This window comes from Chloroflexota bacterium (genome assembly GCA_016219275.1).
In the GTDB taxonomy this organism is placed as follows: domain Bacteria; phylum Chloroflexota; class Anaerolineae; order UBA4142; family UBA4142; genus JACRBM01.
This window is the reverse complement of the sequence record JACRBM010000088.1, coordinates 115,344-166,430: the sequence shown is the minus strand read 5'-3', so window position 1 is coordinate 166,430 and position 51,087 is coordinate 115,344. Positions and strand designations below refer to the sequence as shown.

At 57.5% G+C, this 51,087-nt stretch carries 45 protein-coding genes and 1 pseudogene (1 of these 46 cut by a window edge); 9 read left to right on the top strand and 37 right to left on the bottom strand.

What is annotated here, in order from left to right; translation table 11 throughout:
* Positions 1 to 319 precede the first annotated feature (319 nt).
* The 3 genes from pyrF (at position 320) to HY868_24140 (ending at position 3,443) form a co-directional block, all read left to right on the top strand.
* Positions 320 to 1,708: an orotidine-5'-phosphate decarboxylase gene (gene pyrF, locus HY868_24150; protein MBI5305245.1), complete on the top strand. Its 1,389-nt coding sequence runs from the start codon at positions 320 to 322 to the stop codon at positions 1,706 to 1,708.
* Between the two features lie 97 nt (positions 1,709 to 1,805).
* Positions 1,806 to 2,810, top strand: coding sequence for a quinone-dependent dihydroorotate dehydrogenase (locus HY868_24145; GenBank protein MBI5305244.1), 1,005 nt, complete (start codon positions 1,806 to 1,808; stop codon positions 2,808 to 2,810).
* Positions 2,811 to 2,888: 78 nt separating this feature from the next.
* The gene (locus tag HY868_24140) at positions 2,889 to 3,443 is read left to right on the top strand and encodes a hypothetical protein (protein ID MBI5305243.1); all 555 of its coding nucleotides are present in this window, start codon (positions 2,889 to 2,891) and stop codon (positions 3,441 to 3,443) included.
* 43 nt (positions 3,444 to 3,486) lie between these two features.
* Here HY868_24140 and HY868_24135 read toward each other — a convergent pair whose 3' ends face one another.
* The 36 genes and pseudogenes from HY868_24135 to HY868_23960 form a co-directional block, all read right to left on the bottom strand.
* Complete coding sequence (locus tag HY868_24135; GenBank protein ID MBI5305242.1) at positions 3,487 to 5,151, bottom strand: hypothetical protein; 1,665 nt, start codon at positions 5,149 to 5,151, stop codon at positions 3,487 to 3,489.
* A gap of 9 nt (positions 5,152 to 5,160) precedes the next feature.
* Positions 5,161 to 6,156, bottom strand: a complete 996-nt coding sequence (locus HY868_24130; protein ID MBI5305241.1) for a metallophosphoesterase — start codon at positions 6,154 to 6,156, stop codon at positions 5,161 to 5,163.
* 162 nt (positions 6,157 to 6,318) lie between these two features.
* On the bottom strand, positions 6,319 to 7,617 hold the full coding sequence (locus tag HY868_24125; GenBank protein MBI5305240.1) for a 2-oxo acid dehydrogenase subunit E2: 1,299 nt from the start codon (positions 7,615 to 7,617) through the stop codon (positions 6,319 to 6,321).
* Between the two features lie 85 nt (positions 7,618 to 7,702).
* Positions 7,703 to 8,686, bottom strand: a complete 984-nt coding sequence (locus HY868_24120) for an alpha-ketoacid dehydrogenase subunit beta (GenBank protein MBI5305239.1) — start codon at positions 8,684 to 8,686, stop codon at positions 7,703 to 7,705.
* A 48-nt stretch (positions 8,687 to 8,734) separates the two neighbouring features.
* Complete coding sequence (locus HY868_24115) at positions 8,735 to 9,769, bottom strand: thiamine pyrophosphate-dependent dehydrogenase E1 component subunit alpha (protein ID MBI5305238.1); 1,035 nt, start codon at positions 9,767 to 9,769, stop codon at positions 8,735 to 8,737.
* Between the two features lie 110 nt (positions 9,770 to 9,879).
* On the bottom strand, positions 9,880 to 10,485 hold the full coding sequence (locus HY868_24110) for a superoxide dismutase (GenBank protein MBI5305237.1): 606 nt from the start codon (positions 10,483 to 10,485) through the stop codon (positions 9,880 to 9,882).
* A gap of 216 nt (positions 10,486 to 10,701) precedes the next feature.
* Entirely contained in the window at positions 10,702 to 11,742 is a 1,041-nt protein-coding gene (locus tag HY868_24105) for an SIS domain-containing protein (protein MBI5305236.1), read from the bottom strand.
* A 72-nt stretch (positions 11,743 to 11,814) separates the two neighbouring features.
* On the bottom strand, positions 11,815 to 12,783 hold the full coding sequence (locus tag HY868_24100; GenBank protein ID MBI5305235.1) for a hypothetical protein: 969 nt from the start codon (positions 12,781 to 12,783) through the stop codon (positions 11,815 to 11,817).
* Complete coding sequence (locus tag HY868_24095) at positions 12,783 to 13,613, bottom strand: class I SAM-dependent methyltransferase (protein ID MBI5305234.1); 831 nt, start codon at positions 13,611 to 13,613, stop codon at positions 12,783 to 12,785. The genes HY868_24100 and HY868_24095 overlap by 1 nt, the downstream gene beginning before the upstream one ends.
* A gap of 92 nt (positions 13,614 to 13,705) precedes the next feature.
* Positions 13,706 to 14,110 (bottom strand): NUDIX domain-containing protein, encoded by a 405-nt coding sequence (locus HY868_24090; GenBank protein MBI5305233.1) that lies wholly within the window; start codon positions 14,108 to 14,110, stop codon positions 13,706 to 13,708.
* A gap of 81 nt (positions 14,111 to 14,191) precedes the next feature.
* Entirely contained in the window at positions 14,192 to 16,273 is a 2,082-nt protein-coding gene (locus HY868_24085; GenBank protein MBI5305232.1) for an alpha-L-arabinofuranosidase, read from the bottom strand.
* Positions 16,274 to 16,491: 218 nt separating this feature from the next.
* Positions 16,492 to 17,604 carry a serine hydrolase gene (locus HY868_24080; GenBank protein MBI5305231.1) on the bottom strand — a complete coding sequence of 371 codons (1,113 nt, stop codon included), beginning with the start codon at positions 17,602 to 17,604 and terminating at the stop codon, positions 16,492 to 16,494.
* Positions 17,605 to 17,682: 78 nt separating this feature from the next.
* Positions 17,683 to 18,042 carry a hypothetical protein gene (locus HY868_24075; GenBank protein MBI5305230.1) on the bottom strand — a complete coding sequence of 120 codons (360 nt, stop codon included), beginning with the start codon at positions 18,040 to 18,042 and terminating at the stop codon, positions 17,683 to 17,685.
* 7 nt (positions 18,043 to 18,049) lie between these two features.
* Entirely contained in the window at positions 18,050 to 19,009 is a 960-nt protein-coding gene (locus HY868_24070; GenBank protein ID MBI5305229.1) for a GNAT family N-acetyltransferase, read from the bottom strand.
* A complete protein-coding gene (locus HY868_24065; protein MBI5305228.1) occupies positions 19,006 to 19,569 on the bottom strand; it encodes a 2'-5' RNA ligase family protein in 564 nt (187 codons plus the stop codon). The genes HY868_24070 and HY868_24065 overlap by 4 nt, the downstream gene beginning before the upstream one ends.
* 107 nt (positions 19,570 to 19,676) lie before the next feature.
* Complete coding sequence (gene nagZ / locus HY868_24060) at positions 19,677 to 21,350, bottom strand: beta-N-acetylhexosaminidase (protein ID MBI5305227.1); 1,674 nt, start codon at positions 21,348 to 21,350, stop codon at positions 19,677 to 19,679.
* Positions 21,351 to 21,467: 117 nt separating this feature from the next.
* A complete protein-coding gene (locus HY868_24055) occupies positions 21,468 to 23,429 on the bottom strand; it encodes a hypothetical protein (GenBank protein ID MBI5305226.1) in 1,962 nt (653 codons plus the stop codon).
* 87 nt (positions 23,430 to 23,516) lie between these two features.
* Complete coding sequence (locus HY868_24050) at positions 23,517 to 23,699, bottom strand: hypothetical protein (protein ID MBI5305225.1); 183 nt, start codon at positions 23,697 to 23,699, stop codon at positions 23,517 to 23,519.
* A gap of 60 nt (positions 23,700 to 23,759) precedes the next feature.
* Complete coding sequence (locus tag HY868_24045; protein MBI5305224.1) at positions 23,760 to 24,737, bottom strand: ABC transporter ATP-binding protein; 978 nt, start codon at positions 24,735 to 24,737, stop codon at positions 23,760 to 23,762.
* 4 nt (positions 24,738 to 24,741) lie between these two features.
* Positions 24,742 to 25,818: an ABC transporter ATP-binding protein gene (locus HY868_24040; GenBank protein ID MBI5305223.1), complete on the bottom strand. Its 1,077-nt coding sequence runs from the start codon at positions 25,816 to 25,818 to the stop codon at positions 24,742 to 24,744.
* Positions 25,819 to 25,822: 4 nt separating this feature from the next.
* Positions 25,823 to 26,710, bottom strand: coding sequence for an ABC transporter permease (locus HY868_24035; GenBank protein MBI5305222.1), 888 nt, complete (start codon positions 26,708 to 26,710; stop codon positions 25,823 to 25,825).
* A complete protein-coding gene (locus tag HY868_24030) occupies positions 26,711 to 27,736 on the bottom strand; it encodes an ABC transporter permease (protein ID MBI5305221.1) in 1,026 nt (341 codons plus the stop codon). It abuts the gene before it with no gap.
* Positions 27,737 to 27,800: 64 nt separating this feature from the next.
* Positions 27,801 to 28,550: an SGNH/GDSL hydrolase family protein gene (locus HY868_24025; GenBank protein ID MBI5305220.1), complete on the bottom strand. Its 750-nt coding sequence runs from the start codon at positions 28,548 to 28,550 to the stop codon at positions 27,801 to 27,803.
* A gap of 130 nt (positions 28,551 to 28,680) precedes the next feature.
* The gene (locus HY868_24020; GenBank protein MBI5305219.1) at positions 28,681 to 29,145 is read right to left on the bottom strand and encodes a GNAT family N-acetyltransferase; all 465 of its coding nucleotides are present in this window, start codon (positions 29,143 to 29,145) and stop codon (positions 28,681 to 28,683) included.
* A 173-nt stretch (positions 29,146 to 29,318) separates the two neighbouring features.
* Complete coding sequence (locus HY868_24015; GenBank protein MBI5305218.1) at positions 29,319 to 30,158, bottom strand: ABC transporter permease; 840 nt, start codon at positions 30,156 to 30,158, stop codon at positions 29,319 to 29,321.
* A gap of 63 nt (positions 30,159 to 30,221) precedes the next feature.
* Positions 30,222 to 31,175 (bottom strand): ABC transporter permease, encoded by a 954-nt coding sequence (locus HY868_24010; GenBank protein MBI5305217.1) that lies wholly within the window; start codon positions 31,173 to 31,175, stop codon positions 30,222 to 30,224.
* A gap of 83 nt (positions 31,176 to 31,258) precedes the next feature.
* Positions 31,259 to 32,926 carry an ABC transporter substrate-binding protein gene (locus tag HY868_24005; GenBank protein ID MBI5305216.1) on the bottom strand — a complete coding sequence of 556 codons (1,668 nt, stop codon included), beginning with the start codon at positions 32,924 to 32,926 and terminating at the stop codon, positions 31,259 to 31,261.
* A gap of 173 nt (positions 32,927 to 33,099) precedes the next feature.
* Positions 33,100 to 34,359 (bottom strand): hypothetical protein, encoded by a 1,260-nt coding sequence (locus HY868_24000; GenBank protein ID MBI5305215.1) that lies wholly within the window; start codon positions 34,357 to 34,359, stop codon positions 33,100 to 33,102.
* A gap of 60 nt (positions 34,360 to 34,419) precedes the next feature.
* A complete protein-coding gene (locus tag HY868_23995; GenBank protein ID MBI5305214.1) occupies positions 34,420 to 35,454 on the bottom strand; it encodes a Gfo/Idh/MocA family oxidoreductase in 1,035 nt (344 codons plus the stop codon).
* Positions 35,455 to 35,514: 60 nt separating this feature from the next.
* Positions 35,515 to 36,342 carry a carbohydrate ABC transporter permease gene (locus HY868_23990; protein ID MBI5305213.1) on the bottom strand — a complete coding sequence of 276 codons (828 nt, stop codon included), beginning with the start codon at positions 36,340 to 36,342 and terminating at the stop codon, positions 35,515 to 35,517.
* Positions 36,343 to 36,449: 107 nt separating this feature from the next.
* Complete coding sequence (locus tag HY868_23985) at positions 36,450 to 37,346, bottom strand: sugar ABC transporter permease (GenBank protein ID MBI5305212.1); 897 nt, start codon at positions 37,344 to 37,346, stop codon at positions 36,450 to 36,452.
* Between the two features lie 91 nt (positions 37,347 to 37,437).
* A complete protein-coding gene (locus tag HY868_23980) occupies positions 37,438 to 38,946 on the bottom strand; it encodes an extracellular solute-binding protein (protein MBI5305211.1) in 1,509 nt (502 codons plus the stop codon).
* A gap of 96 nt (positions 38,947 to 39,042) precedes the next feature.
* Positions 39,043 to 40,758, bottom strand: a complete 1,716-nt coding sequence (locus tag HY868_23975) for a DUF262 domain-containing protein (protein MBI5305210.1) — start codon at positions 40,756 to 40,758, stop codon at positions 39,043 to 39,045.
* 61 nt (positions 40,759 to 40,819) lie between these two features.
* Complete coding sequence (locus HY868_23970; protein ID MBI5305209.1) at positions 40,820 to 41,974, bottom strand: DUF1343 domain-containing protein; 1,155 nt, start codon at positions 41,972 to 41,974, stop codon at positions 40,820 to 40,822.
* A gap of 922 nt (positions 41,975 to 42,896) precedes the next feature.
* Positions 42,897 to 44,036, bottom strand: a pseudogene (locus HY868_23965) (anhydro-N-acetylmuramic acid kinase).
* Between the two features lie 107 nt (positions 44,037 to 44,143).
* Positions 44,144 to 44,890 (bottom strand): GntR family transcriptional regulator, encoded by a 747-nt coding sequence (locus tag HY868_23960; protein MBI5305208.1) that lies wholly within the window; start codon positions 44,888 to 44,890, stop codon positions 44,144 to 44,146.
* Between the two features lie 133 nt (positions 44,891 to 45,023).
* On the opposite strand from HY868_23960, the gene HY868_23955 reads away from it, so the two are divergent.
* The 6 genes from HY868_23955 (at position 45,024) to HY868_23930 (ending at position 50,467) form a co-directional block, all read left to right on the top strand.
* A complete protein-coding gene (locus HY868_23955; GenBank protein MBI5305207.1) occupies positions 45,024 to 45,875 on the top strand; it encodes a UbiA family prenyltransferase in 852 nt (283 codons plus the stop codon).
* A 73-nt stretch (positions 45,876 to 45,948) separates the two neighbouring features.
* A complete protein-coding gene (locus HY868_23950; GenBank protein MBI5305206.1) occupies positions 45,949 to 46,974 on the top strand; it encodes an ABC transporter substrate-binding protein in 1,026 nt (341 codons plus the stop codon).
* Positions 46,975 to 47,043: 69 nt separating this feature from the next.
* Complete coding sequence (locus tag HY868_23945) at positions 47,044 to 47,853, top strand: ATP-binding cassette domain-containing protein (protein ID MBI5305205.1); 810 nt, start codon at positions 47,044 to 47,046, stop codon at positions 47,851 to 47,853.
* A gap of 77 nt (positions 47,854 to 47,930) precedes the next feature.
* Positions 47,931 to 48,671 carry an ABC transporter permease subunit gene (locus HY868_23940; GenBank protein ID MBI5305204.1) on the top strand — a complete coding sequence of 247 codons (741 nt, stop codon included), beginning with the start codon at positions 47,931 to 47,933 and terminating at the stop codon, positions 48,669 to 48,671.
* A 21-nt stretch (positions 48,672 to 48,692) separates the two neighbouring features.
* Positions 48,693 to 49,412, top strand: a complete 720-nt coding sequence (locus tag HY868_23935) for a ubiquinone/menaquinone biosynthesis methyltransferase (protein MBI5305203.1) — start codon at positions 48,693 to 48,695, stop codon at positions 49,410 to 49,412.
* Positions 49,409 to 50,467, top strand: coding sequence for a UbiX family flavin prenyltransferase (locus tag HY868_23930; GenBank protein MBI5305202.1), 1,059 nt, complete (start codon positions 49,409 to 49,411; stop codon positions 50,465 to 50,467). Before HY868_23935 ends, HY868_23930 begins: the two co-directional genes overlap by 4 nt.
* A gap of 166 nt (positions 50,468 to 50,633) precedes the next feature.
* On the opposite strand, the gene HY868_23925 is transcribed toward HY868_23930, so the two are convergent.
* Positions 50,634 to 51,087, bottom strand: partial view of a PBP1A family penicillin-binding protein gene (locus HY868_23925; GenBank protein MBI5305201.1) — the 3' portion only. Its footprint extends 2,477 nt past the window's final position; only the last 454 of its 2,931 coding nucleotides appear in the window; its start codon lies beyond the right edge, outside the window; it ends in the stop codon at positions 50,634 to 50,636.

Genomic DNA, 51,087 nt, shown 5'->3' with positions numbered 1-51,087 from the left:
CGTATCACGGCGCGGATGGCTTTGAGCGCTGGGTCGGCTGGGGCATCTTGGTCGCTAACTTGGTCGTCATTGCCCGAACACTGCACAAGCGGCGGCACCGCAAACGTCATGCTCAAAACTGAATTTTCCAACAAGAACTAACTCGGACAAGCCGAAATCAATCAAGGAATATGGATGGGACGCGGACGAGCGCAGACAAGCGCAGAAAAAATTTATCTGCGTTCATCTGCGTCCATCTGCGTCCAATAATCTTTGCTTTTTGTGCAAACATTTCACTCGTAAAGTACTATTGCGTATTGCGTAATTGAGTAGGTGGCGCATGAACTTTATCGATTTTCTCACCGCGCGCGTTGTCGCCGCGAACTCGCTCCTCTGCGTCGGTCTCGATCCGCGCGCGCGCGATGTCACGGCATTGCGCGATGAATGTTTTCGCTTGATTGACGCGACGGCGGAATTTACCGCGGCGTTCAAGCCGAACAGCGCGTTCTTTGAAGTATGGGGCGCGGAGGGCATCGCCGCGTTGCGCGACGTGATCGCGCGCGTGCCAGCCGGCATCCCGGTGATTCTCGACGCGAAACGCGGCGACATTGCGGACACGGCGGACGCGTACGCGCGCGCGACGTTCGACACGCTCGGCGCGCACGCGCTCACGGTTAGTCCGTACCTCGGCGGCGATGCGCTCGCGCCATTCCTCGCGCGACCGGAACGCGGCGCATTCGTGCTGTGCAAAACGTCGAACCCCGGCGCGGACGAGTTTCAATCGCTCGACGTAGATGGGCGCGCGCTCTACGAAATCGTCGCCGAACGCGCGCAAACGTGGAACGCGCCGGGCAACATGGGCTTGGTCGTCGGCGCAACCGACCCGGCGAGTCTCGCGCGTGTGCGCGCCATCGCGCCCGACCTGTGGTTTCTCGTCCCAGGCATCGGCGCGCAGGGCGGCGATTTGCAACGCACGCTCCAAGCCGGTCTGCGCGCGGATGGACTGGGGTTGCTCATCAACGTCTCGCGCGCCATCGCGAACGCGCCCGACCCGCGCGCCGCCGCGCAAAAACTCCGCGATGAAATCAATGCTCAACGTTCTCCCTCCCCTGCGGAGCGGCGCGCAAGCGGGGTAGGGGTGGGAGTGCTTGCGCGCGATCTCATCACATCCGAGTGTGTGCGGTTCGGCGCATTCACACTCAAGTCTGGGATGGTCTCGCCGATCTATCTCGATTTGCGACGACTCATCACCCATCCGGAAATTTTGCAACGCGTCGCGCGCGCGTACGCGGAAAAATTACGCGCGTTGCAATTTGATCGCCTTGCCGGCATTCCGTACGCCGGCTTGCCGATTGCAACGGCGGTCTCGCTCGCGATGAAGCGTCCGCTCATCTACGCGCGGCGCGAAGCGAAAGAGTACGGCACGCGCGCGACCATCGAGGGCGAATATCGCGCAGGCGAAACCATCGCGGTGATTGACGATCTCGCGACGACCGGCGACACGAAAATCGAGGCGATTGAAAAACTGACGAGCGCAGGTTTGCGCGTGCGCGACATTATCGTGTTGATTGATCGCGAGCAAGGCGCGCGCGAAATGCTCGGCGCGCGCGGTTATCAACTCCACGCCGTCACGACGATTTCCGAATTGCTCGAAGAATGGCGCAACACGAACGCGATTACCGCCGAACAGTACGAGCAAGTGAAAGCATTTGTTGCAAAAAGGAAATGAAGGAGATGAGGGAAATAAGGGAACAGAGGGAACTCAAGGAATCGGTGTTTCCCTTATTTCCCTCGTTTCCATCTTCAAACGGAACTCGAGCTCTACGATGAACTACTCACTCTTCCGTTCGCTCCTTTTTCGACTTGACCCCGAACAAGCGCATCACCTCACGCTGGGATTGTTGCGCTGTGGTGGCGATTTTGCGCCGACGCGCGCGTTGCTCCGCGCGATGTTCGAGGTCAACGATCCGCGTCTGCTTGTCGAAGCGTTCGGCGTCCAGTTCAAAAATCCGGTCGGACTCGCGGCGGGGTACGACAAGAACGGCATCGCGGTGCGGGGATTGAACGCGCTCGGCTTTGGTCACATCGAAGTCGGCACCGTGACCCTGCGACCACAACCTGGGAATCCGCGCCCGCGCATTTTTCGCATTCCTGAATCGAACGCGTTGATCAATCGCATGGGTTTTCCGAGCGACGGGGTGGACGCGCTGAAACTCGCGCGCACGGATGCGCGAATCGGCGTGAACATCGGCAAGAACAAGGAAACGCCGCTCGAACGCGCGGCGGACGAATACTGTGAATTGTTGCGCCACATGCATTCGCAAGCCGATTACGTCGCGATCAACGTGAGCAGTCCGAACACGCCGGGTTTGCGCCAGTTGCAATCACGCGAGGCGATTCGCGATTTGCTTCGCGCGGTCGTCGCGACGCGCAATCAATTGTCGCCGCGCGTGCCACTCCTCGTCAAGATCGCGCCGGACTTGAACGATGCCGAGATTGACGATGTGCTGTCCGCGATTCGCGATGCCGGCGTGGACGGCGTCATCGCGACGAACACGACCTTGAGCCGCGACGGTGTTTCGAATCGCGTGAATGAAACCGGCGGACTGAGCGGCGCGCCGTTACGCGTGCGCGCAACGCAAGTGATTCGGTACATCGCGGAACGCACTGACGGCAAGTTGCCGATCATCGGCGTGGGCGGCATCGCGCGCGCGCGCGATGCGATTGAGAAATTAAACGCCGGCGCACACTTGATTCAAGTGTACACCGGCTTGGTCTATCGCGGTCCTGGCTTGGCGCGCGAAATCAACCGCGCCCTGTTGTCACGTTGATTTCGTTTGACGCGCCGATGATTTTCCTTATAATGTGCGCCATCGTACGCTCAACATCATTCTAACTACTGGAGCACTATGCCTATCTTGATCGGTCCTCATCGTCTTTCTCCCGAATTCATCGAGAAACGCAAATTGCGGAGACACTGCACAGACAACACCTGCAGCGCCGACTGTTGCGCGGAAGGTGTCTTTCTGACGCTCTACGACGCGCAACGCATCGTCCAGCTCGGCGACGCACTTCAACCGTACTTGGTCGAGCCGTTCGATTTTGCCAAGTGGGATTTGTCGCGTCCGTCCTATCTCTCGACTCCCGTGTATCAGCCCGATACGCCGCATGAACATTGTTGGTTTCGGATGCGGAACAAATTGTGCGCGATCCACTCGTACGCGCTGGAACACGGCATCAAGATCGAAGAACTCAAGCCGTACTTTTGCCGGATGTTCCCGTTGACCTTGATTGACATTGCCATCAATGTCACCGAGATCGGAGTTGACATCAAGGCATACGACACATGCCTCGTCGAGTCCGATCAAGAACACTGGCTGTTCGAGCAATTCGAAACCGAGTTGCGCCGCGTGATCGGCGATGACGGGTACGTGCAGTTGCGCGCGTTGGCGCAACAAGCATAATCGCGCATATTGATGTAGAGAACGCTCGCCGGCGCGTTCCCCATCAATGCGGTATCTCGTTCTTGAGAATCGGAATCAAATAGTAGATGTGTGGACAACCGGGCAACATGAATGAGCCGATGCGCGTTTGCCAAAGATTGCTCGTCGTTTCATAGTATTGATTCGTGTACCAGAACGTGCAATCGTCTACCGGGTCAACGGTCATCGCCGAGTAATCGCCCCAGCGATTGAAACCGTTGATCTGCGCGCCCGTTCCATCGATCAGCGAAATCTCACCCTGGGTCAACGTGTTGAGCGGATCGCTCGCGAGTCGCCCCGTGTAACGAATCGCCGGATACATGCTCGCGGACGAAACACTGTAACCCAGCGCCATGTTGCCGAATTGATCCACCGCCAGCCCCCCCATCCAACGATAATTGGAATCGGGTTGAAACGTGCTTTGCTGATACACACTCGCCGCGCCGTTGGGATCGCGAATCTCGTACCAGCGAATGCCGGTCGGTGTGCCGACGTTCGCGTCGGCGGCAACGGTGTGATTCGCCCACAATGATTCTGTGCCCGCGATGTTGCGGTACTGCAACTGCATCATCAAGCGATCCCCCAGTCCGTCCAACCCCTCGCCGTTGAGTTGCGGCACACACGCATAGATCGTCGCCGCACCGCACGGCATCACAAAATCCGCGACCGTCCGCGTGATGGGACCGGTGAATGTCGAATTGAGCGGCGTATTCCAGTCGGCGGCAAATTTCCAAAACACGAACGCGTTGGATTCGCGGATCGTCGCGAAAAATTCCGGCGTACCGCCGGGCGGCATCGCGCCGCGCACATTTGCCGGCAAAAGCGTGTTGTACCCGGGCGCAAGATCGAAATAAACCGCGTTGAGGGTTGACCCGTTGATCAACTCGTTGCGATTGAGCGCCCACACGCGAATCCCTTCGTCAATGCCAAATGCGCCGCCGCCGAAAATATCGAACAGATTCGCCGACATGTAGATGCCATCGCGCCACACACCCAGTTTGGGATAATCGTTCAAGAAACTGGAATGCGCGAGCAAGGCGTACTGCCACCATCCACCCGACACGGGATCGCCGGTCTTGGAGACCGCGATGCACTCATAGTACGGTCCATTGTCAATGTTGGTCCACGCGAAATCGCTGACGATCCACCGATCCACCGATGCGTCGTACAGCACGATCACGTCGCCGCGATTACTCGTGTTGCACGGCGCAGGCGCGTTGCTGAAAAATGTGTTGAGTCGAAACGCCGCGAGTTGCGTTCCATCTTTCGCGTAAATGCCGACCGACGTGTTGACCATTTGGATGTAATGATTCGGTCCGACATCGCCGTTCGGATCGGAGGGCCAACCGGCACCCCAGTTCACGCGGTCGAGTCCCTTGAAACTGCGGAGCGGCGACGTTGCCGCGCGCGGAGCGTTCGATGTACGTTGGCGTACAGGATCGGTCAGCGCGCGCAGAGTTGGCAGCGTCGTCGTCGCGCGACGCGGGCGCGGCATTTCGATCGCGGCTTCCGGCGCGCGCGGACGCGGCAACGCGCGCACATCGCCGTCGAACGAGACCGGCTTGACCGGCGCGGCGAGTTGCGCGCCGCGCGGTCGTTGCGCCGCGACCTGGGTTATGTTCGGCAAACCGAACAAGATCAATCCAAGTACAAGTAAAACAATCGTCGCGCTCAACCCAGTTTTCTTCATCGTGATGTCCTATCGTGCAATGAGTGGAAAATAGTACACCTTGTTCAACGAGTACGTATCAATGACCGCGCCAGCGCGATTGATGAATTCAAACGTGATGTTCGCATCGCTGGCGGACACGCGCAGCGCGCCAAAATCCGCGTTGTACCGAACCGCGCTCCCCGTTTCGGGCGTCGCCTTGAAACCATAGATACCTGGGTATCCACCCAAACCATTCACAAAGTACGGCAATCCATTTTTCAAGATGCGTTCGTACGTGTGATCGTGTCCGGCAATCACCGCGCTTGCGCCCCAGCCGGCATAGTTCCACTGCAGCGTTGGATTCGAGCCATGCGCGCTGGACGATGAATACGGCGCGTGATGCAACAGCACTAACTTCCAGCGCGCGGTCGAAGCGCCAAGCCGGGATTGCAACCAGGTTGCCTGTGTTGAAACGCTCGTGATACCGTCCGGTTCGTTCGCGTCGCTGTCGAGCATGAACAAGTGAACGTTGCCCCAGACGAAATCGTAATAGCGTTCATTGCCGGGAAGCGTGAAATAATCGAGGTACGGTTGCGCGTTCGCGGTGTACCAATCGTGATTGCCCGGTGTGGGATAGAAACGATTCGTCGCCGCGCCCGCACCATAACTGCCGGTGTACGGCGCGATGAAATCGTGATAGTACTGTCCGATGTTCGCGTCAATCGTCGCCGCCGCGCCGAGCGGATAATTGTTGTCGCCCACTGTCGCGATGAATTCCGGATTCCAACTCGTGACGAGATTCGCGACGTCGTTCTCCGCCGCGCCCGCCAAGCCGAAATCGCCGATGATCGCAAACCGCGTGGAGACGATGGGCGATGCGCCGTACGTTGCGCGCGGCGCGAACATCACGAGCGCGAGCAGGCACGTGAGGATTCCAATCGCGCAACGCGCTTTCATACCCAGCAACACGATTCCTTGTAGCCGCACACGCGACAGCGATAAAAACCATTGACGAGCGCCATCGCGTTGCCACACATTGGGCAAACGTCTTCGCGGGCGCGCCAGATTAATTCCTCTTGCGTCGGAGGATCGCGCGGTGACTCGCTGGATTCATCTTGTTTTACGTTGTCCACACCGCAAGTATAAACGCAAAATAATCCGCGCGCAACAAGAAACCCGTCTGACGAATCAGGCGGGTTTCGATATTCACACTTCAGGATGTTCTTCCAAAAATTTTTTCACTCGGTTCATAAACTGGTCGCCAACCGCGCCGTCGAGCAAACGATGATCGAACGTGAGCGCGAGATAGATCATCGAGCGAATCGCAATCGCGTCGTTGACCACGATGGCGCGTTTCTGAATCGCGCCGACGCCCATGATCGCGGATTGCGGCTGGTTGATGACCGGCGTGCCGAACAGCGAACCGAACACACCATAGTTCGTGAGCGTGAACGTGCCACCCTGCACCTCGTCCGGTTGCAGGCGTTTTTCACGCGCGCGCGTCGCGAGGTCGTTCACCGCGCGCGCGATGCCGAGCAAACTTTTTTCGTCCGCGCGTTTGACGACCGGCACGATCAAGCCCTCGTCCAGCGCGACCGCGATGCCGATGTTCACATCGCGTTTCAGTACGATGCCCTGCGCGGTGTACGACGCGTTGACAATCGGAAATGCTTTGAGCGCGGCGATGGCGGCTTGGACAAAGAACGCGGTGTACGTCAGTTTCACACCTTGCTTGGCGAACTCGGCTTCGTGCGCTTTGTGGTACGCCATGACGCGCGACATGTCCGCTTCGTGTACCGTCGTCACGTGCGGCGCGATTTGTTTCGAGCGCACCATGTGTTCCGCAATCGCGCGGCGAATCGGCGAGAGGGGGACAACCTCGCTTTCCTCCCCTGTCCTTGATGGGGGTGGGGCAGGGGGTGGAGGTTTGCCAAACACCTCTTCAGTCGGTCGAAACAACTCACCCGTCCCAGGTTGTTCCCAGGGTGGCAGTTCATTTCCATTCCCAGGTTTTGACGGAGGAAGCATTGGCGATGCAGAAGATCGGCGCGCCACAAATGCCTCGACATCTTTTTTCGAAATGCGCCCGCCTTCGCCCGTGCCGGGGATCGTCGCGAGTTCCACATCGGTGATTTTGTTTTCCGCGATCATGCGCGCAACAACAGGAGTGAGGCGCGAGGTGGTGGCGCGCGTTGCCGCAGGCATCGTGGCAAGCGCAGAGGTCGCAGGTACGGAGAGAACTGAGGGTACTGAGGGAACTCGTTCGTCTGCCGCGCCAATCACGGCGAGAATCGTCCCCGCGTTGACTGTCGCACCTTCGGGCACGCGAATTTCCAACAGCGTGCCGGACGCAGGCGAGGGAATTTCCGTCGTCACTTTATCGGTGATGACTTCCATGATGGATTCGTACTGTTCGATCGAATCGCCGACTTGTTTGTACCATTTGCCAATCGTGCCTTCGATGACGCTTTCGCCGAGTTGGGGCATTACGACGTTGGTTGCCATTGTCTCTCCAGTAGACAGTCAACAGTCGCCAGGCAACAGTCAACAGTAAAATCAGACTGTCTACTGTTGACTGGCGACTGACGACTCAATACGCCGCTAACTTGCGGATCGCCGCTTCGATCTTGTCCGCGTTCGGCATGAAGAAATCTTGCATCGGTTGGCTGAACGGCACTGCCGGAATATCCGGCGCGGCGACGCGCATCACCGGCGCGTCGAGCCACTCGAACGCGTCGCTCGCGATGATCGCCGCGATTTCCGCGCCGACGCCGAGTGTGAGATTGTCTTCGTACACGATCAACGCCTTGCTCGTTTTCTTCACCGACGCGAGAATCGTTTCTTTATCGAGCGGATTGAGCGTGCGCGGATCAATCACTTCGACGCTGATGCCATCGCGCGCAACGCGCTCCGCCGCGTCGAGCGCATAGTGCATCATCAAGCCGTATGCGATCACGGTCAAGTCCGTGCCCGCGCGTTTCACGTCGGCTTTGCCAAACGGAATCGTGTAGTACTCGTCGGGCACGTCGCCCTTGATGAGACGGTACGCTTTTTTGTGTTCGAGAAACAAAACTGGGTCGTCCACGCGCAACGCGTAACGAAGCATACCCACCGTATCGCGCGGCGTGCTCGGCGCGACGACATAGAGACCTGGGATGTGCGCGTAGGTCGCCTCGATGGATTGCGAATGATATAACCCGCCGCTGACGCCGCCGCCGTACGGCGTCCGCATCACGAGCGGACACGTCCACGCGCCGTTCGAGCGATAACGAATGCGCGCGGCTTCGTTGACGATCTGGTTGAACGCCGGCGCGATAAAATCGGCAAATTGAATTTCGGACACGGGACGCAAACCGTACAACGCCGCGCCGATGCCGACCGCGACAATCGAAAGTTCCGCGAGCGGCGAGTCCACGACGCGCGCGTCGCCAAATTCTTCGATCAATCCTTTCGTCGCGCGAAACACGCCGCCGCGCACGCCGACATCTTCGCCGGTGATGAAAATATTTGGATCGCGCCGCATCTCTTCTTGCAACGTGCGCGTCACGGCTTCGATGTTAGTCAAGACTGGCATACGTTTACTCGCAGGAGTAAATGGTAATTGGTAATTACCATTTACCAATTACGCCTTTGACAACTCACCCCAGACGTTTTCCAGCGCAAATTCCGGTCGCGGCAGCGGCGCATTGCGCGCGAATTGTTCCGCGTCGTCCACCACCTGCTTGGCGCGTGCGTCGTACTCTTGCGCCTTCGCTTCGTTCAACAATTTGACGCTTTCAAGGTACTGCCGCATTCGCAAGATTGGGTCTTTGCGTTTCCACTCTTCCACTTCTTCACGCGAACGGTACGTGCGATCATCGTCGTCGGACGAGTGCGGCACCGGGCGGTACGTTTTCGCTTCGACGAGCGTCGCGCCTTCACCACGCCGCGCGCGTTCGACCGCGTCGCGCACCACGCGATACGTGTCAAGCACATCGTTGCCATCCGCGATGATGCCGGGAATACCATACGCCAACGCTCGATCCGCGACGTTCGGCACTGCCATCTGTTTCGTCGTCGGCACCGAAATCGCGTACTGATTGTTCTCGCAGAGAAAAACGACCGGCAATTTATGAATGCTCGCCCAGTTCAGCCCTTCGTGAAAATCGCCTTCGGCGGTCGAACCTTCGCCAAAGCACGTGAGCACGACTTGGTCGGTGCGTTTGTATTTGATCGCGAACGCAATGCCGGCGGCTTGCGGAATCTGGGTCGCGACCGGACTCGATCCGGTCACGATGTTGAGCGCACGATGACTGAAATGCGCCGGCATCTGGCGCGCGCCGGAAGAAATTTCGCCTTGCTTGCCAAACAACGCGAGCATCAACTCGCGCGGCGTCACGCCGAGCGTGAGGACGAGCGCCATATCGCGATAGTACGGATGCGCCCAGTCGTGTCCTTTTTTCAGTGCGAACGCCGCACCCACCTGCGCGGCTTCGTGCCCAATTCCGGAAATATGAAACGCGACCTGGTGCTGGCGATGCAAAATCCACATCCGCTCGTCGAGCCGACGCGCGAGCAGCATGTTCCAGTACATCTCCAACGCGTGCTCGTCGCTCAGACCGAGCGCGCGGTGTTGCATTTGCGTTTGGGTCGCGCTATCGGCAAAGGTGGTCGTCATCGTCCCTCCCAACTCGAAAAAAGGTAATGAGGAATTAGACCTGCCCAATTCCTCATTCCTGGTCGTGCCTTTTCTATTTCATTTCCTCGCCCATGCGAACCTGGGTCAGCTTACTTTGCCGCGAAACGTCGCGCGACCTCGTTCCAGTTCACCACGTTCCACCACGCCGCGATGTAATCGGCGCGGCGATTCTGATATTTGAGATAGTACGCGTGTTCCCACACGTCCACACCCAGGATCGCAATCTTGCCGTCCATAATCGGCTGGTCTTGATTGGCAGTGCTTTCAATCGAGAGCGCGCCGCCCTTGTTGATGAGCCACGCCCAACCACTGCCGAAACGTCCCATCCCTGCTTTCGCCAGTTGTTCTTTGAACGCGGCGAAACTGCCGAACGATTTATTGATCGCGTCCGCGAGCGCGCCCGTCGGTTCGCCGCCGGCTTTCGGTCCCATGATTTCCCAGAACATGGTGTGATTCATGTGACCGCCGCCATTGTTGCGGACTGCCGTGCGAATGTCTTCGGGCACGCTGTTGATTTCTTTCAACAACGCTTCAATACTTTTGCCTTGGAGGTTGGGATATTTTTCGAGCGCCGCGTTGAGGTTGGTCACGTACGCGGCGTGATGCTTGCCGTGATGAATTTCCATCGTGCGCGCATCAATGTGCGGTTCCAGTGCGTCAAACGAATACGGTAGCGCGGGTAATTGGTGTGCCATTTCAAAGTCTCCCTTTCATGAGAAGTTACGTTTCGCGATCGTCACGAAACATGTGCGCGATGATATTAGCACCGCGCTAGGCGACTGTCAAGGGACTCTGGGTCAAACACGCTCAAGGTCTAACAAAACCTTAACGCCGGCGTTTTCGCCACGGCGAACACCGAGTTCACCAAGAAAGAAAATTTGAAACACAGCGCTTTCTGTGATGAAAATTTCTCACATCGTGCGCGTCACTTTTTTCAAACCGCGCGGATGATCGGGGTCAATCCCTTTCGCCACTGTGAGATGCAACGCGAGCAACTGACCTGGGATGACCGCGTACAACGGCGAGAGCCATTCGGGAAGCGCACCGGGCAACGCGAGCGACGCATCGCCGAGCGCGCGCGCTTCGGGCGCATCCGAAATCATCACGACATCCGCGCCCTTGGCTTGCAATTGGCGCGCGGTCGCGATCAAATCGTCGCACACCTTGCCGCGCGGCGCGATCACGACGACTGGGAATTGGTCTTGCACGACCGCGATCGGTCCGTGCATGAAATCGGCGGACGAGAATGGCTCGGCGAGCACGTACGCAAGTTCTTTCATCTTGAGCGCGATCTCGAACGCGGTCGCATAATTGTAACCGCGTCCAATCACGAGCGCGGCGTTCGCCTCGCGCCACCGCGCGGCAATCGGTTCGGCAAGCGCATCCACCGACAACGCGTGTCTCACAGCATCGGGTACCTTGTCCAACTCGCGGCGACGCGTCGCATCGTTCGCGAGCGACACGGAGAGCAACGCGAGCGCGCACAACTGGGTCGTGTACGTTTTGGTCGCGCCGACCGTTTTCTCGACGCCGGCGTGTTGCAAAATCACATCGTCGGCGGTACGCGCGAACGGCGAATCCACCGAGTTCGTGATCGCGAGCGTCGGCGCACCTTGGCGTTTCGCTTCTTCGAGCACCGCGAGAATGTCCGGCGATTCGCCCGATTGCGAAATGCCGATGACGAGCGTGTGGGCGAGGCGCGGCGGCGTACGATACACTGTGTAGAGCGACGGTGTCGCGAGCGCGACCGGCAAACGATTGAACGACGCGAACACGTACTTGCCGTACGTCGCCGCGTTGTCCGAGGTGCCGCGCGCGGCAATCGTGATGGACTCGATGTTGCTCTGCCGAATTTTTTCCGCGATGCGCGCGACGTTCGCCGATTCCGCGTCGAGGAATCGCGCGAGCGCATCGCCCTGTTCGTAAATTTCCGCCCTTAAAATACTGGTCATGGTTTCTCCCAGGATTCGACGCGGACGAGCGCGGATGAACGCAGATAAAATAAAATCCGCGTCCATCCGCGTTTATCCGCGTCCCAATAATTCCAGCGCGAGGCGAACCGCGCCGAGAACTGGGTCGTGAACGAGTGTGACCGGCGCAAAGTTGAATCCACGTTCGCGCGCGGAGGCGAACAAGCGTTCGCGTACGCCGGGCGCATCGAGCAACAAGCCGCCGGTGAGCGCGAGCGGAATCGCGACGCGTTCGATTTGCAAAGAACGCGCGACCGCGCCAATCGCGATGGCGAGCGATGCGCCCGCGTCGTCAATCAACTTGTGCGCGACCGCATCGCCTTCGTCTGCGACGCGCACGACGACGCTCGCAAGCGCGGCAATGTCCGCGTTCTTCAAACCCGACCGATACACGCGCGCGATGAGGTCTTGCGGCTCGCGCAAATTCCAAAACGCGAGAATCGCATCGCCCAAGCGCGTCGGCTCGCCACGTCCGTCCGCGGCTTGGGATGCCGCGCGCAAGGCGTGCCGCGCCATTTCGAATCCGCTGCCTTCGTCGCCGATAAGCCAGCCCCAGCCACCCGCGCGCGCGCGTCGTCCGTCACGCGCTTTGCCCCACGCGGACGAGCCGGTGCCGGCAATCAGCGCAACACCCCAATTTTCCGGCGTGCCCGCCGCGATGACGATTTCGCCGTCGTTGCACATCGCGATGCGCGGCGCGATAAATTCGCGCGCCCAGGTTGTCCAATCCGCGCGTTCGTCCGGGCGCGCAACCCCGGCGATGCCGAGACACGCGGCGGCAATTGTTTGCTTTTCGATACGCGCGTCATCGCACGCGCGTTGAATCGCGGTTAGGATTTCGCGGCGCGCCGCATCCGTGCCGCCGACGTGCGGATTACCCGGTCCCGCTTCGCCCTTGCCAAGAATGTCGCCGCGTTCGTTCGCCAGCCATGCGCGCGAGTGCGTGCCGCCGGCGTCAATGCCGACAACCGCTACGCGCGACTGCTGACCGCCGACCGCTGATGATTGCAAATTTTCGTCCATCAATTTCCCTCGGCAGTCTGCGGTCTGTCCTCAGCCGTCGCCCGCAACGCGAACATCAACGGCAACGCCGGAAATCGCGCGGGCAAGCGCCACCAACCTTCCGCGTCCTGTTCCATGAACGGATACATTTGCCACGTGTTGTATGGAAACTCGTCGAGCGATTCGATACGCAAGCCCGCGCGCGTCAATGCGTTGATCACATCGCCGATACTGAACGCCCACCAGTACTCGACGCAATGTACATCCGCGTCGCGGTCGGCGTACGAGCCGTGAACCTGGGACGTGCCTGGCGCATCGGTGTGAAAGTACGGATAACGCACGCGCAAATCATTCGGGTTATCGTCGTCGAAGATGTACGCGGCCGGATGTCCTTCAGCGATGAAGAACGTGCCGCCCGGTTTCAAGAAATGCGCGATGACGCGCCCCCACGCGTTCAAATCGGGCAACCACGAAAGCACGCCATGCGAGGTGAACACGATGTCAAACTTGTCGTCGAGCGCGTTCGGCAAATCGTAAATGTTCGCACACACAAAATTCGCGTCGAGTCCAACCTCACGCGCCAATGCGCGCGCGGTCGTGATCGCTTCTTCCGAAAAATCCGCGCCGGTCACGCGCGCGCCGAGCCGCGCCCAGTTCAATGTGTCGAGTCCAAAATGGCATTGCAAATGCAACAACGATTTGCCGCGCACGTCGCCGAGTCCGGCGCGCACAACCGCGTCGAGCCGATTGTCGCCGCGCTTGAATCCCTCGACATCGTACATTTTTGATTTGACGTGGACGCGCGTCCAGGTGTTCCACAATTCGCGATTCGATTTCAGATACTCATTCATGATAAAACCCCAATACAAATTTTCCCCACAAAGGACACAAGTCCACGAAGGAAAATTATTCGTGTCCTTCGTGCTCTTCGTGGGTAATGCAGTTATTTCGGATAGCATTTGCCAGCAAGCAGATTTTGCAATGGCAGGAAAAGCGGTTGCGGCAGAGCGTCCCACGCGAACCAACCCAGGTCGGCGATTTCCGCCGGCGCGTTGATTCTTGGTTCGTCGGAGAACTGGCGGCACTCCATCCAAAGTGTGATGTAATGCTTGCCGGTCGTTTCAAAAACATCGTTCGTCATCGCGCGAAATTTCACGTCGCGCGCGGTAACGCCGACTTCTTCAAACGCTTCGCGCGCGGCGCATTCCTCCGGCGATTCGCCGAATTCTAAATGTCCGCCCGGCGTTGACCACGTGCCTTCGCCGTGCACGCCCTTGCGCTGAACGAGCAGCACCCGCTTGTCTTGTACGAGGATGAGCGCGACGCCGACGCGCGGTTCGTTGGACATATTACGCCTCAAAATGTAGGGCAAGATTCTATCTTGCCTCGCCAGACAGATGCGGCAAGTTGGAAACTTGCCCTACGGATTTCACCGCATCACGAACGGCAGAAACAATCGCGACCAGGTTGGCGCGAGTTGCATTCGCAACAACGTGATCGAGTACGGCGCGAACGTGTACGTCAACGGATTGCCCAGACTGGTCAACGATGCCGGCGGCGCGGACGACAAATCGTTCGAAGGATTGCTCACGCCGTTGAATGTCACAGCTTGATCGCTCAACGCGTTCGCGCGTACGACATCGGCGGTGCCGCTGATAACCGAGGGCGCGCCGGCAAGTTGAATCGTCGCAGTGATCGGCGATCCGGTTTTGTTGATCGCGATGAGCGACAGGGTTTGCGCGTTGATGCGCCCGGCGTACACGCTGAGCGTCGTCGTCGCCGGCAAGGTCGTCGTGACCGGCAACATCTGCGCGCCGAAACGCGACCAGAGTGGAAACACATAATACTGCGGCGTACGCGCGTACGTATCCGCGTTCATCAAACCGAAATCGGTCCCGTTCGCCGCCGCGCCGTTCATCAAGTCCCACTGATTCGCCGTCGCGAAATTATTTTGCGCGATTTGTCCAAGCGTGTCCGCGATGAACAACGCGTTGACCGCGCGCGTCATCAGTTGCGAATTGTCCACGTCTTGCACCGCGAACAAATTGTATTCGTCCACAAAGATCGGCGCTTGACGACCGCCGGCGTTCGCGTTGAACGCGTTTTGCAAATTCGTTTTGATCGCGTTCCATCTGCCGTGCGGCTCGGTGAGCACCACGTTGTAATCCGTCACCGTGTTCGAGAACGCGTACTCGTGGACGATGTAGAAATCGAGCGCGTTGCCCGCCGCCGCGATGACCTTGTTGCCCCAGTCCGACCAACTGCTCGCGTCCGGCACGCCGACCGCGCCGACGAGAATCGTCGCGTCTACCGCGCGCATCGCGTTGCGAAATTCGAGATAGCCCTCGTGCCGCGTCGCGCCCGTGCCTACGCCATTGACGTACTCGGTACCATCGCACGTCCAACCATTTTCCCAGCCGTACGACGCGCACAGCGCGCCGCCGGTCGTCGGCGTGCTCCCGTAAATCTCGTTGCCGAAATCCCAGTATCGAATTTTGAACGGCGCGACATTGCCGTGACTCGCGCGCAATTGCGCCCAATGCCCGGCGGTGTACCAATCGGTGCCGCGAATGTCCACGCCGATGGGCGTCGTGTCGGTGATGTACGAATTGAAGAACGCGACTGCCGCCGCGGCTTTTTTCGACGTGTCGTTCACATTGACGATGAACAACGCGTCGTTGCCGGTCGCGCGCAAGCTGTTGATAAAATCGGTTGGGCGCGACGCCCACGAACAATTGCCGCCGCCATTCTCGCAATCGAGCCAGTCGTACGAATCGCTCCAACTGCCGCCAGGAATCCGCATCAACGTAACACCCGATGCCATCGTGCGCGCGCGAACGGTCGCGTCGTTAAAGCGCGTGGGACCGAGCCACGCGGGCAAGTTCGAACCCAGGACGCGCGAATCGAAATTTTGCGGCGACGCGTTCGCGTCCACGCGAATCGTCGCAGTGAATCCTGGCGGCGTCAGCGCGGCGACGAGGCGAATATCGTCGAGATAAAAAGTTGGTTGCGCGGCATTGACCTTGCTTTGAAACGCGATATTCGCGAACAACGCGTTTTGCAAGCCGAGCGCCGAAAGTGGAATCGTGACGACGCGCCATTGATTCGCGACCGCGCCGCCGGGCAAGTACGCGTTCAAGTCCACTGCATTAGTTGGGTACGCTGTGCCCGCGCCGGCTTTGATCTCCATCGTTTGTCCGCCGGCGCTCCCGCCGTGAATCGCAAATTGAATCGCGGTGTACGCCGACGTGTCCACGTTCGCGCCTGGGTTGACGAACCACACGCCATCCCAGTTTCCCGCGAACGACACGCTGATCGAACGCACGCCGATCGAAATCGGCGATGTGTTGGTGAGCGAGTGCGGCGCCCAACTCCAATCCTGAAATCCGTTTTGCAGCGCATCGTCGTACACGATCAAGTCGCTCGCCGCGCGCGTGGGTACAAGGGCGAAATTCATCGCCACAAAATCGGCGACAACCGCAAGAGTGAAAATAAAGAGCAGACGTTTCATTCGATCTTGGAAGGATGTACACATCAAGAAAAAACGACACTGTAGCATTGCAACCGTAAATCGGATTTACCGCAGAGACGCGGAGAGCGCTGAGGGCGCAGAGAGAAATTTTTTCTAAAGACTCGGCGTTCTCCGCGTTCTCTGCGCCTCTGCGGTAAAAAATTCTGTCTGTAATCGGTCACGCTGCTACACTGTCGAAAAATCCGCGCTTGTCCGCGTTAATCCGCGTCCAATTCCTTTATCACTGCTCGATGCAACGCGACCCGAAACGCGCCAATCGCATCCGCGTTCGCGCGTCCATAGTACACGCGATTTGTGAGACACGTAATCACGAGATCGCGCGTCGGATCCATCCAGAGCGACGTGCCGGTGAAACCGAGATGCCCGAACGCGCGCTCGCTCAACGGATTGCTCGCCGCGCCGGGATCGGGCGACCAGAGCGCAAAGCCGATGCCGCGTCGCACCGCGCCATCCTGGGATTGCAAACGCGTCATCTCGTCGAGCGTTTCGCGTTTGAGCAAGCGATGCGTCCGCAATGCCTCGCCGAACGCGGCAAGGTCGCGCGCGTTGCCGAATACACCGGCGTGCCCCGCCACGCCGCCGAGCGACCACGCGTTTTCGTCGTGCACCTCGCCGCGCAGCCGGCGATTTTGATGCGCGTAAAATTCGGTCGGCGCAACGTTCTCCGGCGGAAGCGGTCCGTACCCAATCGAGTCGAGACCGAGCGGCGCGGTCACGCGTTCGCGCACGATTGCGTCGAGCGATTTGCCCGCGAGCGCTTCGAGTGCGAATCCAATCAGAATCAAGCCGATGTCGCTGTAGACGACGCGCGCGCCGGTCGGGTACGCGAAATCGCACGTCAGCGCGATGATGCGCCGCTCCTCGCGCTTGGATGATTTCCACAACGGCAACCACGCGGGCAGACCCGAATTGTGCGCGAGCAAATTGCGAAAGGTAATCGTACCCGCGTCTGCGCGCGCATCGCTCGCTGGGACAATCTCAACGAACGCACCGGGTTTGAGGGGATCGGGGTACGGCGCAATCGCGCGCGCGCCCGAAAATTCCGGCAACACATCGCACACGCGTTGATCGAGCGCGATACGACCTTGCTCGACGAACGTCATGAACGCGGCGACGGTAAATAATTTTGAAACTGAGGCGAAATCGAATTTAGTTTGTTCGTTCGTTGGTTCGTTGGTTCGTTCGGGATCGAGAACGCCGAACGCATTTTCGTAGATAACGATACCGCGCTGGCGAATGACGAGTTGCGCGGCGGGAAAGGTTCGGTTGAGATGGTCGTGGATCAGATTTTCGATGGGGGTGAAATTCATCCGGTCTCCATAACACGTAGGGGCGACCCTTGTGGTCGCCCAAATGGGCACGCACCAGGCGTGCCCCTACGCGCGCGTTTACATCGCGCGAATGACGTTAAGATAGTGGTCAATCACTTCGTTGAGCAGCTTGTTGTGTGTTTCGCCGTACGTTTGTTTTTCTTTTTTCGTCAGGCGGGGCCACACCCAGTCCTCGACATAGCGATCGAACTTGGCGAGAATCAAATGACTCAACTCGTGTGCGATGTCTTTTTCGAGCCGCGCGCGGTCGGTGTGATTGGCGAACTGAATGTGCGCGGTGCGTTCGGTGAAACGCCACGTGATGCCTTGCTCCATTTCGGGCAGGTCGCGCAGTTCAAATGTGATCGTCCAGTCGGTCAATTGCAACGTCTTTTGCCACGCTTTGATTTTGCGTTTGATAAATTGCTCGCGCGTCATGCGTCCCTCACAAATTTTTCGCGAGCATCGCATACTCGCGGTATGGCGTGAATCCAAACTTGCGATAGAAATCTACCAGATCCGTCCAGTCAATCACACAGCCGCGCACACCTTGATCGCGCAGATGATTCAGTGTGGCGTCGAGCAACGCGCGTCCGTACCCTTTGCCGCGCGTGTCCTTGCTCACGCCCAGCGGTCCGAGTTGTCCCCAGGGTCGCGGCAAGCCGTGCATGTAAAATCGCTCAATGGGTCGTTCGGAATCTTCGAAAGTCAAACGCGCAAAGCCAGTAATAACGGAACGGGTAAGTAGTAATTGGTAATCGGTAATGCGTCCACCGGTACGCAGAAATTCTTTGTACTCATAATACCAACGATTCGGAAATTCGCGCGCAAGAAATTCGAGAAGCGAGGAGGTGTCGTCGTGAGCGGCAAGGCGGATGGTTAGGTCGTTGGGTGGTTTAGATAGTTGGATAGTTGGGTAGTTGATCAGATCGCGCGCGACGTCCCAGACACGCGCACTACCGATGCGTTCAACAAAACCGCGTCGCGTGAAAAATTCTACGTTGCCCAGTTCGGTCGGATAGCCGGGCGCGAACGGACAAAGCCCGCCGCCGAGGCGCGCGCGCGCGCATCCTTGCTCGCGCAACCATCGTTCCGCCCACCCAAGCAATTCGCCGCCGACGCCGCGACGTTGAAATTCCGGCGCAACCGCGAGCGCGTCAATCCAGCCGACCTCGCGCGGCGAAGTTTGCGGATCGTTCGGCAACGCACTCGCGAGAATAAAACCGATTGGCACGTCATCGCGCAACGCGATACGCCCGGCTTGGATCGCGCCAGTGGGCACGCGTGTGTTGTACGCGACAAAGCGCGCGTTGATTGCGAGATTCGCGCCGCACGCGGCATTCCACCTCGCGGCGAGGTGGTTTGTATCGTCGAAACCGAATGAGCGAAACGAAAACGTGTTCATGGCAAATCGAAGGAAGCGATCCTTTCGTACTCTTGCGCGCCGAGTTGGTGCGTCAGGTCGAGCCGGCGCACGCGCAGTTGAAGATCTATGGTCGGATCGCGTGGAATCAAACGCGGCGCGTTGCCGTTGGAAAATCGCGCGAGAAAAATGTGTGGAATCCAGGTATCGCGCGTGAAACCGTGCGTCGTGAATCCCAGCGCGCGCGCGATCGCACCGATGTCGTCGTAGAGGCGATAAAGTGTGGCGCTCTTTTCAACCGCCAGCCAAACAACACTGCTGTCAATCAATTGCGCACTCGTGCCAATTTCGAGGCGCAAAGTTTGGAGCGTGAACGCGCGCAATGAACGGCAATACGTAGCGAGCTGATGATGCAACGCGTTCAGATCGGTTACGCCGTCGAGGTACTGCACGGTGCAGTGTGGTGCGCCCGCCGGTACACCGCCAAGCTGGATCGCCGCGCGCGCGAGTTGCGCGACCAATGCGAACATGTCGTCTTGTACGAAACGCGCCAGGACAAACGCGCGTTGGGCAAGGGGTTCCGGTGAAAATTCAATTTGCATTCACGCAGTCGCCGTGATTGGGTGGTTGCGAGCCGACGATGAATTCGAATTCGTCGTTAGACCGCGCTGCGCGCCCCAGGTATGGTGTTCCGCATTCTCGCGACTAGTCATCGTACGCTATCTCCCACGCGATACAACCCCGGCAACTCGACCGGCAATTTGCCTTGCGCTTTAATTTTGCCCGACAACACATCGGCGAGCGCATCGAGCATCGGCGGATTCGCGCCGTAGATCGCGAGGTACGTCGGCGCGTCCGGCAACGCGAGCAAATCGTACGGCGAACGCGTCGCGACGACAATCACCGGCGCGTTCAGCTTGAGCAACGCGTTGACGAGTTCAACTTGCTGTGGATTCTTCGCGACATCGCTCGTCGCAACGATGACGACACGACCATCCTGCGCGGTTTGTTTCACGCTCACGATTTCGGCTTGGGTCGGCTGCGCTTTGACTTGCATCGTCGTCGCGCCGAGGCGATTGCCCAACTTGTACGCGCCGGTTTCGACGACGAGCAAACCTTGCGAAGAATTCGAAACCTTCGCAAGGTTATTCGCCTGATCGCGCACGAGCGTGACCGCCTGCCGCGCGACCTCACGCGAAAGAGTTTTATTCTCAATCGAACCGACGGTATCGGCGGTCGGCGGTCGGCGGTCGGCGGTCAATAGCCCAAACTGTTCCTTCGCGCGCATCACGCGCCGCAGCGCGTCGTCTACGCGCGATTCGGGCATGTCGCCGCGGCGCACCGCGTCCACGAGCGCGGCGTGTGCGTCGCGATGCATCGTGTAGCCGGTTTGGAATAGCAAAATGTCCGCGCCGGCTTGTAGCGCGGCGACTGCGGCTTGCGGCGCGGGATATCCGCTCGTCGCGAGCGCGCCCATCGTCAACTCGTCCGTCATCACGAGACCGTCGTACTGCATGTCGCCGCGCACCAAATCGGTGAGCACGCGCGGCGAAAGCGTCGCGGCAAGTTTCGGCGTTGGATCAATCGCGGGAAAGGTGACGTGCGCGGACATGATCCCGGCGAGATTGTTTTTCATCGCCGCGCGAAACGGTAGAAACTCGACCGACTCTAAACGCGCGCGGTCGTGCGGCACGGACGAGAGCGCGACGTGCGAATCCACCGATGTGTCGCCATGCCCGGGAAAATGTTTGCCAATCGCGATGACGCCCGCGCCTTGCATTCCTTCGATGAACGCGACGCCAAACTCGGCGACGCGCATGGGATCGGAGCCGAACGAGCGCGTGCTGATGATCGGATTCACCGCGTTGTTGTTCACGTCGAGGTCGGGCGTGAGATCCATGTTGAAACCGAGCGCGAGCAGTTCCGCGCTGAGCGCGCGCGCGATGCGCCGCGCGTTTTCGGCGTCGCCGGTCGCGCCGATTGCCATTTGCCCGGGAAACTCGGTGAAACCCTTGTCCTCGCGCAAGCGCGCGACGACGCCGCCTTCCTGGTCAATCGTCGTGAACAAGGCAGGGTCGCCCATGTCGCGCGCGGCGGCTTGCAAATCGGCGTTGAGTTGCGCGACCTGGGTCGGCGATGCAACATTGCGGTCGTAAAAAATCACACCGCCGATGTGCAGTTGTTGAATCACCGCGCGAAATTCCGGCGTCAAGGTTGTGCCGTCAAAACCGACGAGCATTAGTTGTCCGATTTTTTGATCGAGAGACATGGTATCCATTTTCGATTTTTGATTTCCGATTTTCGATTGGGGTGTGGCAAGCGGAGGTTGTGTTGACGAGCAACCGATCAATAACAAACTAACGAGCGTGACGAACCTGAGCATCGCATCCTCAAAAAGGTGATGCGTGATTACGCAATACGCAATTCGTAATACATATAGCGTATTCCGTATTGCGTATTCCACACTGCGTATCACGCATCACGCATCACGTCTTACAACTTACTTGATTTCCCATTTCTCCGCGTAGAACGGCACGTACTTGCCTTCGTTCACATCGTACCACGTGAGTGGCGGATACATGAACGGGGCGAGCACCGCGCCGATACCACTCACCGTCGCGTTGCTGTCGGTGGCAAACGCGTTCAAGTTTGCCTTTGGTGGTTGGATGTATGGGTACGACGTCTTGAATTCTTTCGTCTTGTTCGTCGCGCTCGGCTTGAGTTGACCGCTCAAGAATTGGCGCGCGACCGGCGAGTTGTTCTGATTGTTCTTGTAAATCTTGTCGTCTTGCGGCAACCAACCGGTGACGCGCGTCTTGGTGTCAATCGGGTCGGTGAGGTAACGTTCGAACATCATCAAGACAGGCAGTTGTTCGTTGAACATGCTCACGACATCGGCGACGTAGGGTTTTTGCGCTTCCACGTCAAACCCTTCCGCCATCTTGTCCACCCACTCTTTGATGTTGATCTCTTTGCCATCCGCGGTCTTTTGCTTGAACGGCAAGTTGATGCCGCGTTCGCCTTCCGCACCTTCGGGATTGTTCTTCCAGCCCGCGCTCACCACCCCCGGACGCAGGTTGTAATCGAACGAGACGTACGGGTGAAAGTAGGTGAAGCGGAAACCAATGTCCATCGAGATTTGGTACTTGCCCGATTTGTGCACATTCGTGCGTTCGGACGATTGGTACGGCTTGACCGTGATCTTGATGCCGAACTTGGTCAATTGTTGCGCGACATTTTCAGATGACGCGAGGTATTCGGTGAAATCGGCGGGCACGCTCAATTCGTACTCCATCTTTTTGCCCTTGTCGTCCACCCAGATTCCATCGGACCCTTTTTTGAAATTGAGCCCGGTCAACAACGCTTCGGCTTTTTTCACGTCCGCGTCGTACGTGTTAAGTTTGGCGAGTTGCGCGGCGGAAAGCCAGGTCGGCACGGCGGCATCGGTGAACCCCGCTTCGTACTTGACCGGGCGGCACGCATCGCCGAACGCGACCTTGCAGTTCTCGACACGATCAATCGCGTACGCAAATGCTTGGCGGACTTCTTTTTTGTTCAGCGGATACACGTCGTTGTTAAAGTACATGCCTGGACCGTTCGTCCCAGGTCCGCCAAGGACGACCATGTAACTGCCGACCGCGCGAATCGCTTGCAAGTTTGCGGGGCTGTACGCGTTCGAGGAATAGTCCATCTCGCTCGACAGGTACAACGGCATATCCTGAACGGTATCGCCCCAGTAGACGGTCACTTTATCGAAATCAATCTTGTCGGCATTGAACCCGGTCGCGTTCTTGACCAGAGTGAGCTGCGCTTCGGTGATGCTCTTGGGATCAATGTTGTACGGACCGTAGACGACCGCGCTCGGCGGACGGAACGCGAGCATTTCGTCCAACACCTTGGTCACATCCGTGCTCTTGCGGTCCGCATTCTTTTTGCGGAAATCGGCGGCGGCGTCCATCCACTTGCCGTACTGCGCGTACGGGCGCGTCACTTGCGAACGCACAATCGTGTCGAGAATCGCGGGACCCGGCGTCTTGATCATGAAATCAATCGTCGTGTCATCTTTCGCGACGACATCGGTGAGCAAGTTCCAGGTCGAGCTGGACTGCAGCCACAAAATGTCGTACGTGCCGACAATATCTTTCGTCGTAAAGTTCGAACCGTCGCTCCACTTCATTCCTTTACGAAGTGTCACCGTCAACGTAACTGGCTTGGGACCAGCGACGGTCGGCGCAACGGCGGCTTTCGTCGGTTCGGGCGCTTTCGTGGCAGCCGGCGCAGTCGTCGGCGCGGGGGCTTTGGTTGGTTCCGGCGCTTTGGTGGGCACGGCAGTTGGAGCCGGCGCCTTAGTCGGTTCCGGCGCTTTCGTCGGTGGAACCGGCGTGGCGGTCGGCGCGGGCGCACACGCGACGACTAGGACAAACACAGTGAGCAATGTCAGAACGAGCAATAACTTTCGCATTTTCTCTCCTCCTCAAATTTAGTGGTTGGAAGTTGGGTAGGTAAGGTAGTTGGGTGGTTAATGTGGATTGCACCTCCTTTAGTAAAATCATCCGCTCGCGCGTTTGACGATGATGGCGATGAGTGCGAGCATCACGAGACCGATTATAAACGAGGTCACGGTAATGACAAATTCCGCCGTCCCAGGTTTTTCAAAAAATAAGAGCGCCCCGGAGACGAGCGTGAAAAAGAGTGCGATGCGAAACCAGGCGAGACCGAGTTCGGGATTCATAAGTCGTTGGGTAGTTGGGTGGTTGCGTAGTTGGATGGTTCACTCGAACCACCCAACCACCTAACCACCTTTCACCAAATGGCAAGCCACCATTGCCCCATTCGCCGCACGCAACTCTGGCACGTCGCGCACACACACATCGCCGACAAATTGCGGACAGCGCGGATGAAATGCGCAGCCGGTCGGCAAGCGCATGAGACTCGGCACATCCATACTGCGGAGTTGGATTTGTTTTTTGTGCCGCGTCACTTCGGGATCGGCTTCGGGAATCGCGGAGAGCAAAACCTGGGTGTACGGATGCTGCGGATGCTCGACCAATTCGCGCGCGGGCGCAAGTTCGACCAAGCGACCCAGGTACATCACGCCGATGCGCCCTTCCCATGCGAAATATTTGGCGAGCGCGAGATCGTGCGTGATGAACAGCACCGCCAATCCCATCGCCTCTTTCAATTTCGTCAGCGTGTTGAGCAGACTGATGCGAATCGAAACGTCCACCATCGAGACTGCTTCGTCCGCGATGATGAACGACGGCGCGACGGTCAGCGCGCGCGCAATTGAAACGCGCTGGCGTTGTCCGCCGGAAAGTTGATGCGGAAATTTTTCGAGAAAATCGTCCGGCGGCGTGAGATCAACCAGTTCGAGCAACTCGCGCACGCGTTGACGCGTCGCCGCGTCGCCGCGCGTGAAACCGTGATGGCGCAACGGTGCGGCGATGATATCCTGAATCGTGTGCGTCGGGTTGAGCGACGAGTACGGGTCTTGATGCACCATCTGCACGCCCAGCCGAAATTGTTTGTGCTCGCTTCCGCGCAATTTGGCAATGTTTTGCCCGCGATACAAAATCTCGCCCGACGACACGGGTAGAACGCCGGCGATCATTTTGCCGGTCGTCGTCTTGCCGCAACCCGATTCGCCGACGAGGCAGAGGATTTCGCCTTCGTTCAATGCGAACGACACATCGTCAACGGCTTTGATCGTTTGGCGTTTGACTTGGAATGTACGCGTAACTTGCTTAAGAATGATGATTGGGTTGGACATAGATTCACGCCTTGAACTTTTCTAACGATTGTCGCGCATTCCGCCACTGCCAGCACGCCACCTGATGTCCCGCGGCGATTTCTTCGAGTTCGGGTTCATCGCGTTTACATTTTTCGTCGGCGAGCGGACAGCGCGGGTGGAACTTGCACCCGGTCGGCAATTCGATGAGGTCAGGCGGCGAACCTGGGATCGAAGTCAAATCCTCTCTCGTGCCTTTAAGCGTCGGCACCGCATTGATCAACCCAATCGTGTACGGGTGCGTCGGCTGCTTGAACGTCGTCGCGACATCCGCGAGTTCGACGACCTTGCCCGCGTACACCGTCGCGACGCGATCCGCGAGTTCGGCGGCGAGCGACAAATCGTGCGAGATAAAGATGAGCGAGAAATCGAGTTTCGTTCGCAACTCTTTCAACACATCCATGATGTTGCGTTGTGTGAGAATATCGAGTGCGGTCGTCGGCTCGTCGAGAATCAACAATTGTGGTTCGAGTAGCAAACTCAGCGCGATCAACACGCGTTGCCGCATGCCGCCGGACAATTCGTGCGGAAATGATTTCCACACGCGGTCTGGGTCGAGCCGCACCATTTTGAGCAATTGCTCGGATCGTTCTTTGAGCGCGCGCCCTTGCACGTAGCCGTGCGCCTTCGACGTGTCCGCGAATTGCTCCGAGATACGCAGAACTGGGTTGAGCGCGTTGAGCGCGGACTGGAACACCATCGCGCATTCTTTCCAGCGAAACTCGCGCAGTGCCTTGCCTTTGAGCGTGAGCGCGTCAATCGTGTTATTGTCGCGGCGATAGATCGCTTTGCCTTGCGTAATTTTCGCAGTCGCGGGCAACAACTGCACGACGCCCAAGCCGAGCGTCGTTTTGCCGGAACCGCTTTCGCCGATGAGCGCAAGTGCTTGTCCGCGTTGCACGTCGAACGACACGTTGCGAATCGCGCGCACCTTGCCGCGCTGCGCGGCGTACTCGATAGAGAGATTTTGGACGGATAAGGTTGGTTGCATAATTAGAAGTTGGAGGTTGGAGGTTGGAAGTTGGAGGTTAGAATCCAATTTCCAACCTCCAACTTCCAACATCTAATCAAACGCTTGTTCGCAATCTGGGATTGAACACTTCTTCGAGCGAGCGCGCGAAGGTGATGAGCGCAAGTTGGAACAACACGATCGCGCCCATCGGTGCGAGGATGCTCCAGGATGCCGACGCGGTGAACAGCACACCGCGCCGTTCCGCCGCGCTAATCATCACGCCCCAGTTTGAGCTAGAGTACGGGACGATGCCGAGAAACACGAGGCCGGTCTGTTGATAAATCGCGAATGTCATTGTGAAAATCATCGAGACGACGATGAACGACATCATGTTCGGCAAAATTTCGCGGAACACAATGTCGCGTGTGCCCAAGTCGAGCATCGTCGCGGCTTCGATGTAATCGCGTTTTTTCAGCGACAACACTTGGGCGCGCACCTGTCGCGCCAGTCCGGGCCAATCGAGAAGCGCCATCAAAATCGAAAGCGTCACAATGTCGTTCAACTTGATCACCGTCGCGATGACCGCGAGCAAAGGAAATTTCGGAATCGTCAACCAGATGTTAACAAGTTCCATCATCATGCTATCGAGCGTGCCGCCAATGAACGCGCTGATCGAACCGACCGTCACCGCAATCGTGGTGGCGATCAACCCAGTGAGAAACGCAATCGTCACAATGTCCTTACCGCCATTGATGACCTTGCGCAGATTGTCTTGTCCCTGAAAATCAGTGCCGAGCCAATGCTTGAGCGACGGACCTTGATTGATGTCGGCAACGTTCGCGGACGTTTCGGGGGGCCAGATCAACGGACCGAAAAGCGAGAGCAAGACGATGAGCAGCGTCATCAGAAATCCGAACATGCCCATCTTGTTGCGCGCGAGGAGTTTGAGCGTTTTGCCGGTTTCGCGCAGAGTGCCGATGAAAAAATCGCGCCACGCGTTCATCTAGTTGCCTCCGCCCGCGATGCGAATGCGCGGATCAAGCCAGCCATAGAGAAAATCGGCGACGAGATTCGCGGCGACAACGGAAATCGTAATGACGAGGAAGACGCCTTGCATCACCGGATAATCGCGTTCGGAAATCGCGCGCGCGAGCAAAAAGCCGACGCCGCGATAGGTGAACAAACTTTCGAGCAACAGCGAGCCGCCGACCGCGAAGCCAATCGAAATCGCAAGACGCGTGAAGAGCGGCAGCGTCGCGTTGCGCCCGACGTACGCGGTGAGGATACGAAAATCGCTCAAGCCGCGTGCGCGCGCAACCGTCACATAATCTTCGCCGAGCGTCGTGATCGTATTGCTCTTCATAATTAAAATCCACGAACCGACCGATGCCAGGACGTAGACGAGCAACAATACTTTGACGTGCGTGAATGCATCGGCGAAGAATTCGAACGAGAATTCCGGTTGAATGCCGGGCGATAGCGCGCCACGCATTTCGGAAAGCGGCACGAGTTTCCACGTGACGTTCAACAGCAGAATTGCGAGCAGACCGATGAGGTACGGCGACACGGCATCGAGCATGGCGGCGAGATTACTGATGAGGTGGTCAATCCATGAATCGCGTGTGTATGCGATGATCGCGCCGAGCGCAATGCCGAGGACAAACGTGATGAGGAGCGACAAGCCAACACTGAACAGCGTCCACGGCAAAACTTGGACGACTAGATCGGTAACAAACAGCCCGCGCGATTTGTACGATCTGCCGAGGTCGCCGCGCGTGACATTGGCGAGATATTCCAAGTACTGTTCGTGCGCCGGCGCGTTGAGATTGATGCTAAGTAGCGATGCGGCTTGCGTGCGCGCGTCGTCCGCCGACATGCCTTGCGCGGTGAGGTCTTGAATCAAAATGTCCACCGCGTTGCCCGGCATCGCGCGAATCACAAAAAATGTGATCGTCGTGACGAGCCACACGGTGAACAGCGCTTTGACGATGCGGCGCAGGATAAAATTGTTTGTGATGCGCTCGACCAGCGTCCAAAGCGAAAACACTTGGGGTTGTGCTTGAGAGGTGACTGCCATAGATGACCTCGTTTTATCATTTAGCAAGCGTGACTAACAAACGCTCTAATTCGACATTCAACGCGGCATAACCGCCTTGATTGATGTGCAACAAATCAATCCGATATTCTGAGCGAACCACACCTTCACCATTTGCAAGGATCGCAAAACCATCAAAGACGATCACACGCTCACTTGCCAACGAACGAATGTAAGCATTAACGTCGGCAATCGCCTTGGCGACATCGTCCGACCAAAACAAGCGCCGTTCCAACGGAACCTGCCCTGATGGAAAAATGGTGGTCAAGATAACAGTTGCATTCTGTGCAACCGCCTGGTCAACAATTCGCTTGATGTTCGCTTTGCAATTTGCGATAATATTATCTTTCCGCTCAGGAAAAAGCGGGATCGTCTTGAGATCGTTGATACCGACTTGGACAACAACGACTCGCGGGCGCAATGGAGCAACATGAGCATCAAACCGCGCGGCGACCTGTGCCGACGTTTGCGCGCCAATCCCGCGATTTACAATTTGAAAAGGAACATTCTCCGGCGGCGTCCACGCAAAAGCCCGTGAATCGCCAAAGAACACCAGAATCGGTTTGTCAATGCTCACAGGTGTTTGAATCGGATAAGCATCTAACCCAAGCGGATTGAGACGAACGGCGTTCAATTCTTTGTAGTAATTATCGCCCTGCTGAAAAAGCACAATGTTGAAAAAAACAGAACTGAGCAATCCTACCCCAAGTGCAATCAATCCAAGATCTTTTATGTGCCCAGATTTCATCATCCCAACCTAATGTGCAATTTCCGGGTTGTCATTTCGAGGAGCGGTTTTCGCGACGAGAAATCTCGTTGTCGTCAGAGACGAGCGATTTCTCGCTACGCTCGAAATGACAAACAAGTTGCACGCGGCATTATCCCAGTCTCTTCCAAAACACCAACTCGCTCACACCTTGTACCACATAATCATCTAGTTTGCCAACTTGCTTGTATCCCAACCGCGCGTAAAACTGTTGCGCGTCGGTGTTGAAATCCGACACGAGCAGAAACAGATCGCGCGATTGCGCGTGCGCTTCCGCGAATTCCATCAACGCGCGCCCCACACCACCGACGCGCGCATCAGGACGCACGCCGATGAGCTGGATGTACGCACTACGATTGAACGCGCCGCGCGCGACCAGCCACACAAATCCCAGTACCTCGCCCGCGCGTTCCGCAACAAAAATCGTCGCACCGCTCGCGAGTCCGCTCGACAATCGTTCGGCAAAACTCGCTTCGGTTACGTCGTAGCGTTGCCACAACGGCGTCGCGGCAACCCAGCGCGCGATGCCGGGAATGTCGGCGGGGATGAGTGGGCGGATGGTCAGTTCGTCAGTCATTTCTTCTTCATCCGCGATGGGGCGATTGAAATCGCCTTTGTGGGCGTCTCGCCGGGCGTCCGCCTGCGCGGACGCGCTTTCGCCCGCGCACTATAGCCCCGTAGCGAAGCGGAGTGGGGGCGGGCGACCAGCCACCGGCTCACGCGGGGCAATTTCAATTGCCAATTCGCGGATCAATACTTTAATCGCGGATCGAGCGCGTCGCGCAAGCCGTCACCGAGTAGATTGAACCCGAGCACACCGAGCATGATCGCCATGCCGGGCGACACCGCCATCCACGGCGCGATCTCCATCATCCGCCGGCTCTCGCTCAACATACTGCCCCACGACGGTTGCGGCGGCTGCGTGCCCAGACCCAGGAATGACAACGCGGCTTCGGTCAGCATCGCCCACGAGAGCGCGAGCGAAACCTGGACGATGATCGGCGCGACCATGTTCGGCAAAATGTGACGCGTCAAGATACGTAAATGCTTTGCGCCGACGCAACGCGCGGCGGAAACGAATTCCATCTCCTTCGTTGCGAGGACCGGACCGCGCGCCACGCGCGCAAAGATCGGCGTGTAGACGACGGCAATCGCGAGAATCGTGTTGTTCGCGCCCGGACCGAGCGCGGCGACAATCGAAAGCGCGAGCAGAATCGCGGGGAACGCAAAGAACAAATCCATCACGCGCATAATCGCATTGTCCGCGATCCCGCCGGCGTATCCAGAGAGCATTCCAATCGTGGTGCCAAGAAGCGTGGCAAGCGAAACCGCGAGTAGCGCGATCCGCAGCGAACTCGTCGCACCGTGCATCAACCGACTGAGAATATCGCGTCCAAATTCGTCCGTACCGAGTAAATACTTGGCGTTCGGTTCTTGCAAACGATCCGGCGCGCGTTGCTCGATGGGTGAGTACGGCGCGAGCACACCGGCAAACGTCGCGACGATCAAGTACAGCGCGACGAGCACGAGACCGATGACCGCGCTTTTGTAGCGGAGGAGGCGGGGGAGTTTACGTTTCGATGAATTCATAATCGTTATGTGACCGCTCTGCCCGCCGCATTCCATCTGCGGTCGGCGGTCGGTCGGCGGCGGTCAGTCGTACCGAATCCGCGGATTGACGAACGCGTACGCGAGATCGGCGAGCAAATTGATGATGACAAAATTGAACGCGATGAACACGACCGCGCCTTGCACAATCGCGTAATCGCGTTGGCTGATGCCGTTGAGCAATAGTCGTCCGACGCCGGGCAACGCGTACACTTCTTCGACGACAATCGCGCCGCCGAGCAGATAGCCCATCTCGACGCCGACGAGCGTGATGACGGGGATGAGCGCGTTCTTCAAACAGTGTACGGTGATGACTGTTTGTTCTTTCAAACCCTTGCCGCGCGCAGTGCGCGCGTAATCCTGGAACAATTCTTCGAGCAGCGAGGAACGCGTCGCGCGCATCACCGAAGCCGAGAACGCCAAGCCGAGCGTGATCGCCGGAAATAAAATTTGTTGCAGATTCGCGAGCGGATTCTGCGTGAACTCGGTGTAATTGCCCGAATTCGGAAGCATGCCGAGATAAAGCGATAAACCCAGGATGATGAGCGTGCCAAGCCAAAAATTCGGCAATGCCAAACCGACGAGCGAGAACAAACGCCCGAATAGATCAATCAGCGAATCGCGTTTGATCGCGGAGATGATGCCGACCGGTAAACCGATGAGCAAACCGATAATGACCGCGCCCAGCGCGAGTTCGAGTGTGAGCGGAAAGCGATTGAGAATTTCGCCGAGCACCGGTTGTCCGCTTCGCACCGAAAACCCCAAATTGCCTTGGAGCGCGTTCGTCAACCAAATCCAGTACTGCTCCGGCAATGACTTGTCCAGTCCATAGTACGCCCGCAACGCCGCGGCTTGGACCTCGGTCAGTTTGTACTGCGTGCCAATCATCGCGCTGATCGTGTCACCGGGAATTAGACGCATCACCAGAAACACGATGATCGAAATGCCGAACAAGGTTGGCACGAGCGCGATGAGGCGCTGTAAAATAAATCGTTGCATCCCAGATTTCAGATTTCAGATTTCGGATTGCAGATTGCAGTTGGCGTTTGCCAAATCTGCAATCTGCAATCTACAATCTGAAATTATTTGTCCAGCCAGGTTTCGCGCAGGTACGTGTTCGCGCCGTTCGCCAGCGGCACAAAGCCCTTGACGTACGGTTGCATCACGCGATATTCGTAGCCGACGTACAGCCACACCCAGGGCACGGCATCCGCAAGTTTCTTTTGAATGTTGTCGTAGATTTCCTTGCGTTTCGCCGGGTCCGCGGTCACGCGACCTTGTTCGAGCAACTTGTCAATTTCCGGATCTTTGTAATTGGCGACGAGGTTCAAGTTGCCGGTGCTGTGCCAATAGCGGAAGAACATGATATCGGGATCGGGATTGCCGCCATTGAGCGCGACCGTCGCATCGAAATCGCCCTTGAGCCAGCGATCCACGTAGACGCCTAGTTCGAGCGATTCGATTTCGGATTCGATGCCGATCTTTTTCAACTGCGCTTGAATGTTCTGCGCTTCGGCAAGCGCGGTCGGTGGTTCTGCGTTCGCCGCCATGATCTTGAACTTGACCGTCGGGTTGCCCGCGTCGGCGAGCAATTTCTTCGCCTTGTCCACATCCTTGGTGTAGCAGAGCAGGTCTTTGAGCGCCGCGCGATAGAACGGCGGAGTCGCGGGCGAAGTCACTTCGCCTTCGCCGAGTGACGCCACATCGAGCGTCTCTTGGCGATCAATCGCGCACGACACGGCTTGGCGCACCTTCAGGTCTTTGAACATCGGGCGCGAGGCGTTCAACTGCAACACGTGGTACGCGAGCGCGGGCGCGCGCGTCACCGTCAGTCCACTGCCGCCCGCGCCGGCGCGAATGCCCACGCGCGGGTCGTTGATGAGCGCCCAGTCAATCGTCTTGGCGCGCAAGCCGGCGAGAATGCTCGCTTCATCTGGGATCGTGCGGAACTCGATGCCCGCCAGGCGCGGCTGTCCGGGAATCCAGTAATCCTTGTTCGCGTCGAGTTTGAGGATTTTGTCCGGCTGCCAATCCGCAATCTTGAACGCGCCGGTACCGTTCGCGGTTTTCGCCGGGTCTTGTCCGCCGCTCACCGCTTTCTTCGAGAGAATCGCGCTGTTGAGACTCGTCATCGCCGCGGGCAACGCGCCGTTCGCCGTTTTCAGTGTGAACACGACCGTGTTCGCGTCCGGCGTTTCGATCTTTTCAATCAACGCGTAATTTGCGCGCGCCGCCGCGCCGGTCTTTTCGTCGAGGATGCGTTCGAACGAGAATTTTACATCGTCCGACGTCATCGGGTCGCCATTGTGGAACTTTACATTTTTGCGCAGCGTCATCGTGAGCGTCTTGCCGTCTTCCGACCACTTCCACGCTTCGGCGAGATGCGGCACAACTTTCATATCTTTGTCGAGCGTCACGAGCGGATCGTAAATCAACTCGAGCACGCGGAACGACGCGAACGCGGTTTGTTTGTGCGGGTCGAGACCTTGCATATCCGCTGCGCGCGCGGCGATCAACACGCCGCCGGATTTCGGCGCGGCAGTCGGCGCAGGCGTCGCGGTCACAACTCGTTCGACGACCTTGGTTGCTTCGACTACTTTTTCGACCACCTTAGTCTGTTCGACCACGCGAGTCTGCTCGACGACTTTGGTCTGCACGACTGGCGCGGGCGCGGTAGGTGCGGCGCACGCGATCAACATCAGCGCAGACAGCGCGAGCACAGAAACGATTAGTGTGATTTTGCGTAACATTCTATCTCCTCCTGGAAAACAATTTGACCGATTGACCGGGCAAAGGTCGCGCGAGCCATCCTCCTCTATCCCCGAATTTTTATGGGACGCGGATTAACGCGTACCCTGGCACTTTGATCCCGCCAGGCATGTGTGCGCGTTGATAAAAAAGAAAAATCCGCGTTTGTCCGCGTTCATCCGCGCCCAATGTCCTCCGCGAGCGGCACAAGCAATTCCAACTTCCAGGGTTGGACATGCGGCGAGACCGAACACGCCGTACTCAAAATGTATCCACCGCCGATTTTGCCGATGCGAATTCGCTGCACCGCTTCCGCGATCACTTGCGCGTGTGTTTCGTACGCGAGCAACGCGACCGAATCGAGATTACCTTTGATGAACAACTTGTCGCCGATGCGTCGCTTGGCTTCCGCGAGTTCGACGTTGCCGAGCGGCGGCGGATCGAGTGTGTCAATGCCTTGCGTCCCAGTTTCCGCCATCAACTCAAGCCGATCGCCGATGCGTCCGCACGTGTGCGTGTAGACTGGGATTGCCTCACCCCACTCCCCCTGCACCCCCTCTCCCCTCTCCTGTAGCCACGTCCTTAAGGGCGTGGCTACAGGAGAGGGGAGAAGGGAACGAGGGGTGAGGAGTGTGGTTGCCTTCACCGCGTTGGTCACGCGCCGCTCGTACGGCATCACAAACTCGCGATACATCGCGGTCGAGATGAGCGAACCGCCGGCGAACGCGGACGAAATCAGCACCGCGTCCACGCCGCGCCTCGCCTGCGCCACCGCCCACACGATTGACGCGTCGGTGAGTCGGTCGAGTAGCGCGTGCGCTTTGCCTGGGTCGGTGATGAGCGAGAGTAACGCTTGCTCGTAACCAAACAACTCCATGTAATGCGTGAACGGCGAAAACACTTCGCCGTGAATAGAAACTGAATCGCCAACCGCGCGTTTGACGAGATCAATCGTGCGAAAGAAATAATCCGGAATTTCGCGCAAAACGCCGCGCGTCTCAGCAACGCGCGGAATGTGGTACGTATTCCAAACGTATCCTGGTAATTCGTCAATCGCGTCGAGATGGTCTGGGTCAATCGTTTCGAAATCCGCGCGCGTCGTTGGCTCGTGTTGCGGATTCTCGTCGCGTGGTACGAACGTGACGCCGCCATCGCGCCACGTCAATCGTTCGCCCTCCGAGTTCGTTTCGATGGACGCCACATCGTCGAGCACATTCGCGGGACGACCGGGAATGTTGATAAGAATGCCGTCGAAGCGATAACGCTGTTGCAGTGCGACCAGCGCCTCGGCAAAACCTTCGCTCGTGAACCAGATGCGATGCGGCGCGATGCCCGCGTTCAAAAAGTAATGTCCCAGCGCAAGTTGGCACATTACCGGCACGCGGTCAACCGGTTGGTGGCGCATCGCGCGCGCGACGCGTTCGCGGCTGTTCATGGAATTCTAGATTCTAAATTCAAAATTCGTAATTCGGTGCGCAGTACCGGTAGGCGCGAATTACGAATTACGAATTGCAACTGGCTGTCCGGTCTTCAACGATTCAATCACCGCCGCTTGCGCGAGCGCGATCGGCAACGCGCGGCGCGGCGAGGTGTCCGGCTCGCGCTGGTCGCGGATGCACGCGAGAAAATGCTGGAGCGACGCGACGAACGCGCCGGTGATTTTGCCGCCCACTTCGTCCGCCGTGTGCGGTCCGATGAACTCGACCTTTTGTCCACCGCGTGTATCAAAAATCTCGGCGGTGCGCGTGCGATTGTTGTACATGATCGCGCCGTCACTGCCGATGATTTGCATGTACCCGTCGGCGACGCGCGGGTACGTGTTCGGGTGAATCCACGACGAATGAAAATTCGCGCCAACGCCATTCTCGAATTGAATCAACGCGTTCAACCCATCGTGCGCCGCAAAGCCGCGCGCGTCGAGCGTGCCGCGCACCTCGCGCGCGATCACTTCGACGGGACGCGCGTGGATGAACCACTCGGTCATATCCAAATCGTGACTGCTCATAAAATAAATCGGCGACGTTTGCGACGACCACCCAGGAATCATCCCAGTCGGCACATAAATCGTATCGAACTTGACCGAGATGACCATACGCGGCGCGCCGATGTTGCCCGCGTCAATCTGTTGTTTGATCCAAATGTGATCGCTCACGTACCGTTGGCTAAAATTCACCATCGCAACGCGCTTGGACGCGGCGACGGCGGCGACGATTGCGCGCGCATCGTCGGCGGTCGTCGCGAGCGGCTTTTCGAGGAGGACGTGTTTGCCCGCGTTGAGCGCGGTGAAAACGGGGTCGCGATGCAAATGGTCTGGCGTCGCAATGCTCACTGCGTCCACTGCGACGCGGTCCAACATTTGTTTCAAGTCGGTGAACGCACGCGCGCCGTTTGCCTGCGCGATTTTTTCCGCGCGTGCCGCATCCACATCCACGACCGCGACCAGTTCCGATTCGTCCATTTCGTGGAACACGCGTGCGTGCCGCGATCCCAGGATGCCCGCGCCGACGACGGCGACGTTGGTGATTGTCATAGTTTTTTGTCCAAAGGTCGGGTAAATGGTAATTGGTAATTACCATTTACCAATTACCACTTATCCCTTCAGTGCGCCCATGCGGACGCCTTCGAGGAAATATTTCTGGAAGAGCAAAAAGAAAATGATCATCGGCAACGCGGCGAGCGACGCGCCGGAAAAGATAATGCCCCAGTCCGTCATAAACTCGCCCTGCATATTCGCGACGCCGACCGTGAGCGTATAATTCTGCGGCTTGTTCAACGCGATGACGGGCCACAGAAAATCGTTCCAACTGCGGACGAACGTGAAAATCGCGAGCGCGGCAATCGCTGGCTGCGAGAGCGGCAGAATCACGTTGCGAAACACGCCGATCTCGTTGCAGCCATCAATGCGCGCGGCATCTTCGAGTTCAGAAGGCAACGTTTGAATGTACTGCCGCATCAAGAAAATGCCGAACGCGTTCGCAGTGCCGGGCAGAATCAGCGCCCACAGCGAATCAATCAAACCGAGTTGGCGATTGATGATGTAAAGCGGGATGAACGTCACGTGAATCGGAATCATCAACGTGCTAATGATGAGCCAGAAAAACAAATTGCGAAATGGAAAATTTTTCTTGGCAAACGCATAGCCCGCGAGCGTATCAAATAAAATGTGCCACGCGGTTACCGCAAGTCCGACGATCAAACTGTTGATCATCCAGTTGGAATAAAATTTGTTATTGACCAACAATCGCTCAAAGTTGTCCAGTTTGAACGCGGGCATCAGGATCGGCGTAAGCGGCGGCACGGAGGTGATCGGCGTGAACGCGTTCGCGAACAACCAGTACATCGGAAAGAGCGCGATGACGGCAGTTGCAATCAGCGTGAACCAGACGAGCGCGGCGCCGGAGGAAAATGGTCTCTTCATTTGAATATGATTTCCTGTCTGCTACTTTACGGATTTAGCGTGGGAAGGAAAGGAGGGAAATGAAGAAAAGTTCCTTCATTTCCTTCATTTCCATTATTCCCTTCCGTTCAGTACTCCACATCGCTTCGCAACGCGCGGAATTGGAACACCGCCACACTCGAGATAATCAAAAACAACACAAATGCCTGGGCGGAGGCGACGCCGAAATTGAAATCCTTGAACCCGTTGTTGTATATCTGCGTAACAATGGTTTGCGTCGAATTGCCGACGCCGCTTGGCACCATGATGTAAATGCGCTCGAACACTTCGAAACTCGCGATCGTGTAGAGCACGACGAGATAGAGCGTCGTGGATTTGATGAGCGGCACCGTAATATGCCACCACTTGCGAATCGCGCTCGCCCCATCCAATTCGGCGGCTTCGTAAAATTCAGCGGGGATCGCACCCATCGCCGCGCTGTACAGCACGACCGCGGTCGCCGGAATCGTGAGCATCGCGGAGAGCGTCACACTGCCGAGCGCGATGTCGGGGTCGGACAACCAGCGCATCGGCGCGATGCCGATTAAACGCAAGAGATAATTCGCAAAGCCCCATTGTCCGTTGAAGATGTACGCCCAGGTCATTCCAACGATCAGCGCGCTCGTGACCGCCGGCAAATAGTACGCCGCACGAAAGAACGTACGCAAGCGATGACTGAGCGGCTGGATCAAACTCGCGAGAATCAATCCAACCAGGATGTTTGTTGTCACTGTGAAGAGAGTATAGATCACCGTGTTGCGAATCGCGGTAACGAAAATCCCACCGAGCATCGTAAATGCGCGTTCATAGTTCGCGTAAAGCGGATCCATCCACACGCCGCCGCGGGCGAGACTGTACCGCTGAAATGAAATGATAAACGACCACACGACCGGCACTAACACGAATATCGTGAACGTGGTCATACTGGGAAGAATGAAGAGATAACTCCAACCGTGCTTGCGGAGAAACTGGCGGACTGTTGTCATTACGCCTCGCTTCTATTTCAGATTGCGTATTGCGTATTCCGTAATCGGATTAACCGACACGGAATACGCAATACTCTTCACGCGCCACGTTCTACTTGGTCGAAATCAACTTGTCGGCTTCTGCCGAGATTTTCTTCATCGCGTCTTCGGGTTTGATCTTGCCGAAAATGATGTTTTGATATTCGGGGTGGATCAAGCGCGTGAGCGGCGCCCATTGTGGGATGAGCGGGGTAACCCACATATCCGGCAACATGGGCAGGAACTTGTCGAGCGGTGCGACAATCTTTACGGATTTGCGCGAGCCCGGTGCGAGATAGAACCCGGTCGGCACGTTCGATCCGGGTGGCACGTCCTCTTGCACTGCGTTGCTGGTCAAGTAGCGACCCAGGTCCATCGCGGCTTGCCGTTTGACCGCGTCCTTCATCTTCGCAACGCCGATCAAGCCGACGGCGCCGACCGTGAGTTTGTTGCCATTGACTGTCGGGTGCGGATAGATTTCAAAGTTCGCTTTTGCGCCAACGAGCGCTGGCGCAAAGCCGGTCGCATCCACGACCATCGCGTACTGTTTGTTAATAAAACCGCCTTTGACATCCGAATCTTTTTGCGATCCGAAATCGGGCGGCGTCACTTTGTGGACGAGCGCGAGATCGGCAAAGCGTTGCAAACCTTTGTAGGCGGCGGGATTGTTGAAACCGAACTTGCCATCCTTGGTCACGGGGCGAACACTGGGGTCTTCGCTCATCCACAAGCCCCAGGTATTGACGACGCCGGGATCAATGTAACCACTGAAACCGTAGACCTGCTCGCCGCTCGCGCGTTTGAATGTCGTTTTCTTCGCGACTTCCACGAACTGATCCCAGGTCCAGTTTTGCGGAGGCAAGTCCACTTTCGCTTCGGCGAAGACGTCCTTGTTCACATAGATGCCCATCGGGACGACCCAAAGGGGCCACGAGAATGCCTTGCCATCCTTCAAGCGGGTTACATCGAGAACATTCGGTAGAATGTCCGCTTTGTCATCGGCGGTGAGGTACGTGTCAATCGGCTCGACCAGATCCTCGGCAACGTACGCGGGCAAACGATCCGAAGCCATCCGCAAGAGATCAATGCCCTGTCCCGATTGAAGCGCGGCAGTCAGTTTGGCAAAGCCCTCATCGTTGGGCGGATAGCCGGTCATTTCCACTTTGATGTCGGGATTGTCTATCATAAACTGTGCAACCGCGTTGTCGAACGGATTCGCGAACGCGTTGCCGGGCGTGTAACCGAGCACCCAAAGATTCAACGTGCCTTTGTAACCGCTCGTGCTTTTGCGGATGCCACCTTTTGCCGTACGAACTGGTGTCGGTCCGACGGTTGGCGCAACGGTGGGTCCGGCAGCTTTGGTCGGCTCGGGCGCTTTGGTTGCAGCAGGCGCGCTGGTCGGCGCAGTCGTTGCAACGGGCGCGCTCGTCGGAGCCGGTGGCTTGGTCGCTTCCGGCGCTTTGGTCGGTGCGGGCATGCTCGTCGGAGCCGGTGGCTTGGTCGGTTCAGGCGTTGGCGCGGCGCACGCGGCGAGTAGACCCAGCGCGGCGATCAACGCGAACAAAGTAAACAGTCGTTTCACTTTCTCCTCCTTGAATGGTTGGAAACGGAAATGATCGTCGGGTAAAAATTCTTTGGCGTGCTTGTACATCACCTCCTTTTTTTCATCAGTACACCATTAATTCCCCGAAATTTCAGGATCAACAATGCGCTTTGCAGATTTCCATATTTCTGTCCTACGTCTCTCTCGAAAAGTATCGTATGTAAAATTGTCAAATGTCAACGCAGATGGGTTGTACGAAAATTCTGGAACCAATAAATGTTTCTCGATTGGAATCCCCTGTAACTTTAGTCGGGCAAAATACGAATCGGGAAATTCTGCTCGTTTTCGAATATTGTCCGTTGCGCCCAGAAAACGTAAGTTACCTATGTCGTTGATTGCTGAGCTTCCGCACCCTAACCGACTTCTGAGCATGTATTGTGGGTATATATGATCTACGTGCGGTTCATTACCTTTATATGCCACATCAAACGGTGAGTTACCCCAGCGATCACAATACACGATATTTAGAATCAATGTGCGAAGTCTGGTATCATGTAGGTGGGATTCTTGTAGTTCAACCGCATAACCACGAGATGCAAAGTACTTTTTCACATCGCTAAGTGGGAAAACGCCTTTACTGTCTTTCCCAACAATGGAATGCAACGCGTTCAGAACCGAGTCGGTGGCGCTACTATACCAATTGAAGAGTTGTGCTTTGTGATAATATGCCCCCATCAATAGTCGGTTCGCTTCATTTGGAAAAGGATTAATGAACAGGAAATCAAAAACAGGAATGAGAGAATTGTAACTACGGACAAGTTTGTCTGAGAATACCCGGACATCATGAACAATGAAATCTCGTAACTGTTGGAATGCTTTCTCAGCCTTGTCCCATGATTGTTCAATCCGTTTTATTAGTTCTTCGCCTCGCACGCCATAGAATTTTTCCGTTTGTATTTCGGCGCCTTCGCCATGCGCTAGAAGAAGACATTTCAAGACAAAATCACTATCGATGCCCAATTTTCCCCCATTGAGCAAATCCACCATTTGTTCGACACGTTCTTCAATGTCATCCCATCCCTCTTTCATGGCAGCAAACATCAAATCGCCTGAAGTGAGTTTGGTTCCCCCTGAATTTACACGAACAAAGATTTCGAGAATTCGACGATATGGGTACTGCTTCGCAACTCCATCTAATTCATCGATCCAAAAATGTTTGTCGTGGTTCAAAATCGAATGGAGTTGTTGCAAATTTGATCGAACTCTACGTTCGCGGAGTTTCCTTTGCTCATTTGGCTCTTGCAGTTTAGCTTCAAGTAAATCATTCAGTTCGTCGGCAATGGTCAATGGATTCCCATTGGCATGTTTCTCTGCCAAGTCACGAACACGGAACATAGGTAAATCTAAAGGTATAGAACTAAAAGTCAGACTATGCAGAACATCACCATTTTCAACCTCTTTATCACCTGCCGCTATATCGCAATATGCTTCTTCGGTTGTACCCAAATCACTTCGTATACCCCCACGAAAAATAGCATGAAGGGTTTGGAGTCGTTGTTGCCCATCAAGAACAAAAACTTTCTCTACATCTTTGGCTGAACGTTGTATGTCATATAAAGCAGATAAATCCGCGTCAAAATCAATAGCAGGCATAAAATGACGCGCTCGGATTTCTTCTTTGGTACGCCAAAACAAGAAGGTTTGTATCGGATACTCACGCATGAGGCTGTCGAAAAGTCTGCCCATCTGCTCTCTTTCCCACACAAATGGCCGTTGGATATGTGGGAGTAGCAAGCGATGTGCATCAATATCTTCAAGAAGTCTAAAAAGTGAACGCGGTGTGTAACTCATGAATCCAAACTCCTTTGAGAAAATTAGATTGTGCCTGAACTGATTGATTATGTTGATTCGGTTAATACAACAAATAGCTCTTTCGCTTTTCATCAAATCGCGCGAGATCATCCGCCCACGCGCGCGTCAACAATTCGATGGATTGATTCGTGAGCAAACCTTCGCGCACACGCACATCGCCGGTGAGCAAATCGAAATGCGGCGGGCGACCTTCCCAACTCGTCGGCAAAAATTCAAACTGGGTCGGCGCAAGCGCGCGGCACGCGGCGATGACATGCAAGCCGGCTGGAATCGCGCGGAACGCGTTGCAGTCGGTGATGTGCAGCTGAACGCCGTAACATTCGACGTTCGCGTGTTTGCTCGAACACGGCGTAAACGCGATGGGACGAAAAATTACCCCATCAAGTTTTTGTGCGTTGAGAAAATCGGCGAGCACGTACCCATCGAGGAACGGCGCGCCGACGATTTCGAATGGCAAGCCCGTGCCGCGTCCTTCAGAAAGATTCGTCCCTTCGATGAAACACATTCCGGGGTATGGAATCGTCGTCGCGAAATTTGGAATTCCCGGCGAAGGCGTCACCCAGGTCAAGCCGGTTTCATCGAACCACATCGCGCGATCCCAACCGCGCAGTCCAATCACACGTAACTCGGCGTTGATGCTCAACTCGCGATTGTAGAATTGCGCGAGTTCGCCAAGCGTCATGCCAAAACGAATCGGCAGAGGACCGTGACCGATGAACGATTGCAATCCTGGGTCGAGCACCGCGCCTTCGACGATGTTGCCGTTGATCGGATTCGGTCGGTCGAGGACGATGAGCGGAACCTGGTGCTCCGCGCAGGCATTGAGCGCGAGTCCGAGTGTCGCGGTGTACGTGTAGAAACGCACGCCGACATCTTGCAAATCGAAGAGGAGCACGTCCACATGGGCGAGCATCTCGCGCGTCGGTTTGCGAATCTTACCATAGAGCGAATAGACCGGCAATCCCGTCCGCGCGTCGTGTCCGGATTCGACCGCCGCGCCATCCGCCGCCGACGCGGCAAAGCCGTGTTCGGGTCCGAACAACGCGACGAGATTCACACCCGCGTCGCGCAACACGTCCACGTTCGAACGCAGAGTGCGCGTGACGCCGGTCGGATTCGTGATGAGACCGACGCGCTGGTTCTTGAGCAGATCGAGTTTTTCGTTGAGCAGAATTTCAAGACCGGTAATTACCATTTACCACTTACTTTCTTTCCAACGCCCCTCGCACCGCACCGCCCGCCTCACGTAATCTTCGCCGCGCGTCGTCCGGGGACACGCGCGTGAGCGCGACGACAATCGCGGTTTTCACTTCGTCGTTGCACTGGACGAGCAACGCGTCCGCGTCTTGCAGCGAAACCTCGCACGCGGCGGCAACGATGCGCCGCGCGCGGTCGCGCAGTTTCGCGTTCGTCGCTTGCACGTCCACCATCAAATTGCCAAACGTCTTGCCGAGTCGAATCATCGCGCCGGTGCTCAACATGTTCAACACCATCTTTTGCGCGGAGCCGGCTTTGAGCCGCGTCGAACCGGTAACGACTTCGGGACCGACGAGCACCGCGATGCCCACGTCCGCGAGTTCCTCGACCGGCGAAGGACGATTGCACGCGACGCTCGCGACGAACGCGCCGCGCCGTTTCGCCTCGCGCATTCCGCCGAGCACGTACGGCGTGCGCCCGCTCGCCGCGACGCCGACGACGCTATCGCGCTCGGTAACATTCAACAACGCGATATCGCGCGTGCCGGCATCGGCATTGTCCTCCGCGCCTTCGACCGCGTGCGTGATCGCGCGCGCGCCGCCGGCAATCAGTCCGATAACCTGGTCGGGCGAGGTGCTGAACGTCGGCGGACATTCCGCCGCGTCGAGCACACCCAGGCGTCCCGACGTTCCCGCGCCGAGATAAATCAAACGCCCGCCGCGTTTCATGCGTTCCGCAATCGCGTCCACGGCTTGCGCGATAGATTTCAGTTCGGCGGCAACCGCGTGCGCGACGCGTTCCTCTTCGGTGTTCATCAACCGCACGATATCGAGCGTGTCGAGCGTGTCAATGTTTTCGGAATGCGAATTGCGCGACTCGGTCAGCGATTCCGTATCGTCGTGTACCAAATGCACTCGCCCGGGCGTAATGTTGCCGAGCACGACCGGATGGCGCGCGCCGGTCGCCGCGGGCAAGTTGCCCGCGCGCTGGAACCAGGTCTCGTACGCGAGCATCGCAAATGCGAGCGCTTCTTTCGCTTCGCTCTTGACGCCGGTCTCGTCAATCGCGATGACGCGCGCGGGCGCGAGCAGATCGCGCACCATTTGCATCAACGTGAGATTGAGCGCGCCGCCGCCGGAAACGATCACCTCGTCCACACCGGTTGGCAGAAAATCGCGGTACGCCTGCGCGATGGAATGCGCGGTGAACGCGGTGAACGTCGCGACCAGGTCATGGTCGGAGATGCCGCGCGATTTCGCGCGCTCCCAAACCGGCGCGCCGAATTGCGCGCCGAACAATTCGCGCCCCGTTGTCTTGGGCGGTTGCTCACGCAGGTACGGTTCTTGCATCAACTCGTGCAGAAGCGTTTCGTTCACGCGCCCTTGCGCTGCGAGCGCGCCATCGCGATCAAACGACCACGCGCCGTTGGTGGTGCGTTGCGCCGCGTAATCCATCAGCATGTTGCCGGGACCGGTGTCGAAGGCGAATGGTTGTAGGGACGACACATGCGTCGCCCCTACGGGCGGAAGGTACGTCACATTCCCGATGCCGCCGATATTCTGCGCGGCTCTAGTCAAAACCGGATGCGCGAACAAGAGCAAATCGAGGTACGGCACAAGCGGCGCGCCCTGCCCGCCCGCCGCCATATCGCGGGTGCGAAAATTGGAAACGGTTGTGATGCCGGTGCGTTCGGCAATCACCGCGGCTTCACCCAGTTGCAAGGTGGACGCGTCAGGACCACTCGGAATATGCCATAGCGTTTGACCATGACTGCCAATCAAGTCCACCTGGGTCGGCACAAGTCCGGCAAGTTGAATTGCGTCGAGCGCGGCGCGCGCGAACGTTTCGCCGAGTTGAAAATTGAGCGCGCACAAGCGATCTACCGTACCGTGCGCCGGACGAAAGCATGCGAGAATTTCGTCGCGCAGTTCCGGCGCAAAATTCGCGTGATGATGCTGGACGAGTTTCCACTTGAGCGCGGGCGGCGCGCCGGTGATCTCGACGACCACCGCGTCAATGCCATCTGCTGACGTTCCTGAAATCATTCCGACGATAAGCATGAATTCAATCCTGGTGATTGGAAGTTGGAAATTGGAAGTTAGAAGTTAGAGGTTGGAAGTTGGAGCGCGCGTGGCTACTCCGACATCCGACATCCAACTTCCAACGTCTAACTTGCAATTCCTTGCGGCGCAAGCGTCGAATGGAACTTGTAACGGTCGCCGCGATAAATCGAGTGCACGTGTTCGATCAAGATACCCTGGTCGGTGTACGTCACGCGCTCCATCACGAGGACGGGCGCGGGCGCGGCGAGCCGCAAGAGCGCGGCTTCCCGCGAACGCGCGAGCGCGGCTTCAATCGTTTGCTCCGCGCGCGTGAGCCGATAGCCGTACTCGTGTTCGAGCACCGCGTAGAGCGATTCGGTCGCAAAATTATGCCGGAGCAGATTGGGGCAGAGCGCGTGCGGAAGATGCACGGTCTCAATTGCGAGCGGGATATTGTCCGAGAGACGCACGCGCGTGAGCAAAACGATTTCTGCGCCCGGCAGGACGCCGAGCATTTTTGCGACGTCGTCTTTGGCGCGTTCGATTTTCGCTTCGAGCACGCGCGACGAGGGTTTGCTGCCGCGCGATTGCATGTCCTGGCTAAAGCCGGAGAGCGCCTTGAGTTGCTGATCAATCTTGGGTTCGCTGGCGAACGTGCCCTTGCCGGCGCGGCTGTAGATCAGTCCTTCGCGCGTCAGGTCGAGCAACGCCTGCCGCACGGTCATGCGGCTGACGCGAAAACGCGCGCACAGTTCGCGCTCGGAGGGCAATTGTTGATGGGCGCGCAAACGCCCGGCGAGGATATCGGAACGCAGTGATTCTTTGAGTTGCGCGTAGAGGGGTTGCGGATGATTCCGCTTGAGACGCACCATCGTGTCTCCTGATGACTGGTCATAACCGGTCTAGACCGGTTATGATTATACCGGATTCCGGCAGGTTGTCAATTAGGCGATTTCTGCCGCACTAGCCGCGTGGCGAGTTTTGTGGTAAAATCCGTCTGGTTCTATGCGCCAACTCAAAATACTCCTCGACAACATCCGATTCGAACACACCATCTTCGCCCTCCCCTTTGCGTACCTGGGCATGGTGCTCGCCGCGAATGGTTTGCCAACTCTAGCGCAGTTCGTTTGGATTACACTCGCGATGGCGTCGGCGCGAACGCTCGCCATGTCGCTCAACCGGCTGATTGATCGCGAACTGGACGCGCGCAACCCGCGCACGCTGAATCGCCCGCTGCCGCGCGGCTTGATCTCGCCGCGCGCGGTCATCGCGATTTCGTTCGTCGCGTTCGGCGTGTTCGAATTTTCCGCGTGGCAGTTGAACACAACCTGTCTCGTCCTGTCGCCGCTCGCGCTGATTTTTCTGGTCGGCTATCACTACACCAAACGGTTTACCTGGCTGTGCCACTGGGTGCTCGGTTTCACCGATGGCATCGCGGCGGCGGGCGGCTGGGTCGCGGTGCGCGGCTCGCTCGACCCGCTCGCGTTGTTGCTGTGGTTCGTCGTGATCGTGTGGATGGCGGGGTTCGATTTGATCTACGCGTGCCAGGATGTCGCGGTGGACCAACGCGAAGGACTCTACTCGGTGCCCGCGCGCTTTGGGATTCCGACCGCGCTCATACTCGCGCGCGTACATCACACAATCACCGTGCTCGCGCTTGCGGCGGTCGGCATCATCGCGAACCTGGGGATCCTGTTCTGGCTCGGCGTGCTCGTCGTCGCCGCGTTGCTCGCGTACGAAAACGCGATCGTGAAACCGAATGATTTGTCGCGACTCGACCTCGCGTTCTTTAACGTGAACGGATACATCAGCGTGATTGTGTTTTTAAGCGCGCTGTTCGGACTAGTTCATTTTTGATTTGCAATTTTCGATTTGCGATTTGCGTCTTGTCCAATCGAAAATCCAAAATCGAAAATTTCTTGGAGGGAAAATGATTTCACCACGCATTGTTATTTTGCTCGTTCTTGCGCTCGCGCTGCTCGCCGCGTGCGCGCCGGCAACGCCGACCGCCGCGCCGACGAGCGCGCCGACATCCGCGCCGCAAGCCGGCGCAACTGCGACACGCGCGCCCTTGCCGCCGACGAGTTCGGGCACGCTTCGCATCGGCGTTCTGCCGATCACGGACGTTGTGCCGTTTTACGTCGCGCAACAACAGGGCTATTTCAAAACGAACGGCATCACCGTCGAGCTGGTGCCGGCATCGAGCGCGGCAGAGCGCGACCAGATGATGCTCACCTCGCAGATTGACGGACAGTTGAACGACCTGGTTTCGACGGTGCTGTTCAATAAGGATCAGCCGCGCATCAAGATCGTGCGCCAGGCGCGCATCGCGTTCAAGAACGCCGCCGAGTACTGGATCCTCACGCCGAAAGATAGTCCAATCAAAACCGCGCAGGATTTGAAAGGCAAGGAAATCGCGATCTCGCAAAACTCGGTGATCGAGTACGTCACGCAACGCTTGCTCGAAAAAGAAGGTCTCGCCGCCGCCGACATCAAGACGACGAATGTGCCGGCGATTCCGACGCGCTTGCAATTGCTGCAGCAAGGTCAGGTCGCCGCGGCGACGCTGCCCGATCCGCTTGCCTCGCTCGCGATTTTGCAGGGCGCGCGCATCGTCGTGGACGACACCAAGTATACCGAGTACAGCATGAGCGTGATTAGTTTTCGGACCGACATTGTGGAGAAACGACCGGATGATGTAAGGAAATTGCTCGCGGCGTACGACAAGGCAATTGGCGACATTCGCGCCAAGCCCGAACCGCTTCGCAACATTTTGATCGAAGTCGGACGCGTGCCGGACCAACTCAAAGACAAGTACCAATTTCCACCGTTCCCCGACCCCGCCATTCCCAGCCAAGCGCAATGGGACGACGTGGTCAAGTGGGCGCTCGATCGCAAACTCATCAACGCGCCGGTCACGTTCGCGTCGTCAGTGGACGGCAACTTCCTAAAATAGGACGCGGATAAACGCGGATGAAAAACGAAATATCCGCGTTTATCCGCGTCAATCCGCGTCCAATAAAAAATGATCGCGATTCAAGACCTCACCTTCACCTACCCAGCCCAAACCACGCCGCTGTTCGATCACTTTACGTGGTGCGTCGAACGCGGCGAGTTTTGGTCGGTGATTGGCGCGTCCGGCTGTGGCAAGTCCACATTGTTGCATCTCATCGTCGGCGTGCGCGCGATGGACACAGGCACGATTGTGGTGAATGGGGAGACCGTGCCGCGCAAGAAAAATCGCGGCAAGACCGGGTTGGTGTTGCAGGAATACGGTTTGCTGCCGTGGGCGACGGTACGCGAGAATGTCGAACTGGGTTTGCAGATTCGCGAGTTCTATGGACAGGAACGACCGCAAATAGCGAATGGCAAATGGCAAATGGCAGAGGGCAATTCGCCACACGCCAAACACCACACGCCGCTCGTGGTTGATTTTTGGTTGGAGCGTTTCGGTCTCAGCGCGCTCGCGCAAAAATATCCGGCGCAGATTTCCGGCGGACAACGCCAACGCGTCGCGATTGCGCGCACGCTCGTGCTCGAGCCGGACGTGTTGTTGATGGACGAACCGTTCAGCGCGCTCGACGCGGTGACGCGCGAAGACCTAGAGCAGGTGACGCTCGAATTGCAGAACGAAACGCAGACGACGACGGTGTTCGTGACGCACAATATCGAAGAAGCGGTCTTCCTGGGTCGCACGATTCTCGTGCTGGGCGCGCCGCCGCACCGCGCGCCACGCATCGTCGAAAATCCCGGCGCGGGGCGCGCCGAGTACCGCGACTCGCCGGAATTTGGCGACCGTGCGCGTTTGTTGCGCGAGATGCTAAAGGAAAAGTAGATGGTCAACAGTCAACAGTAGACAGTCAACAGATTTTCTGGCGACTGACGACTGACGACTGACGACTAACGACTGAGATGAGAAAACGCGACATCCTCTTTGCCACCCTCGCGCTCTTTGCCGCGTGGGAAATTGCGGCGCTCGTTTTGAACCGCGATATTTTACCCGCGCCGACCGAGGTACTCGTCGCGTTTGCGACCCAGGTGCCGCGTTCGCTCGGCTGGCATTTCGTCGTGAGCGCGTGGCGCGTCGTCGCGAGCATTGCGCTTTCAGTTCTGCTTGCAACGCCCGCCGGTCTCGTGCTAGGACAGTCCGAAAAACTCAATCGCTTTTTCGCGCCGGTCATTTACCTGACGTACCCGATCCCGAAAATCGTTTTGCTGCCGATTGTATTGCTCTTTCTCGGCATCGGCGACGCGTCGAAAATTTTTATCATCTTTTTAATTCTGTTTTTCCAAGTCCTCGTCGTCGTGCGCGATCAAGCGATGGCGCTCCGCCCCGAACTGCTCTACTCGGTGCGCTCGCTTGGCGCGGGGCGGCGCGCATTGTTGCGCTTTGTCTATTTGCCGGCGACGCTGCCTGCCGTACTCACTTCAGTCCGCCTTAGCATCGGCACCGCGGTCGCGGTACTCTTCCTCACCGAATCGTTCGCGACGAACGCGGGGCTGGGCTATTACGTTATCGTGGACACCTTCCAACGTATCGCGTATCCGGAAATGTACGCCGGCGTTGTTGCGATGAGTCTCCTGGGTTTGTTGTTGTACTTTGTCGTAGACTATCTCGAACGCGCGTTGTGTCCGTATCTGTTCGCCAAGTAGAAATTGGAAGTTGGAAGTTGGATGTCGGTAAATCAGAAACCAGAAATCAAAAATCAAAAATCTGCCGATAAAGCCGCCTACGTCCAAAAGATGTTCGACGGAATCGCGCATCGGTACGATTTGATGAACGCGGTGATGACGCTGGGGCAGCATCAACAAATGCGCCGCGTCGCCGCGCGTCTCGCGCAACCGCCGCGCGACGGACGCGCGCTCGATCTCGCCACCGGCACCGGCGATTTCGCGTTCGCACTACGCGAGGTCGAACCCAGCGTGCGCGTCGTCGGCGTAGATTTCGCGCTAGAGATGATGCGGCGCGGGCAAAAAAAATATCCCACGACAAATTTTATTGCCGGGGATATGCTCCAATTGCCATTTACCAATTCCTCTTTTGATTGCGCCGTCAACGGTTTCGTTCTCCGCAATGTCGCGGACGTGCAAATCGCGTTTGCGGAAATGTATCGCGTGCTCAAGCCAGGTGGACGCGCGGTCTCGCTCGAAATCACGACGCCGCGCGCGCCGGTGTGGAAAAACATTTTTGGAATCTATTTCGACTACGCCATGCCGCGCATCGGTGGAGTGTTGAGCGGCAAGCCAGACGCGTACACGTATTTGCCGCAATCGGTGCGCGCGTTTTACAAACCGGAGCAAGTGTGCGAGCTGATGCGCGCGGTCGGTTTCCGCGACGTATCATTTCGCTGGCTGATGCTGGGAACGATGGCAGTTTATGTTGGGATAAGATGAACGAACGAATCGTGATCGCGATTACCGGCGCAAGCGGCGTGATCTACGGCATTCGCGCGTTGCAAGTATTACGCGATCTGCCGAACGTCGAAACACATCTCGTGATGAGCGCGGCGGCAAAGCAAACGATTGCCGCCGAAACCGATTGGACGATTCAGCAAGTTGAACAACTCGCGCACGTCACGCACGACGATCGGCAAATCGGCGCGACGATTGCAAGCGGCAGTTTCGCTACGCGCGGCATGATCGTGATGCCGTGCAGCATCAAAACACTTTCCGCGATTGCGAATTCATTCTCCGCCGATTTGATCGCGCGCGCGGCGGACGTCACGTTGAAAGAAGGTCGCCCGCTCATTCTCGTCGTGCGCGAGACGCCGTTTCACCTGGGACACTTGCGCTTGATGGAACGCGCCGCGGAAATGGGCGCGATTATCGCGCCGCCAATTCCCACGTTTTATAGTCGCCCGCAAACGCTCGCCGAAATGATTGACGGCACGGTCGGTCGCGTGCTCGCGCGACTCGGCTTCGATAACGCGTTGTTCACGCAGTGGGCGGGGATGCGCGACGCCGTCGCCGCGCCAACCGAGACGAGCACCCAAGACAAGATCATCGCGTTTCTCGCCGCGCAAACCACACTGACACTCGCGACGACGAACGCGGACGGTTCGCCGCACGCGTGCGATGTGTTCTACGCGCACGACGATGCGCGCGCGCTCTACTTTCTCTCCGATCCGAAAACGCGGCACATTCAAAATTTGCAGCGCGATGCGCGCGTCCACGCGACGGTGCACGCGGCGACGCGCGGCTGGCAAACGATTCGCGGCTTGCAAATCGCCGGCGACGCGCAGCGCGTGCCAGACGACGAACGCGCGCGCGGGTACGAACTGTACGTTCGCAAATTCCCGTTTGTGAAACAGTGGTTGCCCGCCGCCGCGATGCTGGGTCGCGCGCTGGACAAACTGGGGGTGATCGAAATGCACAAAATCGTACCCAAGTGGATTCGCTGGATTGATAACGCGGAAGGATTCGGACACAAAGAGGAAATGAGTTTGTAGGGCAATTTGGAAAATTGCCCCACAGTTTTTGGCAATTTGGAAAATTGCCCCACGGTTTTTGGCAATTTGGAAAATTGCCCCACGGTTTTTGGCAATTTGGAAAATTGCCCCACGCTACTTCATTGCAGAACCCAGGTTTCTTGAAGAAACCTGGGTTCGTTTTTCGTCATGGCTTGGTTGGACTCGTTGTCGTGCGCGTCGGTGTGATTGTCGGGGTCGCCGTCGGAAGCACCAGCGTTCGCGTCGCAGTCGGCGTGGCGGTGCGCGTCGCGGTCGGCGCGACTAGAGTTTGCGTCGCCGTCGCAGTTGGAATCGCGGTCTTGGTCGGCGTTGCGGTCGGCAATGCGACCGGCGTGAGCGGCGTCACCGTGCGCGTCGGCGTCGCTGTACTCGCGACCGTCGGCGTGATGGTGCGGGTTGGCGTCAAGGTCGGCGCGGGCGTGGACGTGCGCGTCGCGGTCGGCAGGATGACCTGGGTCGGAACGAGTGTCGCGGTGCGCGTGCGCGTCGCGGTCGGCACGATAATAATCGCGGTCGGTACGATTGGCGCGTTCGCGATCGTCACGCGCACGCGTCCGCCGAACGATCTGCCGCTGCGGTCTGCCATCGCGAGCCGAATC

Coding starts and splice junctions, on each gene's coding strand:
- HY868_23970 (MBI5305209.1), bottom strand. CDS start 41,974: ATGGTAATTACCGGTCTTGAAATTCTGCTCAACGAAAAACTCGATCTG.
- HY868_24000 (MBI5305215.1), bottom strand. CDS start 34,359: ATGAACAGCCGCGAACGCGTCGCGCGCGCGATGCGCCACCAACCGGTT.
- HY868_24045 (MBI5305224.1), bottom strand. CDS start 24,737: ATGTCCAACCCAATCATCATTCTTAAGCAAGTTACGCGTACATTCCAA.
- HY868_24145 (MBI5305244.1), top strand. CDS start 1,806: ATGAACTACTCACTCTTCCGTTCGCTCCTTTTTCGACTTGACCCCGAA.
- HY868_24125 (MBI5305240.1), bottom strand. CDS start 7,617: ATGGCAACCAACGTCGTAATGCCCCAACTCGGCGAAAGCGTCATCGAA.
- HY868_24085 (MBI5305232.1), bottom strand. CDS start 16,273: ATGAAACGTCTGCTCTTTATTTTCACTCTTGCGGTTGTCGCCGATTTT.
- HY868_23950 (MBI5305206.1), top strand. CDS start 45,949: ATGATTTCACCACGCATTGTTATTTTGCTCGTTCTTGCGCTCGCGCTG.
- HY868_24055 (MBI5305226.1), bottom strand. CDS start 23,429: ATGCGAAAGTTATTGCTCGTTCTGACATTGCTCACTGTGTTTGTCCTA.
- HY868_24070 (MBI5305229.1), bottom strand. CDS start 19,009: ATGAACACGTTTTCGTTTCGCTCATTCGGTTTCGACGATACAAACCAC.
- HY868_24095 (MBI5305234.1), bottom strand. CDS start 13,613: ATGAATGAGTATCTGAAATCGAATCGCGAATTGTGGAACACCTGGACG.
- HY868_23945 (MBI5305205.1), top strand. CDS start 47,044: ATGATCGCGATTCAAGACCTCACCTTCACCTACCCAGCCCAAACCACG.
- HY868_24040 (MBI5305223.1), bottom strand. CDS start 25,818: ATGTTGGAAGTTGGAGGTTGGAAATTGGATTCTAACCTCCAACTTCCA.
- HY868_24035 (MBI5305222.1), bottom strand. CDS start 26,710: ATGAACGCGTGGCGCGATTTTTTCATCGGCACTCTGCGCGAAACCGGC.
- HY868_23995 (MBI5305214.1), bottom strand. CDS start 35,454: ATGACAATCACCAACGTCGCCGTCGTCGGCGCGGGCATCCTGGGATCG.
- HY868_24010 (MBI5305217.1), bottom strand. CDS start 31,175: ATGCAACGATTTATTTTACAGCGCCTCATCGCGCTCGTGCCAACCTTG.
- HY868_23975 (MBI5305210.1), bottom strand. CDS start 40,758: ATGAGTTACACACCGCGTTCACTTTTTAGACTTCTTGAAGATATTGAT.
- HY868_24100 (MBI5305235.1), bottom strand. CDS start 12,783: ATGGACGAAAATTTGCAATCATCAGCGGTCGGCGGTCAGCAGTCGCGC.
- HY868_23940 (MBI5305204.1), top strand. CDS start 47,931: ATGAGAAAACGCGACATCCTCTTTGCCACCCTCGCGCTCTTTGCCGCG.
- HY868_24015 (MBI5305218.1), bottom strand. CDS start 30,158: ATGAATTCATCGAAACGTAAACTCCCCCGCCTCCTCCGCTACAAAAGC.
- HY868_24020 (MBI5305219.1), bottom strand. CDS start 29,145: ATGACTGACGAACTGACCATCCGCCCACTCATCCCCGCCGACATTCCC.
- HY868_23990 (MBI5305213.1), bottom strand. CDS start 36,342: ATGAAGAGACCATTTTCCTCCGGCGCCGCGCTCGTCTGGTTCACGCTG.
- HY868_24115 (MBI5305238.1), bottom strand. CDS start 9,769: ATGACGACCACCTTTGCCGATAGCGCGACCCAAACGCAAATGCAACAC.
- HY868_23985 (MBI5305212.1), bottom strand. CDS start 37,346: ATGACAACAGTCCGCCAGTTTCTCCGCAAGCACGGTTGGAGTTATCTC.
- HY868_23930 (MBI5305202.1), top strand. CDS start 49,409: ATGAACGAACGAATCGTGATCGCGATTACCGGCGCAAGCGGCGTGATC.
- HY868_24110 (MBI5305237.1), bottom strand. CDS start 10,485: ATGGCACACCAATTACCCGCGCTACCGTATTCGTTTGACGCACTGGAA.
- HY868_24090 (MBI5305233.1), bottom strand. CDS start 14,110: ATGTCCAACGAACCGCGCGTCGGCGTCGCGCTCATCCTCGTACAAGAC.
- HY868_24105 (MBI5305236.1), bottom strand. CDS start 11,742: ATGACCAGTATTTTAAGGGCGGAAATTTACGAACAGGGCGATGCGCTC.
- HY868_24135 (MBI5305242.1), bottom strand. CDS start 5,151: ATGAAGAAAACTGGGTTGAGCGCGACGATTGTTTTACTTGTACTTGGA.
- HY868_23955 (MBI5305207.1), top strand. CDS start 45,024: ATGCGCCAACTCAAAATACTCCTCGACAACATCCGATTCGAACACACC.
- nagZ (MBI5305227.1), bottom strand. CDS start 21,350: ATGCTCAGGTTCGTCACGCTCGTTAGTTTGTTATTGATCGGTTGCTCG.
- pyrF (MBI5305245.1), top strand. CDS start 320: ATGAACTTTATCGATTTTCTCACCGCGCGCGTTGTCGCCGCGAACTCG.
- HY868_24080 (MBI5305231.1), bottom strand. CDS start 17,604: ATGAATTTCACCCCCATCGAAAATCTGATCCACGACCATCTCAACCGA.
- HY868_24075 (MBI5305230.1), bottom strand. CDS start 18,042: ATGACGCGCGAGCAATTTATCAAACGCAAAATCAAAGCGTGGCAAAAG.
- HY868_24050 (MBI5305225.1), bottom strand. CDS start 23,699: ATGAATCCCGAACTCGGTCTCGCCTGGTTTCGCATCGCACTCTTTTTC.
- HY868_23960 (MBI5305208.1), bottom strand. CDS start 44,890: ATGGTGCGTCTCAAGCGGAATCATCCGCAACCCCTCTACGCGCAACTC.
- HY868_24120 (MBI5305239.1), bottom strand. CDS start 8,686: ATGCCAGTCTTGACTAACATCGAAGCCGTGACGCGCACGTTGCAAGAA.
- HY868_24025 (MBI5305220.1), bottom strand. CDS start 28,550: ATGAAATCTGGGCACATAAAAGATCTTGGATTGATTGCACTTGGGGTA.
- HY868_24065 (MBI5305228.1), bottom strand. CDS start 19,569: ATGCAAATTGAATTTTCACCGGAACCCCTTGCCCAACGCGCGTTTGTC.
- HY868_23935 (MBI5305203.1), top strand. CDS start 48,693: ATGTCGGTAAATCAGAAACCAGAAATCAAAAATCAAAAATCTGCCGAT.
- HY868_24140 (MBI5305243.1), top strand. CDS start 2,889: ATGCCTATCTTGATCGGTCCTCATCGTCTTTCTCCCGAATTCATCGAG.
- HY868_24005 (MBI5305216.1), bottom strand. CDS start 32,926: ATGTTACGCAAAATCACACTAATCGTTTCTGTGCTCGCGCTGTCTGCG.